Origin of the sequence: Blautia sp. HCP28S3_G10 (genome assembly GCF_052065235.1) — a bacterium.
Lineage (GTDB): Bacteria > Bacillota > Clostridia > Lachnospirales > Lachnospiraceae > Blautia_A.
The window spans coordinates 1-47,607 of sequence record NZ_JBQHUL010000030.1; the positions used below are offsets into that span (position 1 = coordinate 1).

At 39.9% G+C, this 47,607-nt stretch carries 41 protein-coding genes; 34 read left to right on the forward strand and 7 right to left on the reverse strand.

Annotation, left to right across the window (positions count from 1 at the left end):
* The first annotated feature begins 137 nt into the window (after positions 1-137).
* Positions 138-761, forward strand: a complete 624-nt coding sequence (locus ACTNB8_RS11975) for a leucine-rich repeat protein (RefSeq protein ID WP_441054970.1) — start codon at positions 138-140, stop codon at positions 759-761.
* A gap of 36 nt (positions 762-797) precedes the next feature.
* Here ACTNB8_RS11975 and ACTNB8_RS11980 read toward each other — a convergent pair whose 3' ends face one another.
* A complete protein-coding gene (locus ACTNB8_RS11980) occupies positions 798-1,640 on the reverse strand; it encodes a GHKL domain-containing protein (RefSeq protein WP_441054972.1) in 843 nt (280 codons plus the stop codon).
* Between the two features lie 12 nt (positions 1,641-1,652).
* Positions 1,653-2,498: a hypothetical protein gene (locus ACTNB8_RS11985; RefSeq protein WP_441054974.1), complete on the reverse strand. Its 846-nt coding sequence runs from the start codon at positions 2,496-2,498 to the stop codon at positions 1,653-1,655.
* Between the two features lie 311 nt (positions 2,499-2,809).
* Here ACTNB8_RS11985 and ACTNB8_RS11990 point away from each other — a divergent pair, with 311 nt between their 5' ends.
* The 21 genes from ACTNB8_RS11990 (at position 2,810) to ACTNB8_RS12090 (ending at position 26,190) form a co-directional block, all read left to right on the forward strand.
* Entirely contained in the window at positions 2,810-3,535 is a 726-nt protein-coding gene (locus tag ACTNB8_RS11990; RefSeq protein WP_441054976.1) for a FadR/GntR family transcriptional regulator, read from the forward strand.
* Positions 3,536-3,664: 129 nt separating this feature from the next.
* Positions 3,665-4,795 (forward strand): Ldh family oxidoreductase, encoded by a 1,131-nt coding sequence (locus ACTNB8_RS11995; RefSeq protein WP_441054978.1) that lies wholly within the window; start codon positions 3,665-3,667, stop codon positions 4,793-4,795.
* Positions 4,796-4,979: 184 nt separating this feature from the next.
* A complete protein-coding gene (locus tag ACTNB8_RS12000; RefSeq protein WP_441054980.1) occupies positions 4,980-6,155 on the forward strand; it encodes an NAD(P)-dependent malic enzyme in 1,176 nt (391 codons plus the stop codon).
* Positions 6,156-6,376: 221 nt separating this feature from the next.
* Positions 6,377-7,438 carry a histidinol-phosphate transaminase gene (gene hisC / locus ACTNB8_RS12005; protein WP_441054982.1) on the forward strand — a complete coding sequence of 354 codons (1,062 nt, stop codon included), beginning with the start codon at positions 6,377-6,379 and terminating at the stop codon, positions 7,436-7,438.
* 3 nt (positions 7,439-7,441) lie between these two features.
* Positions 7,442-7,942, forward strand: coding sequence for a COG2426 family protein (locus ACTNB8_RS12010; RefSeq protein WP_441054984.1), 501 nt, complete (start codon positions 7,442-7,444; stop codon positions 7,940-7,942).
* 203 nt (positions 7,943-8,145) lie between these two features.
* Positions 8,146-9,720: a transcription termination factor Rho gene (rho, locus tag ACTNB8_RS12015; protein WP_441054986.1), complete on the forward strand. Its 1,575-nt coding sequence runs from the start codon at positions 8,146-8,148 to the stop codon at positions 9,718-9,720.
* Between the two features lie 110 nt (positions 9,721-9,830).
* Positions 9,831-10,034: a 50S ribosomal protein L31 gene (rpmE, locus tag ACTNB8_RS12020; RefSeq protein ID WP_022215410.1), complete on the forward strand. Its 204-nt coding sequence runs from the start codon at positions 9,831-9,833 to the stop codon at positions 10,032-10,034.
* A gap of 76 nt (positions 10,035-10,110) precedes the next feature.
* On the forward strand, positions 10,111-11,118 hold the full coding sequence (locus tag ACTNB8_RS12025) for a DUF1385 domain-containing protein (protein WP_441054989.1): 1,008 nt from the start codon (positions 10,111-10,113) through the stop codon (positions 11,116-11,118).
* Positions 11,105-11,992, forward strand: a complete 888-nt coding sequence (gene prmC, locus ACTNB8_RS12030) for a peptide chain release factor N(5)-glutamine methyltransferase (protein ID WP_441054991.1) — start codon at positions 11,105-11,107, stop codon at positions 11,990-11,992. The genes ACTNB8_RS12025 and prmC overlap by 14 nt, the downstream gene beginning before the upstream one ends.
* Entirely contained in the window at positions 11,985-13,061 is a 1,077-nt protein-coding gene (gene prfA, locus ACTNB8_RS12035) for a peptide chain release factor 1 (protein ID WP_296156538.1), read from the forward strand. Before prmC ends, prfA begins: the two co-directional genes overlap by 8 nt.
* Positions 13,062-13,076: 15 nt before the next feature.
* A complete protein-coding gene (locus tag ACTNB8_RS12040; RefSeq protein ID WP_441054994.1) occupies positions 13,077-13,994 on the forward strand; it encodes a nucleotidyltransferase family protein in 918 nt (305 codons plus the stop codon).
* Positions 13,995-14,004: 10 nt separating this feature from the next.
* On the forward strand, positions 14,005-15,351 hold the full coding sequence (glmM, locus tag ACTNB8_RS12045) for a phosphoglucosamine mutase (protein ID WP_441054996.1): 1,347 nt from the start codon (positions 14,005-14,007) through the stop codon (positions 15,349-15,351).
* Positions 15,352-16,407, forward strand: coding sequence for a tetratricopeptide repeat protein (locus ACTNB8_RS12050; RefSeq protein WP_441054998.1), 1,056 nt, complete (start codon positions 15,352-15,354; stop codon positions 16,405-16,407). It begins immediately after the preceding gene.
* A gap of 8 nt (positions 16,408-16,415) precedes the next feature.
* On the forward strand, positions 16,416-17,663 hold the full coding sequence (gene hflX / locus ACTNB8_RS12055) for a GTPase HflX (protein WP_441055000.1): 1,248 nt from the start codon (positions 16,416-16,418) through the stop codon (positions 17,661-17,663).
* A gap of 203 nt (positions 17,664-17,866) precedes the next feature.
* Positions 17,867-20,239, forward strand: a complete 2,373-nt coding sequence (locus ACTNB8_RS12060) for a ribonucleoside triphosphate reductase (RefSeq protein WP_441055002.1) — start codon at positions 17,867-17,869, stop codon at positions 20,237-20,239.
* Between the two features lie 136 nt (positions 20,240-20,375).
* The gene (locus ACTNB8_RS12065) at positions 20,376-20,795 is read left to right on the forward strand and encodes an amino acid-binding protein (protein WP_441055004.1); all 420 of its coding nucleotides are present in this window, start codon (positions 20,376-20,378) and stop codon (positions 20,793-20,795) included.
* A 6-nt stretch (positions 20,796-20,801) separates the two neighbouring features.
* Positions 20,802-21,512 (forward strand): AzlC family ABC transporter permease, encoded by a 711-nt coding sequence (locus ACTNB8_RS12070; RefSeq protein ID WP_441055006.1) that lies wholly within the window; start codon positions 20,802-20,804, stop codon positions 21,510-21,512.
* The gene (locus ACTNB8_RS12075) at positions 21,509-21,829 is read left to right on the forward strand and encodes an AzlD domain-containing protein (RefSeq protein WP_296156526.1); all 321 of its coding nucleotides are present in this window, start codon (positions 21,509-21,511) and stop codon (positions 21,827-21,829) included. Before ACTNB8_RS12070 ends, ACTNB8_RS12075 begins: the two co-directional genes overlap by 4 nt.
* A gap of 380 nt (positions 21,830-22,209) precedes the next feature.
* The gene (locus ACTNB8_RS12080) at positions 22,210-22,908 is read left to right on the forward strand and encodes an ABC transporter ATP-binding protein (RefSeq protein ID WP_441055008.1); all 699 of its coding nucleotides are present in this window, start codon (positions 22,210-22,212) and stop codon (positions 22,906-22,908) included.
* Positions 22,909-22,919: 11 nt separating this feature from the next.
* Positions 22,920-25,235, forward strand: coding sequence for an ABC transporter permease (locus tag ACTNB8_RS12085; protein ID WP_441055010.1), 2,316 nt, complete (start codon positions 22,920-22,922; stop codon positions 25,233-25,235).
* A gap of 163 nt (positions 25,236-25,398) precedes the next feature.
* Positions 25,399-26,190, forward strand: a complete 792-nt coding sequence (locus ACTNB8_RS12090) for a shikimate kinase (protein WP_441055012.1) — start codon at positions 25,399-25,401, stop codon at positions 26,188-26,190.
* Positions 26,191-26,268: 78 nt separating this feature from the next.
* Here ACTNB8_RS12090 and ACTNB8_RS12095 read toward each other — a convergent pair whose 3' ends face one another.
* The 5 genes from ACTNB8_RS12095 to ACTNB8_RS12115 all read right to left on the reverse strand — a co-directional run bounded on the left by ACTNB8_RS12095 (position 26,269) and on the right by ACTNB8_RS12115 (position 31,308).
* Complete coding sequence (locus ACTNB8_RS12095; protein WP_441055014.1) at positions 26,269-27,273, reverse strand: TRAP transporter substrate-binding protein; 1,005 nt, start codon at positions 27,271-27,273, stop codon at positions 26,269-26,271.
* 10 nt (positions 27,274-27,283) lie between these two features.
* Positions 27,284-28,573 (reverse strand): TRAP transporter large permease, encoded by a 1,290-nt coding sequence (locus ACTNB8_RS12100; RefSeq protein WP_441055016.1) that lies wholly within the window; start codon positions 28,571-28,573, stop codon positions 27,284-27,286.
* Positions 28,573-29,133, reverse strand: a complete 561-nt coding sequence (locus ACTNB8_RS12105) for a TRAP transporter small permease (protein WP_441055018.1) — start codon at positions 29,131-29,133, stop codon at positions 28,573-28,575. The genes ACTNB8_RS12100 and ACTNB8_RS12105 overlap by 1 nt, the downstream gene beginning before the upstream one ends.
* A 155-nt stretch (positions 29,134-29,288) precedes the next feature.
* Complete coding sequence (aroD, locus tag ACTNB8_RS12110) at positions 29,289-30,050, reverse strand: type I 3-dehydroquinate dehydratase (RefSeq protein ID WP_441055020.1); 762 nt, start codon at positions 30,048-30,050, stop codon at positions 29,289-29,291.
* A gap of 49 nt (positions 30,051-30,099) precedes the next feature.
* Positions 30,100-31,308, reverse strand: a complete 1,209-nt coding sequence (locus ACTNB8_RS12115; RefSeq protein WP_441055022.1) for an MFS transporter — start codon at positions 31,306-31,308, stop codon at positions 30,100-30,102.
* Positions 31,309-31,777: 469 nt separating this feature from the next.
* Between ACTNB8_RS12115 and ACTNB8_RS12120 the strand changes: the two genes are divergently transcribed.
* From ACTNB8_RS12120 to ACTNB8_RS12175, 12 genes are all read left to right on the forward strand, one after another.
* The gene (locus ACTNB8_RS12120; RefSeq protein ID WP_441055024.1) at positions 31,778-32,713 is read left to right on the forward strand and encodes a LysR family transcriptional regulator; all 936 of its coding nucleotides are present in this window, start codon (positions 31,778-31,780) and stop codon (positions 32,711-32,713) included.
* A gap of 85 nt (positions 32,714-32,798) precedes the next feature.
* Positions 32,799-34,820 carry an oxidoreductase gene (locus ACTNB8_RS12125; RefSeq protein ID WP_441055026.1) on the forward strand — a complete coding sequence of 674 codons (2,022 nt, stop codon included), beginning with the start codon at positions 32,799-32,801 and terminating at the stop codon, positions 34,818-34,820.
* Between the two features lie 21 nt (positions 34,821-34,841).
* Complete coding sequence (locus ACTNB8_RS12130) at positions 34,842-35,729, forward strand: quinate/shikimate dehydrogenase (protein ID WP_441055028.1); 888 nt, start codon at positions 34,842-34,844, stop codon at positions 35,727-35,729.
* Positions 35,730-35,974: 245 nt separating this feature from the next.
* Positions 35,975-37,285: an ABC transporter substrate-binding protein gene (locus ACTNB8_RS12135; RefSeq protein ID WP_441055030.1), complete on the forward strand. Its 1,311-nt coding sequence runs from the start codon at positions 35,975-35,977 to the stop codon at positions 37,283-37,285.
* 17 nt (positions 37,286-37,302) lie between these two features.
* A complete protein-coding gene (locus ACTNB8_RS12140) occupies positions 37,303-38,205 on the forward strand; it encodes a carbohydrate ABC transporter permease (protein ID WP_441055032.1) in 903 nt (300 codons plus the stop codon).
* Between the two features lie 2 nt (positions 38,206-38,207).
* Complete coding sequence (locus ACTNB8_RS12145) at positions 38,208-39,038, forward strand: carbohydrate ABC transporter permease (protein ID WP_441055034.1); 831 nt, start codon at positions 38,208-38,210, stop codon at positions 39,036-39,038.
* A 22-nt stretch (positions 39,039-39,060) separates the two neighbouring features.
* Positions 39,061-40,818 (forward strand): sensor histidine kinase, encoded by a 1,758-nt coding sequence (locus tag ACTNB8_RS12150; RefSeq protein ID WP_441055036.1) that lies wholly within the window; start codon positions 39,061-39,063, stop codon positions 40,816-40,818.
* Positions 40,802-42,283: a response regulator transcription factor gene (locus ACTNB8_RS12155; protein WP_441055038.1), complete on the forward strand. Its 1,482-nt coding sequence runs from the start codon at positions 40,802-40,804 to the stop codon at positions 42,281-42,283. Before ACTNB8_RS12150 ends, ACTNB8_RS12155 begins: the two co-directional genes overlap by 17 nt.
* Positions 42,284-43,279, forward strand: coding sequence for an SIS domain-containing protein (locus ACTNB8_RS12160; protein WP_441055040.1), 996 nt, complete (start codon positions 42,284-42,286; stop codon positions 43,277-43,279).
* Positions 43,280-43,297: 18 nt separating this feature from the next.
* A complete protein-coding gene (locus ACTNB8_RS12165) occupies positions 43,298-45,841 on the forward strand; it encodes a family 78 glycoside hydrolase catalytic domain (RefSeq protein ID WP_441055042.1) in 2,544 nt (847 codons plus the stop codon).
* Between the two features lie 17 nt (positions 45,842-45,858).
* The gene (locus ACTNB8_RS12170; protein ID WP_441055044.1) at positions 45,859-46,731 is read left to right on the forward strand and encodes a YitT family protein; all 873 of its coding nucleotides are present in this window, start codon (positions 45,859-45,861) and stop codon (positions 46,729-46,731) included.
* Positions 46,724-47,512 carry an SIS domain-containing protein gene (locus tag ACTNB8_RS12175; protein WP_441055046.1) on the forward strand — a complete coding sequence of 263 codons (789 nt, stop codon included), beginning with the start codon at positions 46,724-46,726 and terminating at the stop codon, positions 47,510-47,512. Before ACTNB8_RS12170 ends, ACTNB8_RS12175 begins: the two co-directional genes overlap by 8 nt.
* Positions 47,513-47,607 lie beyond the last annotated feature (95 nt).

Below are 47,607 nucleotides of genomic sequence, written 5' to 3' on the forward strand. Positions count from 1 at the left end.
GGTGAATGTTGTTGTCTTGCCATAGTTGGACTCCTTTCGTTATAAAAATCATACGGGAAATCCAACTTAGAAACAATGATTTTTTTGTCTTAATTTATGGGTTCATTATAAAAATCAGAAAGTAAGGGTGACGTATTATGAGAAAATTGAAAAAATCAGGGCTGGCAGTTTTACTGCTGGCCGTCAGCCTTGGCGGATACAGTATTTGTATGGAAAATGTTCAGGCAGCAGATGAGGCTGTTGAGTTTACAGCAGAAGATTCAGAGGACGAAATGAATCTGACAGTGGAAGAACCAACAGATGAAAATGAATCGGAAGCAGAAATTGCTGATGAATCAGATGAAAATGAAATTGCTTTTGAAGAAGAGCAGGAAAATTCAGAATTCACAGATGATGTGAATGGCTCTTCTGCTCAGAGTACAGATAATGTTGATGATGTAAATAGTATTGAGAATGAAAAACAGGGATTTTGTGGTGCAGATGAAAGCGAAGTAACATGGAAATTAAATGAAGATGGTACGCTTTGCATCGAAGGAAAGGGAGATATGATTTCCTGGGAAAGTGAGACAGATGTACCGTGGGCAGAATACAAAAATGACATCACTAAAATTGAAATTAAAGAAGGTGTAACATCAGTTGGGGCGTACGCATTCAGTAATTGTACGAATGTAACAGAAACAGCGATTGCAGACAGCGTACAGGAGATAGGTTTATATGCATTCTTTAACTGTAATGGACTTTCAACAGTAACAATAGGTTAAAGTAAAAGAGGTAGGCGCAGGGTAAAGGCATAGCCTTCACCCCACCCCCACCATCACCACGGACTCAAACATCTCCCCATCATCAACCCACTGGCAGGTGCCGTCATATCTGTCAGCAATATCCTCAATGATCGCAAGACCGAATCCATGAGACCAGGAATCGGTCTTGTTTGTTTTATGGTTGAATTTCTGAGACGGATCTTTGCTGTTGACCATATGTATGGCAAGAAAGTTTGCACTCGGTTTTGCTGTGATCTGGATAAATGGTTTGTCAGCGCCGGATTTCAGGCAGGATTCAATACCATTATCCATCAGGTTAAAAAAGATGCTGCTTAAGTCACTGTTTTCGATGTTCATTTTCTCGGGAAGGAGTAGCTGGAAGCGGGTCCGGATACCATGTTGTTCTGCAATCTGGCGCTTGCTGTTCAGAATGGCATTGATCAGGTTATTATTGCAGACGGGGTGGAAGCGTTCCTGCTGGAAACTGTCTGTGAGTGCGTCCAGGCAGCTGGCTGCTTTTTCATATTCTTTATGCTCCATCAGTTCTTCATAAACATTAAGTTTCTGCTGCATATCCTGCTGCAAAGCGAGGGTCTGTCGGCGGCGTCCGGCGAGAGTCTCACTCTGTTCTTTTTGTAATTTTTCCTGCTGTTCCAGAGCCAGAAGTTCAGCTTCCTGGCGGGCATCTTTCATTGTATCCCTGGTAATAGCATAAAGCAAATAAAATGTGCCTGCGATTGCCAGGACAGATGTAGTCGAAGTGTATAAACTATAAATCGGCCTGATGTCACTGTACAGCGCACTGTGGTAAATTAAGCTTAGACACAATGTCAGGATAACGAAAATCAGGATATATTTTTGCGTGTGTTTCTTTTTCATAAATGTTCTCCTCTATCTGGAAATGTTGTGAAGATATTTATCAGCTTCTTCGTATCTGCCATTTTTCATCAGGTAGTTCATGGAGAGAAGATGATTTTCAATATCATGGTTCCATTTGCGCAGATTCTGATATTCAGTTTCCATATCGTTGAAAAATTCAAGCTGTTCTTTCAGAAGTTCGATCTGTTTTTCACGAAGAACACGGTTCTTTTCCTGGATTCGGATATTTCGCATTCCTCTGAGAAAAATCGGGATAACCGGAATGGACAGCGTCAGAAAGAGCACGGAATAAAAATTAAACTTCAGCTGATAGTTACATAACAGTGATAAAATGATACAGAACCAGTAAAAAGGAAAGAAAATCTGGGCAAGGGGTGCGATACTGTAATAACGGGAAAAAGTGCCGGTAAGGTCAGCAATCAATTTAAGCATAAAAGTACCGGCAGTAAGCATGACGGTGCACAGGATTACCATATCCACAGGTGAAGTTACAGAATTCATGCTGATGAGTCCTTTGGCAGAGTGGAAGAAAATCCTCTGCACACTGATATACAGGCACATTACAAGCATTTCCATCAGCATGACTGTGTTACTGTATAAAAAATAAGTAAGAATTTTCTTTTTTATAGAACCGTAATGGAAGGCTGCAATAGATATAATGTTAGAAAGATGAACGAGAATGATCGGTATACCATTCGGAAAGATCCTGCGTCCGCCTATTATGAGAACAACATGGGTGAGCAGGATCAACAGATAGGTTTTCTGCGGTGAAAATCTTTCTTCCAGGATTTGTCTGCTGAAATAAAATGCCCATACAGAATAAAGCAGGGCGCCGAAAATGATTTCGTATTCATACATAAGAAATATGGCCTCCTTCGTATTTGAGGGCTTTCACCCAAGTATCTTATTATAACATAATTGTATATATTAAGATACCTGACTTGTGGTCAAAATCCGAAGATGATATACTGAAAACTAAGAATTATTGTAACTATTCAGAAGGTAGTATCCCGCGAGGTGTTTTGGCATGTTTTTGCCAAAATCCCGAGACATACAAGGCAAAATGCTATCACCGAAGGTGATTTGGAATGCATTTTGGCTCGTAACTGTGAGGGTACTGAACAGTTACGAGTTATTATGATTAATCACATTGACGTGGAGGGAAATATATGTTTAAAAAAGTTGAAGATGGAGAGCGTGCATTTGATGCGATCCTGAAGCAGATCATAGCAAATATAGAAGCCGGTGACCTGAAGGCAGGAGCGGCACTTCCGGCAGAGAGAGCCATGGCAGAGGCCATGGGTGTGTCCAGACCGGCAGTAAGGGAAGTACTGCGGGCACTGGAGCTTCTGGGAATTGTGAAATCAGTTCCGGGAGGTGGAAATTATATTACAGAAAATCTTGATACATGGCTGATCGGACCACTGTCCATTCTGTTCAGACTTAATAATGGATATCTGAGACAGAATCAGCAGCTCCGTGCTGCGCTGGAAAGAGAATCAGCACTTCTTGCAGCAAGAAAATGCACCCCGTTGGATGCAGCAGAGCTTTGGATGATTCTTGCGAGACTGGATGCTGCAGAAGATGAAAAAGACCGTGGCAAACTGGACAAGGAACTTCATCAGAAGATTGCCCGCATTGCGGATAACCCGATGCTGTACTGCGTTCTGGCAGCGGCAGATCAGCTGACGGAGAGTATCATTGAGGGAACACGTGATTATATTATGAAGAAAAATCAGTCAGCCAGTGTGGTAGATGAACAGCACCATAAGCTGGTGGAAGCTATTATTAATGGTGATGCAGACCAGGCAGAACAGGCAATGTCCGAACATATGGAAACAATCGAACAGTATATGGAAGAAATGCAGCAGGAACAGCAGCGGGAGAGACGTTAATCCGTCTGAAAAAAACATAAAAAATACAAGAATCCCTATTGAGAATTGGTAATGCCAGTGATATAATTGGTATTACAAAATGGTAATGCCAAAAAACACAACTGGCATACCGGAAAGAGGGATTTTACGATGGGATACGTAACATGGTCATATGACACACTGAATCATTTTTGTAAAGATGTATTTAAAACATTTGGATTCAACGAAGAAGAAAGCAATGAAATTAAAGATGTACTTCTTACAGCTGACCTTTATGGTATAGAGAGTCATGGTATGCAGCGAATGGTGCGTTATCACAAAGGCATCGAAAAGGGTACGATCCACCCGGAAGCAAAACCGGAAGTAGTTTTTGAAACTCCGATTTCTGCTGTTGTTGACGGACACAACGGAATGGGACAGCTGATTGGCGTTTATGCAATGAAAAAGGCAATTGAGAAAGCCAAGAAAACAGGTGTAGGTATTGTTTCTGTCCGTAACTCCAATCATTTCGGTATTGCAGGTTATTATGCAAAGATGGCTAGTAATGAAGGATTGCTTGGAATGGCATGTACAAACTCAGAAGCAATCATGGTTCCTACTTTTGGAAGAAAAGCAATGCTTGGTTCAAACCCTATTGCAGTAGCAATGCCGGCAGATCCGTATCCGTTTTTCTTTGACTGTTCTACAACAGTAGTTACCAGAGGAAAACTGGAGATGTATAACAAAATGGATAAACCGCTTCCGGAAGGATGGGCACTGGATAAAGACGGACATGCAAGCACCAATGCACCGGATGTACTTGCAAATATCGTAGCCAAAAAAGGTGGCGGAATTGCTCCTCTTGGCGGAACTGAAGAAGTAACAGGCTCTCATAAAGGATATGGCTATGGTATGCTCTGTGAACTGTTCAGTTCTATTCTTTCCATGGGTGTAACTTCTGATAAATGCTGTACTTTCCCGGATAAGACAGGAATCTGCCATGGATTTATGGCAATTGATCCTGCAGCATTCGGCGACCCGGAAGCAATCAGGAAACATTTTTCCGAATATCTGGAAGCACTTCGTGAAAGCCCGAAAGCAGAGGGAAAAGACCGTATTTATACACACGGAGAGAAAGAAGTATTTGCAGAAAAAGAAAGAATGGAAAAAGGAATTCCGGTTAATGACAACACAATGGTTGAACTTGCAAATCTCTGTGGATATCTGAAACTTGACTTCCATAAGTATTTTGAAGGATACGAACTTCCGAAAGACAGTAAATTCTTTACCGGAAACTATTGAGTAACTGTGCACAGGTAATATCATGCGAGATGTTTTGCCATGAATTTGGCAAAATTCCGAGACATACGGGACATAATCCGGTAAAAAAGAATAGAAACTTACTCATACATATTTTATAATAGATGATAACATAACTCAAAAAAACATTACTTATAATAATCTACCCCAAGGAGGAGAAACAGAAATGGATTACGCAAAAGAATCATTAAGATTACATGGCGAATGGAAAGGCAAGATTGAAGTTGTAACAAGAGTTCCGGTAGAAAACAAAGATGATCTGTCTCTGGCTTATACACCTGGTGTTGCACAGCCATGCCTGGAAATCCAGAAAGATATCAACAAATCTTATGAACTGACAAGAAGATGGAACATGTGTCTGGTTGTTACAGATGGTTCAGCAGTTCTTGGCCTTGGTAACATCGGACCGGAAGCAGGTATGCCGGTTATGGAAGGTAAATGCGTTCTCTTTAAAGCTTTTGCTGATGTTGATGCTTTCCCGCTCTGCATTAAGAGTAATGATGTTGATGAAATCGTAAATACTATTTACCTGATTTCAGGATCCTTTGGCGGTGTAAACCTTGAAGATATTTCAGCACCGAGATGTTTCGAGATCGAAAAGAAACTGAAAGAAAAATGTGATATCCCGATTTTCCATGATGATCAGCATGGTACTGCAATCATTACACTTGCAGGTCTTACAAATGCACTGAAAGTTGTAGGAAAGAAAAAAGAAGATGTACGTATCGTCATGAACGGTGCCGGTGCAGCTGCTATTTCCATTGCACGTCTTCTTATCACTGCAGGATTTAAGAACATTACTCTCTGCGACAGAAAGGGCGCTATCTACGAAGGACGTCCGGAAGGAATGAATCCTGTCAAAGATGAAATGAGCAAGGTAACAAACCTTGACAAAAAGTCCGGCTCACTGGCTGACATGCTGGTTGGCGCTGATGTATTTATCGGTGTTTCCGCTCCAGGAGCAGTTACTACTGAGATGGTAAAAACCATGAATAAAGATGCTATTGTTTTCGCATGTGCAAACCCGACACCAGAAATCTTCCCTGATGATGCAAAAGCAGGCGGAGCAAAAGTTGTTTCCACAGGACGTAGTGACTTCCCGAACCAGATTAATAACGTTCTTGCATTCCCTGGAATCTTCCGTGGTGCTTTTGATGTAAGAGCCAAAGAGATCAATGATGAGATGAAACTTGCAGCAGCAGAAGCTCTGGCAAATCTGATTCCTGAAGATGAACTTTCTGAGGATTACATCATTCCTAAAGCTTTCGACAAGAGAGTAGGTCCTGCAGTTGCAAAGGCAGTTGCAGAAGCAGCAAGAAAGACCGGAGTAGCACGTATCTGATCGTGAGAGCATAAGATAAAAATAATTTATAAAGAAAAACAGCCGGATGAAAACACAGTTGAGTTTTTTACCGGCTGTTTTGATGTATATATGGATGTAATTAATCTTTGACAAACACAGTAATAGTGGGTAAAATGTTACTGTTTACAGGCAATACAGAAATAGCTGATATACATCGAATGACCTTTTATCAGCGGCAGTAACAGAAGGGAGCTGTTATTATGAAAAAATGGGAAGATAATATCCGCAAGGTTGTTCCATATACACCGGGGGAGCAGCCAAACCAGCCGGATATGATCAAGTTAAATACAAATGAAAATCCTTATCCACCGTCACCGGAAGTAACAAAAGCACTTCAGGCGATTGATACAGATGCACTGCGCCTCTATCCTGATCCGGCAGCAGAAGACCTGGTACAGGCTGTTGCTGATCATTATGGCCTTAATAAAGATCAGGTATTTGTAGGTGTTGGTTCTGATGATGTGCTTGCGATGAGCTTTCTTACTTTCTTTAATGGAAGTAAGCCGGTTCTGTTTCCTGACATCACGTATTCATTTTATGATGTGTGGGCAGATCTTTTTCGGATTCCTTATGAAAGACCGGCGCTGGATGAGAATTTTCACATCAGAAAAGAAGATTATTTCCGCGAAAACGGTGGAATTATTTTTCCAAATCCGAATGCGCCGACAGGGGTGGAACTTCCGCAACAGGATATAGAGGAAATCATCAGACGTAATCCTGATGTCATTGTGATCGTTGACGAGGCATATGTTGATTTTGGGGCAAAGTCAGCACTTCCTCTTATTGATAAATACGAGAACCTTCTGGTGGTTCAGACATTTTCCAAGTCACGCTCCATGGCAGGTATGCGTATTGGTTTTGCAATGGGTAACCCAGTACTCATCAAATACCTTAATGATGTAAAATATTCTTTTAATTCTTATACAATGGACCGTACAGCTCTGGCAACCGGTGTTGCAGCAGTGAAGGATAAAAAATATTTTTATGAAACATGTAAGAAGATCATTGATACAAGAGAATGGACAAAAGAGCAGTTAAAAGCACTGGGATTTTCTTTTGAAGATTCAATGACGAACTTTATTTTTGCAGAACATGAATCCTGCCAGGCAGAGGAACTTTTCCAGGCACTCAGAAACAATCATATTTATGTTCGTTATTTCCCGGGGGGAAGAACCGGAAATCACCTTCGTATTACAATAGGAACACAGAAAGAAATGGAAATATTTATAGATTTCCTGAAAAAATATCTTAAAAAGGAGTAATGTATGGAAGTTTTAGTACAGTGGTTTACAGATAATCTGTCTCAGCACATATCAAGAGAGATGATTATTTTTATTATTTCAATGATTCCGATTCTGGAACTGAGGGGAGGACTTCTTGCAGCATCTCTTCTGAAAGTATCAGCAGCAAAAGCAATCCCGATCTGTATTGTGGGAAATATTATACCTATTCCGTTCATACTTCTTTTTATCAAACAGATCTTTAAACTACTCAAAAAAACAAAGGTTTTTCATAATCTGATCGTGAAAATGGAAAACCGTGCAATGGGTAAGAGTGATCAGATCAAGAAATATGAATTCTGGGGGTTGGTTCTGTTTGTAGGAATTCCGCTTCCGGGTACAGGCGCATGGACTGGTTCTCTGATCGCTTCTCTGCTTGATGTCGATATTAAAAAATCTTCACTTGCCATTCTCTGTGGTATCATTATGGCGACAGTGATCATGTATGTTGTATCATATGGAGTGTTAGGTTCTTTTGTACACTGATTTTCTATGGACATATCCGAAATGATATGCTAAAATATTTATAATTATTACCAGTGGCTGGTTCCCAGTCCAGGAGAAAGATGGTTTCAACAACAGTCCCGCAGTGGGACTGTTGAAATTCTGATGTTCATGTCGTATCTGACAGAGTATCCCGTAGAGTGTATCACATTAATATTACATATAAATAAGACAGAGGGATTTTTATGAGAGAAAAATACGAGTCGTTGTCACTGGCAACATTAAAAGATCTGGCGAAGGCAAGAGGATTAAGAGGAATTTCTACTCTGAGAAAACCTGAACTTATAGAACGTATGCTTCAGGAAGATGAAAAAGAAAGCCAGACGAAACTAGAAGCAGCAGAAACTACAGCGGTTCATCAGCAGGAGACAGTTCATGAGCCGAAAAGACAGGAAAGAACTGTTGACAGACAGACGGAGAGAACCGTGGAGAGGACTTATCGTCCGGAAAACAGAACACAGAGAAATAATGAGCGTAATTCATATCAGAATTCATACCAGCAGAGAAATACAGAACGCAATATGAATCGAAATGCAGACAGAAATCCGGAACGCACTGTTGAAAGAATGGAGGACAGAGTTCAGGAGCACAATCAGGATGATTATGCGGCACCAGCAGAGACAGCACAGCTTGACAGTGGTGAAAAGGCAAATGGAATCCTTGAAGTTCTTCCGGACGGATATGGATTTATACGTTGTGCAAATTATCTTCCGGGCGAAAATGATATTTATGTTTCCCCGTCACAGATCCGCAGATTCAATCTGAAAACCGGAGATATTCTTCAGGGAAGTATCCGTATCAAGACACAGGGAGAGAAATTCAGTGCTCTTCTGTATGTAACATCTATTAACGGATTTCATCCGAGCGAAGGGCAGAGACGATATAATTTCGAAGATATGACGCCGGTTTTTCCAAATGAGAGACTCCGTATGGAGCGCCCTGGCGGAACGGTTGCCATGCGTATTGTGGATCTTATCAGTCCTATTGGCAAGGGTCAGCGAGGAATGATCGTATCTCCGCCAAAAGCAGGAAAGACAACTCTTCTTAAAGATGTTGCAAAATCTATCCTGAAAAACAGTCCAAACATGCATCTGATCATTCTTCTGATCGATGAACGGCCGGAAGAAGTTACCGATATTAAAGAAGAAATCCAGGGTTCAAATGTGGAAGTTATCTATTCTACATTTGATGAATTGCCGGAACATCACCGTCGTGTATCAGAGATGGTTGTGGAACGTGCACGCCGTCTTGTAGAGCACAAGCAGGACGTTACGATTCTTCTTGATTCTATTACAAGACTTGCCAGGGCATATAACCTCTGTGTGACTCCAAGCGGAAGAACATTGTCAGGTGGTCTTGATCCGGCAGCCCTCCACATGCCAAAAAGATTTTTCGGTGCAGCCCGTAACATGCGTGAAGGCGGAAGTCTTACAATACTTGCTACAGCTCTTGTGGATACAGGAAGCAAGATGGACGATGTTATTTACGAAGAATTCAAGGGAACCGGTAATATGGAACTAGTCCTTGACCGTAAACTACAGGAGAAGAGAGTCTTTCCGGCGATTGATATCCAGAAATCCGGCACAAGGCGTGAGGATCTTCTGCTGACAAAAGATGAACAGGAAACTGTTTATAATATGCGAAAAGCTCTTAACAGTCTTAAGGCGGAAGATGCAGTAGAGCAGATACTGAATATGTTTTCCAGGACAAAGACAAACGAAGAATTTATTCAGACAGCAAAAAAACAGAAATTTTTATAAATACCTTGCATTTATATTCCCAGTATGCTATAATCAGAAAGCTGCGAAATAATGAATTCGTCAAAATTAAAAACGAATAAAAATAGAAGAAATATAGAGAGGTGAAAATCATGCGCGAAGGAATCCATCCGAACTACTATCAGGCAACTGTAACCTGCAACTGTGGTAACACATTTGTAACAGGATCTACAAAAAAAGATATCCACGTAGAAATTTGCTCTAAATGCCATCCATTCTACACAGGACAGCAGAAAGCAGCTCAGGCTCGTGGACGTATTGATAAGTTCAACAGAAAATACGGCTTAAACAAATAATAAGACAGAATATTGAAACGTGAGAACAGGTTGAGGTTGGGAAATCTCAACCTTTCTTTGCATAATGGAGAGATGTATGAAACCATCAAATATAGGTGGTCAGGCAGTCATGGAAGGCATCATGATGCGTCACAAAGACAAATATTCGATTGCAGTCCGCAGACCTGACGGTGAAATAGAACTGAAGCTTGAAGATTATAAATGCACTTTTGGTAATGCAAAATTCCTGAAGAAACCGATTATCCGTGGTGTGGTCAGTTTTGTGGACAGTCTGGTAGTCGGAACAAAATGTCTGATGTATTCTGCAGAAATAGCAGGAGATGAAGAAGATGAAGAAGAGGCTGTCCAAAATGCAAAACTGACAGAAGAAGAATTATCCGCAAAAAAAGAAAAAGAAGCAAAGCAGTTTCAGTGGCTTCTTTACATAACAGTGGCAGTTTCAATGATAGTGTCTGTGCTGGCATTTATGTTCCTTCCATATACACTGGCAAGTCTTCTGCGTAAGGTGGGAGCATCTGAGTTTTTGGTAACAGTAGCAGAAGCTTTTGTAAAAATGGCGCTGTTTATGGGATATATGCTTCTGATTTCCCGAATGAAAGATATCCAGAGAACATTTATGTACCACGGAGCAGAACACAAATGCATCAACTGCGTGGAACATGGTCTTCCTCTGACTGTTGAAAATGTAATGAAGAGTTCCAGACAGCATAAACGCTGTGGAACAAGCTTCCTTTTCCTTGTAATGATCGTAAGCATCTGCCTGCATTTTATTTTTGTACTTGTACCGTTTTACTGGGTACGCCTTTTCGGCCGGCTTCTGATGGTACCTGTTGTTGCCGGAGTATCATTTGAGATTATTCAGTGGGCAGGAAGAACTGACACGAAATTTGCTGATATAATGAGTAAGCCGGGACTTGCCATGCAGAAACTTACAACAAAAGAGCCTACAGAAGACATGGCAGAGGTTGCCATCAGGGCTGTTGAAGCTGTATTTGACTGGAGAGCATATCTGAATGAAGAATTTGACTGGAAAGATCCGGAAGAAAACAGTGACAATAAAGAGGAAACTCATGGAGACATATAAAGAACTTTTGGATCAGGGAATCAAACTTCTCAGTGGTGCAGAAATCGAAGAAGCCAGGTTGGATGCCTGGCTCCTTCTGGAATATGCTACAGGAATTGAGCGAGCGTGGTATTATGCACATATGGAAGAATGTCCTGAGAAGGTAGCTGCCCTGAAATACAGAGAACTATGCAGAAAAAGAGCTGAGCATATCCCGCTTCAGCATCTGACAGGGCGGGCATGGTTTATGGGATATGAATTTATGGTAGATGACCGTGTACTTGTTCCGAGACAGGATACTGAGATTCTCGCTGAGGAAGCACTTCGTATTCTGAATGCAAAAAAATTACCGGAGATCCTGGACATGTGTACAGGTTCCGGATGTCTGCTTCTGAGTATTCTGATGGAAAGACCGGATGCCAGAGGAACAGGTGTGGATATTTCAGAAGATGCTCTTATGGTAGCAGAAACTAACCGAAAAAATCTGAATCTGGAAGATAGAGCAGTTTTGGTACAAAGTGATACATTTTCAGGAGAATATTTTCAGGAAAACAGTGGAAAACCACTGCCTGAATATGATATGCTTATTTCAAATCCGCCTTATATCCCGACAGCGGAAATTGAAGAGCTGATGGATGAAGTGCGTCTGCATGATCCGGTTCTTGCACTGGACGGAAAAGAGGACGGACTGTATTTTTACCGTAGGATCACAGAAGACGCGGGAAAATATCTGAAAGCAGGAGGCTGGATTCTCTATGAAATCGGCTGTGAACAGGGAGAAGATGTTTCCAGGATACTGAAAAACAACAATTTTCTGAATATAGAGGTAAAGAAAGACCTGGCAGGCCTTGACAGGGTTGTGCTTGGACAAAAACAGGAGGAACAGGATGTTTGATAAATTAGAAGATCTGCTTGTGCGGTTTGAGGAAGTCCTCAATGAGCTTGGCGAGCCGGGAGTTACGGATAACCAGGAACGGTTCCAGAAGCTTATGAAAGAACAGAGTGAACTTCAGCCCATCGTGGACACTTATAAAGAATACAAGAAAAATAAAGAGACAATTCAGGACAGTCTTTCTCTTCTTGAGGAAGAAAAAGATGAAGAAATGCGTGAGATGCTGAAGGAAGAACTTTCTGAAGCAAAGAAAAATGTGGAAGAACTTGAAAAAGAACTGAAGATTCTTCTTCTTCCGAAAGACCCGAATGACAGCAAAAACGTTATTGTTGAGATCCGTGCAGGTGCAGGTGGTGATGAGGCTGCACTTTTTGCTGCTGAAATTTACCGTATGTATGTGAAATATGCAGAGACACACCACTGGAAAACAGAGATGATGAGTCTTAATGAAAACGGAATCGGCGGATTTAAGGAAGTAACTTTTATGATCCAGGGAAACGGAGCGTATTCACGCCTGAAATATGAGAGTGGCGTACACAGAGTACAGCGTGTTCCGGAAACAGAGTCCGGTGGACGTATCCACACTTCTACATGTACGGTTGCAATTATGCCGGAAGCAGAGGAAATTGATTTCCATCTTGATATGAATGACTGTAAATTTGATGTGTTCCGTGCTTCAGGAAACGGTGGACAGTGTGTCAATACTACAGACTCTGCTGTACGACTGACGCATATTCCTACAGGAATCGTTATTTCCTGTCAGGATGAAAAATCACAGCTGAAAAATAAAGATAAAGCACTGAAGGTATTACGTTCACGTCTTTATGAAATGGAACTTGCCAAACAGCATGATGCTGAGGCCGAAGCCAGAAGAAGCCAGATCGGAACAGGAGACCGTTCTGAGAAGATACGTACTTACAATTTCCCGCAGGGAAGAGTAACGGACCACAGAATCAAACTGACACTTCATCGCCTGGATAGCATCCTGAGCGGAGATCTGGAAGAAATCATTGACAGTCTTATTGCAGCAGATCAGGCTGCAAAATTAAGTTCACTGAACGAAGAAGAATAAATGGGAGGAATACAAATGAAAAAGACAGCACTTGTGATCATGGCAGCCGGAATCGGCAGCCGCTTTGGAAAAGGTATCAAACAGCTTGCACCCGTAGGACCAAATGGTGAGATTATTATGGACTATTCTATCCATGATGCACTGGAAGCCGGTTTTAACAAAGTTGTATTTATTATCCGTAAGGATCTTGAAGAAGAATTTCGTGAAGTAATCGGCAATCGTATCGAAAAGATCACAGAAGTTAAATATGCATTCCAGGCGTTGGAAGATCTCCCGGAAGGATTTGAAAAACCTGCAGACCGTACGAAACCGTGGGGAACAGGTCAGGCAGTTCTTGCAGCGAAGAATGTTCTTTCTGAGCCATTCATGGTAATCAATGCAGATGACTACTATGGTAAGGAAGCTTACGTTAAAGTTCATGATTATCTGATCCAGGAGCAGCCACAGGATGGCATTCTTCATATCTGCATGGCAGGGTTCCGTCTTGGAAATACGCTGAGTGATAACGGAAGTGTCACAAGAGGTATCTGTCATATTGAGAATGGTGCGCTTACAGGAGTAACAGAAACACATGATATCTTTAAAACAGCTGACGGTGCAGAGACAAGATCAGAAGGTAGAGAGCCTGTTAAATTAAATGTAAAAGATTTGGTTTCCATGAATATGTGGGGACTGACTCCTGCATTTATGGATACACTTGAAAAAGGTTTTGTGGATTTCCTGAGTGAGATCAAAGAAGGCGATATCAAGAAAGAGTATCTTCTTCCGGAAATGATCGATAAGCTGATCAAAGCAGGAAAAGCAAAAGTAGATGTCCTTGAGACAAAAGATACCTGGTTTGGTGTTACTTATCAGGAAGACAAGGCAGCAGTAACAGAAGCTTTTGCAAAATTAGTAAAAGAGGGAGTTTATCCGGCAGAGCTTTATAAATAAGGAGGATATAATGGGTAAATATTTCGGAACAGATGGTTTCAGGGGAGAAGCCAATGTACAGTTAACAGTAAATCATGCTTTTCAGGTGGGAAGATATCTCGGATGGTATTATGGTCGTGACCATAAGGCCAAGATCGTGATCGGAAAGGATACAAGACGAAGCAGTTATATGTTTGAATATGCGCTGGTTGCAGGACTTACAGCTTCAGGAGCAGATGCATATCTTCTTCATGTGACTACAACACCTAGTGTTTCTTATGTTGTACGTACAGAAGATTTTGACTGTGGTATTATGATCTCCGCAAGCCACAATCCGTTCTATGATAACGGGATCAAGATCCTTAACGGAAACGGTCAGAAAATTGAAGCCGAGATTGAAGCGCGTATAGAGGCATATCTGGATGGAAGACTTGAAGAACTTCCACTTGCAACAGGTGCTGACATCGGACGCACTGTTGACTTTGCATCAGGACGTAATCGTTATATTGGCTATCTGATCTCAATTCCGAGCCGCGATTTCAAAAATATCAAAGTCGGACTGGACTGTTCTAATGGAAGCTCTTCAGCTATTGCAAAGAGTGTTTTTGATGCACTTCGTGCAAAAACTTATGTGATCAATAATGAGCCGGACGGAACCAATATCAACAAAAACTGTGGTTCCACACATATTGAGGTCCTTCAGAAATATGTGGTAGATAACGGGCTGGATGTCGGATTTGCCTATGACGGAGATGCTGACAGATGTATTGCAGTAGACCACAGAGGAAATATTATTGACGGTGACAAAATCATGTATGTCTGCGGTAAATTCCTTAAGGAACAGGGTAAACTGAAAGGAAATACAGTCGTTACAACGATCATGTCCAATATGGGACTTTATAAAGCACTGGAACGTGAAGGCATCAGCTATGAGCAGACAGCAGTAGGTGATAAATATGTTGCCGAAAATATGATGGAAAATGGCTACAGCATTGGAGGAGAACAGTCCGGTCATATTATTTTCAGCCGTTATGCAGCTACAGGAGACGGAATTCTTACATCTCTTATGATCATGGAAGCATGCGTTGAAAAGAAGGCAACTCTCTGTGATCTTGCAAAAGAAATGCAGGTATATCCGCAGATTCTGAGAAATGTGCGTGTCGCAGATAAGAAGACAGCACGGGAGAACCCGAAGGTTGTAGAGGCTGTGGAAGCAGCTGCAAGAGCTCTTGGCACAGAGGGAAGAATCCTTGTGAGAGAGAGTGGTACAGAACCGCTTATCCGTGTAATGGTTGAAGCCGGAACTGAGGATATTTGTGCGGAACATGTGGATAATGTAATCCGTGTAATGGAATCAGAAGGACTGATTGTGGAATAAATGAAAAAAAACAGAATCATATTTGTTATCACAGCCTGCATGGCGGTTACTGCTTTTGCAGGCTGTGGCAGTGAAAATAAAAAAAATTATGACCAGGCAGTGCAGGATCTCAGTCAGGGAAATTATGATTATGCGCTGAAAGAGTTTACAACGGCTGTTTCAGCTGGTTATAAGCTGGCTGAATCATATCGTGGAGCAGGTATCGCACAGTTCCGACTGGGTAATTATCAGGAGGCCATTGAAAGTCTTAATAATGCTTTTGACAGCGATAAAGCAGGGAAAGCACTCAAAAAAGATATTCTGTCTTATCGTGCAACAGCAGAATTCCAGGCAGGGCTTTATGATGCAGCCATGGCTGACTGTCAGACAATTGCAGAAGACTATTCAATGGATTCAAATACCTGGTATCTTACAGGCTGTGTAGCTCTTGCAATGGATTCCTATGAGGAAGCTTCCAACGATTTTACACAGGCATATTCAGAGGAAGCAAGCTATGAAATGGCAATTCAGATCTACGAGGCATATCTGGAACATGATATGGAGGCCGATGGAACAAGATATCTGGAGGCCGCACTTAAGACAGAACCGAAAACAGCAGAAGATTACTGCGACAGAGGTCAGGTATATTATTACATGGATGACTATGACAATGCAGTAAAAGAACTGACTGAGGCTGTAAGTAAGGACAGCACAGAAGGTATGCTGCTCCTCGGCAGGGTTTATCTGGCTCAGGGCGATACTTCCAATGCAAGAACAATGTATCAGCAGTATACAACTGCTGAGAACAGTGATCCGGCAGAAGGGTATAATGGACTGGCACTCTGCGACATAGCAGATGGTTCTTATGACAGTGCACTTGAAAACATTGCAAGTGGACTCGCAGCGGACACGACATCAGATGAGATGCAGGATCTCTTATTCAATGAGATCGTTGCCTATGAGAAAAAACTGGATTTTGCAACAGCACTTTCAAAAGCCCAGGAATATGTCAATGCGTTTCCGGATGATAAGGCCGCTGCAAAAGAAATGACATTTTTACAGTCACGAACCAGTTAGGAGTATTTATGCAGTTTTATGATTTTAAAGAAGTTGAAGAGCGTGTAATCCTTGTGGGAGTGCAGACAGCTGCAGATGAAGATGTGGAAGCATCTCTTGATGAACTGGAAGAACTGGCGAGGACTGCAGGCGCCGTAACGGTTGGAAAGGTCATTCAGAACAGAGAGGCTGTCCATCCGGGAACTTATATCGGAAAAGGCAAGATTGAAGAAGTTGCCGCACTTATGCATGCAGCAGATGCCAATGGAGTTATCTGCGACGATGAACTTTCACCTGCGCAGCTGAATAATCTGGAGAGGGAGCTGGACTGTAAGGTGATGGACAGAACACTACTCATCCTTGATATTTTTGCAGCGAGGGCAGTCTCAAGCGAAGGTAAGATCCAGGTAGAGCTTGCTCAGCTCAGATATCGTGCCGCAAGACTTGTAGGCCTTAGAGAATCACTGTCCAGACTGGGTGGCGGAATCGGAACAAGAGGACCTGGAGAGAAAAAACTGGAAACAGACAGACGACTGATCCGTACACGTATTTCGGCACTGAAGGCAGAACTTGTGCAGGTGGAAAAACACAGAAACCTGATCAGAAGCAAGCGTGCCAGAGGAAGCCTGAAGACTGCAGCAATCGTAGGCTATACCAATGCTGGCAAATCGACTCTTCTGAACAAGCTTACAGGTGCGGGAATTCTGGCTGAGGATAAGCTGTTTGCAACTCTGGATCCGACAACACGAATGCTGGAACTGAAGGATGGACAGCAGATTCTTCTTACAGATACTGTTGGTTTTATACGCAAACTGCCGCACCATCTGGTTGAGGCATTCAAAAGTACTCTGGAAGAGGCAAAATATGCTGATTATATCATTCATGTGGTAGATACATCTAACCTGCAGGCAGAAATTCAGATGCATACCGTTTATGAAACCCTGAGAGAACTTGGAGCTACAGGAAAAAAAATCATCACACTCCTGAACAAACAGGATAAAGTACCTGAGCTTAAGATTCGTGATCTCAGAGCCGATTATACAGTGAAATGTTCTGCACGTACAGGAGAAGGACTGGAAGAGCTGAAAGATATTCTGGCGAAGCTTCTGGCAGAGGGACAGATTTATCTGGAAGAGCTTTTTGCATATAAAGAAGCCGGCAAAATCCAGCTTATAAGAGAATTTGGAAGTCTTCTTTCTGAAGAATACAGAGAAGACGGAATCTTTGTCAGGGCAAGAGTTCCTGTGGAAATTTTTGCTTCAGTTATGCCTGAATGAGTGCGAAAATGCCGGAAATACGGGAAAAATAAATATATTCAGAGAAACACCATATAGTGCGAGAAGAACATAATGGCACAATATATGGTGTTTTTTGATGTTGACGCACAGGACAGAGTCTGCTACAATAGACCTACAGCGTCTGAACGAAGAATGCAGAGGCATTCTTGAATTGAAAAGCAGACAAGGGAGGAATGAGCACAATGTTTCAGGTTGTAAAACGAGACGGTGAGGTTGCAGACTTTCAGATGTCAAAGATCACAGCCGCTATTGATAAGGCTTTTGACGCAAAAGAAAAAATATACAGCAGGGATATGGTAGACCTTCTTGGACTGCGGGTCACAGCAGATTTTCAGTCTAAGATCCATGACAACAAAGTAACTGTAGAAGATATCCAGGACAGTGTGGAGAATGTTCTGATCCAGGCAGGTTACAGTGATGTTGCAAAAGCATATATTCTCTATCGTAAACAGAGAGAAAAAATCCGTAACATGAAATCTACGATTCTCGACTATAAAGAAATCGTGGACAGTTATGTAAAGGTGGAGGACTGGCGTGTAAAAGAAAACTCAACCGTTACATATTCTGTAGGTGGGCTGATCTTAAGCAATTCCGGTGCTGTAACAGCCAATTACTGGCTGTCTGAGATTTATGACAATGAGATTGCAGATGCGCACAGAAACGCAGATATCCATATTCATGATCTTTCCATGCTGACAGGTTACTGTGCAGGCTGGTCACTGAAACAGCTGATTCAGGAGGGACTTGGCGGAATTGAAGGAAAGATTACTTCAGCACCCGCAAAACATTTAAGTGTTCTCTGCAATCAGATGGTAAATTTCCTGGGTATCATGCAGAATGAATGGGCAGGTGCACAGGCATTTTCTTCTTTTGACACTTATCTCGCACCTTTTGTTAAGGTAGATAACTTAAGCTACAGAGATGTTAAGAAATGTATTGAATCTTTCATCTATGGTGTGAATACACCGAGCCGCTGGGGTACCCAGGCACCATTTTCCAATATTACTCTGGACTGGACAGTCCCGGATGATCTTGCAGAACTTCCGGCTATTGTAGGCGGTAAGGAAATGGATTTCAAGTACAAAGACTGCAAGAAAGAAATGGATATGGTCAACAAGGCATTTATCGAGACCATGATCGAGGGAGATGCCAACGGACGTGGATTTCAGTATCCAATTCCGACTTATTCCATCACAAAGGAATTTGACTGGTCAGATACAGAAAACAATCGTCTTCTTTTTGAAATGACAGCAAAATATGGAACTCCGTATTTCTCAAATTATATCAACAGTGATATGAAACCGAGTGATATCCGAAGCATGTGCTGCCGTCTTCGCCTGGATCTCCGTGAACTCCGCAAAAAGAGCGGTGGATTCTTTGGTTCTGGTGAAAGTACAGGATCTGTTGGTGTTGTTACGATCAATATGCCAAGAATTGCATATCTGTCCAAAACTCCGGAGGAGTTTTACAGAAGACTGGATCGCCTTATGGATATTTCAGCAAGATCTCTTCACATCAAACGTGAAGTTATCACCAAACTTCTGAATGAAGGACTCTATCCATATACGAAGAGATATCTTGGAAGTTTTGATAACCATTTCTCCACGATTGGTTTGGTAGGAATGAACGAAGCTGGTCTTAATGCATGCTGGCTTGGCTGCGATATGAGTGATGAGCGTACCCAGAAATTCACAAAAGAAGTTCTGAAACATATGCGTAACCGTCTTTCTGATTATCAGGAACAGTATCCGGGTGAACTCTTCAACCTTGAAGCAACACCTGCTGAATCCACAGCGTACCGTCTGGCAAAACATGACCGTAAGCGCTGGCCGGATATCCGTACTGCAGGAAGCAAGGGAGACACACCTTACTATACAAACAGCTCTCATCTGCCTGTTGAATTCAGTTCAGATATTTTTGATGCACTCGATATTCAGGATGAACTGCAGACACTGTATACATCAGGAACTGTATTCCATGCATTCCTTGGGGAGAAACTTCCGGACTGGAAAGCAGCGGCCTCACTGGTACGTAAGATTGCAGAGAATTACCGACTTCCTTACTATACAATTTCTCCGACGTATTCAGTCTGCAGGGAGCATGGTTATATAAGCGGAGAGCACTTCACCTGTCCGAAATGTGGAAAGAAAGCTGAAGTCTACAGCCGTATTACCGGATATTACCGTCCTGTACAGAACTGGAATGATGGTAAGACCCAGGAATACAAGAACCGTACACTGTACGACATTACACATTCCACACTTAAAAAAGTTCACACAAGCATGGTTACCATGACTGAGGATGACGTGAAGGTAGAGCCTGTGGAGACGCATAAATACCTCTTTACAACAAGCACCTGCCCGAATTGCCGTATGGCCAAAAAGATGCTTGAGGGAGAGAATCTGGAGGTCATAGATGCAGAGAAAAACCCTGACATGGCTCGTCAGTTCGGAATCATGCAGGCCCCGACACTTGTCATTACAGATGGTGAACATCTGAAAAAATATGTAAATGCATCCAATATCCAGAAATATGTAGATGAAGAGTTGGATTAATAATCACAAAGTAAGACCGTTTGTCCGGAAAACATGGACAGACGGTTTACTTTTTGTATAAACGTGAGTATAATAAAGAAAGTTATGTTACTGTAATGTGATAAACAGTAAATGCAGAGGATGAGGAGAGAAAATCATGATCAAACAGAATATAATCTTTGTAGAAAACAGAGCAGGAAGCCTTCAGAAGGTTACTGGCCTTCTGGCCGAAAAAGGAATCGATATTTATGGATTTGCATGTTTTGATGCACCGGAATTTGCTTTATTCCGCATGGTGACTGATCAGGCAGATGAAGCAGAAAAAATTCTCAGCGAGAACGGATATATGAACCGTACTACAGAAGTTATTGCTGTAGATCTCAAAGATCAGGTCGGAGGTCTTAATGAAGTTCTTAAGGTACTTGGCGAGTGCAACGTAAACCTGGATTATATTTATACATCTTACCACAGAGGTAACAGTCTTCCTATCATGATCCTTCAGGCAGAAGATGTTTTTATGACAGAAAATGTTCTGAAAAATAACGGATTCCGTGTACTGAGCAGTCTGGAGGACTAAAAAATCATGAATAAAGCTGGTTTTCGGAAAGGAATACAGGATGGTATTCCTATTGGGGCCGGATATTTTGCGGTCTCATTTACGTTCGGCATGATGGCTGTATCCGGTGGCCTGACACCCTGGCAGGCTGTTCTGATCTCACTGACAAATCTCACATCAGCAGGACAGTTTGCAGGCCTTGGTATTATTGTTGCCTGTGGATCGATGTGGGAAATGGTACTGACACAGCTGGTTATTAACCTGAGATATTGTCTGATGTCATTCTCTCTATCGCAGAAACTGGAGAAAAATGTTTCTACAGGACACCGTCTTGCTGTGGCTTTTGGAGTGACGGATGAGATTTTTGGTGTCAGTGCAAGTCAGGAAGGACGTATAAGTCCATGGTATAATTATGGCGTAATGAGTATGGCCATTCCAGGCTGGACTTTAGGAACGCTTGTCGGAGCTGTACTTGGAAATGTACTTCCGGGCTTCCTGGTAAGTGCTCTTAACGTTGCGATTTATGGAATGTTTCTTGCCGTTATCATTCCTCCAGCAAAGAAAAACAGAGCCGTATTTGGCGTAGTAATAGGGGCTATGGCACTGAGCACTGTTTTTGCAGAAGTTCCTGTTCTGAACAAAGTATCTTCCGGTTTTGTGATCATTATCACAACAGTTGTAGTAGCAGGACTGGCAGCACATTTCTGCCCGATATCTGAAGAAGGGGAGGGTGCATGATGGCAAATGTATATGTTTATATTTTTGTGATGGCAGGCGTCACTTATCTGATCCGTATGCTTCCGCTGGTACTTTTTAAGAAAGAAATCACAAGTCCTTTTGTGAAATCTTTCCTATATTATGTACCATATGCATGTCTTGCGGCAATGACATTTCCGGCAATTCTTACTGCAACATCGGCAGGTATTGTTTCGGGAATTGCGGCGCTGATTGTTGCACTTATTGCGGCATACAGAGAAAAAAGTCTTCTTACAGTTGCAGTATGTGCCTGTGCTGCTGTATTTATAGTAGAACGTGTGATGGAATTGGTAATGTGAGATAACAAAATCTGCAGTGATTTATCGAAAGATGAGTTGCTGCTTTTTTTTGCATTCTGTTACCTGGCACTGTAATAATATCCAAAGATATGTTGCTGTTCACTCCGTTCACAGCCCTTGGTCAAAATCCATTCCAAATCACCTTCGGTGATGGGATTTTGCCCTGTATGTCTCGGGATTTTGCCATATTCATGGCAAAACACCTCGCGGGATATTACCAGTGAACAGTTACAAAGAAATTTCGAAAATTCACGAAAACGATTGCATCTATTGACAAGAGAGATAGTTTAAACTAACATAGTAATAGCTATAACTAACCAAAGATAGATATCACTATTTACAGATGGTTATATCAATCTTCGATGAAAAGGAGAAATGTTATGTTTTTGGAAATTAGGGGGATAAAGAAATCTTTTGGTGTGGGTGACAGCAGGGTAGATGTACTGAAGGGACTTGATCTTGATATTGAAAAAGGAGAATTCTGTGTACTTCTGGGGCCATCCGGTTCTGGAAAATCCACGCTTCTGAATATTATCGGAGGAATTGACAGCGCTGATGAAGGGAGTATTTCCATAGAAGGAGAGCGGCTGGCAGATATGACAGAAAAAAAACTGTCAAAATACAGAAGAAATCATCTGGGATATATTTTTCAGATGTATAATCTGATACCAAATCTTACAGTACGTGAAAATATCGAGGTCGGTGCATACTTAAGTAATCGTGCACTGGATGTAGATGAACTCCTTCATACACTTGGCATATATGAACATCAGAGGAAACTGCCGAACCAGCTTTCGGGCGGACAGCAGCAGCGTACAGCTATAGGCCGAGCCATTATAAAGAACCCTGATATTCTTCTGTGTGATGAGCCGACGGGAGCCCTTGATTACAATACATCAAAAGAAATCCTGAAGCTGATAGAGACGGTTAATCAGAAATATGGAAATACCATAGTTATGGTTACACATAATGATGCAATTAAAGATATGGCTGACCGTGTTGTAAAACTTCGTGATGGGATGATACGTAAGAATTATGTAAATGAACATAAGATTCCGGCAACGGATCTTGACTGGTAAGGAGGCACTTCATGAAAAATCCTTTACGAAAACGCCTTCCGAGAGAACTGAAAAGCGAACTGGGAAAATATTTGGTGGTTTTTTTTCTGATGATCTCAACAATTGGATTTGTTTCGGGCTTTCTTGTTGCTGATGGAAGCATGCTTATTGCATATAATGAGAGTTTCAGCAAGTACAATATAGAAGATGGTAATTTCAGTATCGGAGAAAAAATTTACAGAGGCCAGAAAGAAGCCATTGAAGAGCTTGGCGTGAAAGTATATGAGAATTATTATATAGAAGATACTCTTACAAATGGCAGTACCATGAGATTTTTTAAAAACCGTACAGATGTAGACAAAGTTTGCCTTATGGACGGTGAGATGCCGGAGAAAACAGGTGAAATTGCAGTTGACCGTATGTATGCGGACAATAATAATCTGAAAGTCGGTGATACCTTAAGTGATGGCAAAAAAGAATGGAAGATCACCGGTCTCGTGGCGCTGTCCGATTACAGTGCATTGTTTCAGAGTAATAATGATACAATGTTTGATTCTGTAAAATTCGGCGTCTGCATTGTGACAGATGGAGAATTTGCATCTCTTGACCAGGATAAGATACAGTATAATTATTCCTGGATTTATGATAAATCTCCAAAAACAGAAAAAGAGGAAAAAGATATTTCAGAAGATCTTATGAAAGACATCGGAAAAGTTGTCACACTGGAAAGCTTTATCCCACGTTATCAGAACCAGGCAATCAGATTTACCGGAGATGATATGGGAAGCGATAAGGCCATGATGGTTGTGCTGCTTTATATAGTTATTGTGATCATGGCTTTTGTGTTTGGTCTTACAACCAGCAATACCATAACAAAAGAGGCAGCAGTGATCGGAACACTGAGGGCTTCAGGTTATACGAAAGGGGAACTGATACGACATTATATGGCTCTTCCGATTGTAGTGACACTGGTCGGGGCAATAGTGGGAAATATACTTGGATACACTGTTTTCAAAGATATATGTGCAGGTATGTATTATGGAAGTTACAGCCTTCCCACGTATGAGACTGTATGGAATGCAGAGGCATTCCTGCTGACGACAGTAGTGCCTGTTGCAATCATGCTGGTGGTAAATTTTGGAATCCTTCATCACAAATTACGACTTTCTCCACTGAAATTCCTGAGAAGAGATCTTTCGGGCAGAAAAAGAAGAAAAGCAGTATATTTAAGTCCGAAGTTAAAAATTTTTACAAGGTTCCGCCTTCGCGTTATTTTTCAGAATTTCAGTAATTATATTGTCCTGTTTATAGGAGTGGTATTTGCAAATCTGCTGTTGTTTTTCGGGCTGCTTCTGCCTTCAGTACTGAATCATTATCAGCTGGAAATTCAGGACAATATGCTTGCAAAATATCAGTATATGCTTTCCATGCCGGTAAGTGTCATGGGTGGTGGTAACAAGCTGGACAGTTTTGTGGCTATGCTGCTTTTTTCAAATAACACAGAGACAGACAATGAAGATGCAGAAGAGTTCAGTGCATACTCGCTGAATACGATTCCCGGCAAAGTAAAGAGCGAGGAAATCCTTCTTTATGGAATCGAAGATGACAGTAAGTACGTAGATATAAATCTGGGAGATGGTATTTATATTTCTTCAGCATATGCGGATAAATATGGTATTAAAGCCGGTGATACGATCACTCTGAAAGAAAAATATGAAGATGATGAGTATTCTTTTTATATAGACGGAATCTACGATTATACGGGCGGCTTATGTGTATTTATGAAAAAAGCAGATCTGAATGACACTTTTAATCTGGGAGAAGATTATTTCAGTGGATATTTCAGTGATACGGAGATTACGGATATTGATAACAACTATATTGGATCAGTTATCAATCTGGATGCACTGACAAAAGTATCCCGGCAGCTTGATGTATCCATGGGAAGTATGATGGGAATGGTAAATGGCTTTGCAGTTGTAATTTTTATGATACTTATTTACCTGCTCTCGAAGATCATCATAGAAAAAAATGCACAGTCTATATCCATGACGAAGATACTCGGTTATACAAATGGTGAGATCAGCAGGCTATACATTATGTCTACATCACTGATGGTAGTAATCTGCCTTCTGGTAAGTCTGCCCCTGGAAACTGTGATCATGAAAGTGCTTTACAGAGAAATGATGCTTCAGAGCCTTTCGGGCTGGATAACGCTGTGGATCGATCCACTGATATATGTGCAGATGTTCGTGATCGGAATTATAACATATGCGGTAATTGCAGTTCTGGAATACAGAAAAATACGTAAAGTTCCTATGGGAGAAGCGTTGAAAAACGTTGAGTGATCATTCTGAGTAAAATTTTTTGTTAAAAAATAGATTTTAAAAATTATCTGCTTTATATTGTTAAAGCGTTAAATAACTGCTATAATGAGGACACTTGACGGAAGCAGATAACAGATACTGTATTTCGGAAAATGTACGAAGTGGATAAAGGGGAACAAAAATTATGAATCAGTTGGAAGTACTCAGAGAAAGCCTTGGACAGTGTGACGAGATCATTCTTGATGCACTGCTCATGAGAAATAGAATAGTAGAAGACATTATGGCTTATAAGGAAGCTAATGATCTTCCTATCCTTCAGCCGGAACAGGAAGCAAAACAGAGAGAATGGCTTGCAAAGAGGATGGAAGGCCGCAGACATACAAATGAAGTGTCGGCAGTTTTTGACGAGATTACACGTAACAGTAAGAGAATCCAGGCACGTAAGCTTTTTGATTACAATATCGTGCTGATCGGCTTTATGGGAGCCGGCAAGTCAACCATTTCTGATTTCCTTAAGACTGTTTTCGCAATGGATATCGTGGAGATGGATCAGATCATTGTCGAAAGAGAAGGCATGAGTATTTCTGATATTTTTGAAACATATGGAGAGGAATACTTCCGTGATCTGGAAACAAAACTTCTTATTGAGATGCAGTCCAGAACAAACGTAGTCATTTCCTGTGGTGGTGGTGTCCCGATGAGAGAACGCAATGTAGTGGAAATGAAGAAAAACGGTCGTGTTGTTCTTCTTACAGCAAAGCCGGAGACAATCCTGGAGCGTGTAAAGGATAATCATGACAGACCGCTTCTGGAGGGAAACAAGACAGTTCCTTATATTGCTGAACTTATGGAAAAACGTCGTGAGAAATACGAGGCAGCAGCAGATATCGTGATCGAAACAGACGGAAAGAGTGAACTGGTGATTTGTGAGGAACTGGTACAGAGTCTTCGTGCACTGGATGCAGAAGAAAAATAATAAAAAATGCTGTGGGGAATACAGTTAATATGTATTTTCCACAGCATTTTTTATGGATATACCAGAGTTGTTGTTCTGTTATTTACCACTTATATAGGAATTGTAAATGGCAGGACTGATGGAATCCTCAATCGTTTTGTAAACACTTTCTGATGCCTTACGGATTTCTTTTCTTGTTTCAGCAGAAAGAGTGATGATCTCAGTACCACTTTCTTCAATCGTTGCGACTCTGTCTGCGATTCTCGCATCAGACTGTTCACGCGCGTATTCTGTGGCCAGTTTTGCTGCTTTTGTCATGATAACCTGTTCATCTTTCGGCAGATCTTTAAAGAAATCATCGTTAACGATCAGTGAGATCAGATGTGGCAAATGGTTCGTTTCAACTACATAATCCTGCTGTTCATAGAGCCTGTTGGAAACGATAACCTCGTAGGGATTTTCCTGTGCATCGATCGTATGCTGCTGAAGTCCGATATAAACCTCATTGAAAGTCATTGGCGTCGGGTTTGCACCGAGGGCTTTCCAGAAAGCAATGTGATAGCTGTTTTCCATGGTACGGATCTTCTGACCCTTGAAGTCACTGAGATTTTCAACTTTTTTGTTTGTACTCATGATACGGAATCCCTGGTCAGCCATACCGAGAAGATGATAGCCGCCATCCGTATAGACATCACTGATCAGGCTGTAAAATTCGGGGTTATCAATTTTGGCCCTGCATTCGTCGAGTGTATCAAAAACACATGGCAGGTCGAAAACTGCCAGATCGTTCATAAAGGAAACCTGAGGAGCTGTATTCTGTACAACAAAAGGAATATCACCGTCTGCGCAGGTTTCCAGAAGGTCTCTGTCACCACCAAGTGTGGAGTTTGCGTAGACCTGGATCTTCATTTTTCCATTACTTAAATCTGCAACTTCAGCGGCAAACTTTTCCGCAAAGATCTGTGTAACGGTATCCTCAGGACTTGCGGTGGCAAGCGGCCAGGAATAGCGCTGCACTTCATCATCAGAAGAATTACAGCCTGTCATGGTGAAGGCAAGAATACCGGCCGCAGCCAGAAGGGGAATACATATATATTTTTTCATGTTGTGCCTCCTATAAAATTCCAATTGAGATTGCAGGAATGAAGGTGATCAGAAGCAGTGCCACAAGGAAAAAGCAAATCATGGGCATAGCTTTTCTGGCTATGTTCATAACAGGCACATTTGTGAGAGAACCTGCCACAAAAAGGTTGACACCGATCGGAGGTGTAACAAATCCGATGGCAAGATTTACAACCATGATAACACCAAACTGAACAGAATTCATGCCGATTGCCGTTACGATAGGAAGGAGGATCGGTGTAAGGATCAGGATAGCAGGTGTCGTGTCCATAACCATTCCCACGATCAGAAGGAAAAGGTTGATGATCAGAAGAATAGATACGGGACTGTGAAAATTATTCAGTATAAACTCGCTCACTGTCTGCGGAACCTGCATAAGCGTCAGAACTCTGGAAAAGGCAGTAGAGGCAGCAAGGATAAAGAGAATCGGTGTAAAGGTTCTGATAGCTTCTACAAGGATAGCCCAGATATCTTTCAGTTTAATACTTTTATAAACAAGAAGACTGATGATCAGAGCATAAAATACCGAGATTACAGCAACTTCTGTAGGTGAGGCAATGCCGCTGTAAATACAGCCGAGGATAATGACAGGACTTAAAAGAGCAAAAAAACTTTCTTTCAGAACTTTCAGAAGTCCTTTATCGTGAAGAATTTTTACTTCTGCATGTATTTTTTCCCTGTCTTCACCGTAGCGTTTGCAGTAATAAAAAGCATAGAACATCAGAAGTCCGCCGATCATAAGACCAGGAATGACGCCTGCCAGGAAAAGGTCGCTGACAGAAGCACCGGAAGCCATACCGTACATGATAAATGGTATACTTGGTGGAATAATAACACCAAGTCCGCCGGCAACAGCAACAATGGCAGTAGAAAAGGTAATGTCATAGCCGAGTGCAGTAAGAACTGGTATAGTCATACTTCCGACAGCTGCTACAGTTGCAGGTGCAGATCCGGAGATAGCTCCGTAAAACAGGCAGGTGACGATAACTGCACAGGGCATTCCTGCTGTGAATCTGCCAAGAAAATAAGCAAATACGTCAAAAAGTTTCTTTGAAATTCCACCCTTGGCCATGATGATACCGGAAAGTACAAACATTGGTACTGCAAGAAGGGGAAAGGAATCCAGACCGCCAAACATGGCGCGGATCAGATATTTGGCACCTACAGTAAAGGAAGGATCGAATACAGAGGGGAGAACAGAAGTGATTCCCAGTGTGATCGATACAGGAACTGCGATGACCAGAAGCAAAACAAAAATAATAAATAAAACAACGACCGGCATTAGTGTTCCTCCTCATTTGAATTTGCCTGAATAAATGATTCAGGAATATTTCGCTCCGGATGAGCAGGGTCAAAAACATTTTCTCCACGGGCTACACGGAATTCGATGATCCAGCGCTGCAGAACACGGAAGGCAACCAGAATAAAGGCAACCAGAGGAGCTGCCTGTACATAGTACATGGGAATGCCGCAGGCCGGTGAAAGCTGCCCGCTGTGAACAGAAGACATCATATAGGACCAGGCAAACGGAATCATGTAAACAAAAAACACCAGTTCAAATGTATGATTTATAACTTTAAAAATGGCTTTCCCTCTTCGTGGAAAAATTGCAACAAACTGTTCTATTTTAATAGAAAGACATTTTTTGGTGCAGTAGCTGACGCTCAAAAATCCACTCCAGATAAAAAGATATCTGGTAAGTTCCTCGGACCAGGACAGAGACATGCCCAGAACATATCTGCAAAGAACCTGTATTCCCATGATCAGCGTCATGGCGATCAGAAAAATAACAAGAATGAATTCTTCCAGGTTCGCATCCAGCCAGTGAAGTATTTTTTTCATGGAAGACCTCCCTTTTTTATATTTAAAACATCTGCGAATTGCATTGTTATAAATAACTTTCGCAATTCTGTACCCTGGTGTTACATAGAGAAACACCGGTATTCCTATTTTAAATAAAAATACCGGTGAGTTCAAGAAGCAATTATGGGGTAATATCACATTGCATTATGAAGAAGTCCAAGAATGGTATTCAGATCATTGACACCCATCTGACCAGGTGCGGAGGCTTTCTTTGCAGCACCAAAAGTCATGGAAGATCCGAATACTTCGCCGCAGAGACGGCTGATAACACCGGTTCCGGCCATAGACATAGTAATAATCGGACGGTCAGCATAACTGGTTGCCATTTCTTCTGTTGCAGACAGAAGCGTCAGGACATCTTTTTTATTCTGAGGCATAACTGCAATTTTTGGAATATCAGCACCCATATCCTGCATTTTGCGGAGACGGTAAATGATATCTGCTTTTGCAGGAGTTTTGAAGAAATCATGATTAGAAGCGATAACTTTTACACCGGCTGCGTGAGCACCGTCAATAATTTTTCTTACAATCTCATCTCCTGTAAAAATTTCAACATCAATAAGATCAACATACCCTGTAGCAGCAGCTTTCAGGTTAAGTTCTGCATATGCTTCCGGTTCGATAGCTTTTTCACCGCCTTCTCTGGAAGTACGGAAAGTCATAAGAAGGGGGATGTTTCCGAGTACTTCATGAAGATCTTTCAGCGTGTCTTCAACCTGCGCAAAATCGAATACACCTTCAAACCAGTCAACACGCCATTCTACAACATCAACAGGAATGGAGTCAAAGGTTTTAGCTTCTTCTATGATATCTTTTTTTGTAACGCCTACGATAGGAACAATGATTTTTGGTGCACCTGCACCGATTTCAATATCTCTGATTTTGATTGTGTTCATGACGTTTCCTTTCTTTTTCTGGTTTAGCATACTGTCTTCTGAATAGTTACTAAGCATCAATAAATTCTGTCATTTTTTTGTAACGAATATTTACAAAGAGGCCAAGTACAACACCAACAGCAGTAAGCACGATGTTCATGATCATGACCTGAGACGGCTGCATTTTGGAAGCTGCTGTAAGGATTGTGTAGTTACATAAGGAGGAGGCGATCATAACCAGTGCAGTAACAGTACCTTTGATTTTCGGGAAAAGCATATTGCACACGGAAGTTGCAATCTGAAGAAGTCCGCCGGCTCCGGCCCACCCGATAATAAAAGCACCTGCGATCATCATTGTCTGATTCTGTCCCATAAGAACTGCAATCAGAGTTACGAGGCAGATGACCGGATAGGTCACAATGAAGCGTACATCTTTGATCTTTTTTGTAAGAAGAGCAGTTACAACAAGTGCGATCAGTGTTCCGGCAGAATAATAAGTCTGCATAATAGATGGATCAGCCCATCCGGCATTTTCTTTTGCAAAGTTCTGCGCACAGTTCAGCCACAGCTGGAAAGTACCTGTGCAGGTGAATCCGATCAGGATCATTGCGATGGATTCAAAAGAAAAATGAGTATGCTTCAGGCTGGCAATAAGGCCTTCTTTTTTTCCTTCGGCTTTCTGATCGGAGTCAGGAAGCGGGAACAGGAATACCAGTACAAAAAGTACAATATAGATTATACCACATGCGAAGAATAATGGGTTATAAGATGTAAGTCCGGAAGCAGTTGTTGTCACGGCAACACCAAGTACAAACGGAAGAAGCATCTGTGCAATGGCGATAAAAAATTTGATTCCCATTGTAGCAACGCCGGGTGCTTTGTAAATGATCTCCGTGACAGCAGGATAGATACCTGTGTCAAGGAATGAGTTTGCAATACCTCCGAGAACAGCACATACATATGCGATCATGTAGCCGCCGTTTGCTCCGATGTTAAAAGCAAGTGCAAGACCAATGAGATAAACAGCGTAGGAAGCACTTCCGATGGCAGTGGAAATACGACGGCCGAGTTTGTCAGAAAGTGGTCCGGCAAAAGGCAGGGCAATCAGTCGTCCGAGGCCGAGAGCTGCGGAGATTGCTGTAATGGACATGGCTTCAACACCCCAGGAAGCAGCGAGCGCTTCTTTGATGACAGCCTGTCCGAGGATAGAACATCCTACTCCGTGGATAAAATAGTTCAAGTACAGGATCAGTGCACTTGGAAGGTACTTTTTGTTCATGATATTCTCCTTTTCTGAAACGTTTTAAGACATTATTTGTGATATGTAATATCAGATGTGAGATGACTCCCACCTCTGTAGGTGGCGAGCAACAAATCAGTATCAGTGGTGGGAGTCAATCCCCCATCTGATATAGCCTCCGGCAGGATTGCAGAGATGCGCAGAAGAAGTATGTCATGCATTGCATGACGCGCATCTCGCAGCAAGAATGCAGAGGCATTCTTGAACTGTGGCGTGTGCAGTTCTGTCACAAACAGCAGAAAGGCCGGTTTCAGTTTCTGTTAAAAAAATAACATTTGTTAGTATTGTAACAGTGGAAACAGATAGCGTCTAATGCTTTTAAAGTAAAAAAACAATGCATTGAATGTATTGGTATGGTACAATATATGATATTAGAAGGCAGGATTGTGAGAGTGCGGCACACGATACAATCCACAGGTATCATAGTTGGAGAAAAGGGGTTTTTACTATGACATTGAATCAGATTCTGTATTTTCAGAAGGTGGCAAGACTGGAAAATTACCACCAGGCAGCAGAAGAGTTATATATTTCACAACCATCCTTAAGCAGATCTATGGCTTCGCTGGAGGATGAGTTGGGCGTCACGCTTTTTGAAAAAAAGGGCAGAGGAGTGGAACTTACAAAAGCCGGGAAGCTTTTTCTGGAGCATGCAGACAAAATAGTCGCAGACTGCAGCATTGCAGTGGATAAAATGCAGGAACTTTCTTCTGCTGGTGGAAAAATCGACATCGGTTATATTTTTCCACTTGCAGGACATTATATTCCTCATAAGGTGCGAAATTTTCTGAACCGTGACGAGAATAGAAATGTAGTTTTTAATTTCTGGCAGAATCATACCCCTGCAATAGAAAAGAAAGTAAGATCCGGTGAGCTTGATGTGGGATTTGGAGGATTTCTTCAGAAAGATGACATGGAGTTTTTTCCATTAATAAATCAGGAACTGGTGATCATCACACCGGAAGGACATCCTCTGGGTAAAGATAAGATCGTGTCGATTACCGAAATGGGAAATTATCCGGTAATCGGTTATGACCGTGAGTCCTGGATGGGAACTTATGCAAAACATTTATATAAGAAATATCAGGTAGAGCCGAATACGATCGTAGAATGTCCTGATGAATATTCTATTGTTGCACTTGTAAGAGAAAATTTTGGGATTGCGCTTATGCCCAGGACAGATATACTTGCCAGAGCAGAGGGGATTAATATTCACAAACTGGAAAATCTGCAGGTTTACAGACAGATTTTTATGTTCTGGATGAAAGACAGATACCGCCTTCCTGCTGTGGAAAGATTTATTCAATATATGAAGGAACAGGCAGAGCCTGAAAATGATACCGAAAATGCATTAAAACTTTACCTGAAAGATATTGTTAATTTTTGATACAAAGGGTTATGATAAAAAAGTCACAAACAGAGAAATGCCTCTCAAGTAATTATGAGTAACAGATTACGTAAGGAGAATTTTCATGAAGAGTCAATACCCTAAAATTTTTGAACCAATTACGATTAAAAGAACTACGATCAAAAACCGTATCGCCATGACTCCGATGGGAACGAACTATGGAGAAACAAGCGGTGAGATGAGTAACCGACATATGAATTACTATTCACTTCGTGCAAAAGGCGGTACAGGTCTTATTATTCTGGAAAATGCCAACATTGAATATCCGGCAGGATCTAATGGAACAAGTCAGATCCGTATTGATCATGACAGCTTTATGCCACGTTACTATCAGCTGGTGGAAAATCTCCACAAGAACGGAGCAACAGTTGCAATTCAGGTAAACCATGCAGGTGCCTCAGCTTCCTCTGCAAGAACAGGAATGGAAACTGTTTCTTCTTCCAATATTCCAACCAAGGCAGGGGGAGAAATTCCGCGTCCGATGACAAAAGAAGAAATTCTCACCACAGTTAAGAAATATGGCGAGGCTGCAAAACGTGTACAGACTATCGGATTTGATGCCATTGAGATCCACTGCGGACATTCTTATCTTATGAGTCAGTTTATCTCACCTTATTATAATAAAAGAACAGATGAATTCGGAGGTTCCGTGGAAAATCGTCTTCGATTCCCTCGTATGGTACTGGAAGAAGTACGTAAAAATGTAGGACCGTGGTTTCCGATCATTGTGCGTATTTCCGCAGAAGAAAGAGTGCCAGGAGGAAATACGCTGGAGGATACACTGGAATATCTGGGATATCTTGATGAATTTGTAGATATGTACGATGTTTCCTGTGGATTGAATCCGTCTCTTCAGTATCAGATCGACTCCAATTTCCTGCCTGACGGATGGCGTTCCTATATGGCAAGGGCCGTAAAAGAAAAATTCGGCAAACCTGTCATTAATGCAGGCAATTATCGTGATCCTGAAGTTGTTGAAAAAGTTCTCGAAAGCGGAGATGTGGATATTGTTGGAATGGGACGTGGACTGATCGCTGAGCCTGACTGGGTCAAAAAAGTTCAGAACGGCGAAGAAGATTATCTGCGCAAATGTATCTCCTGTAATGTGGGCTGTGCAGGAAACCGTATCGGCGTAAACCGTCCGATCCGCTGTACAGTAAATCCTGCTGTTCCGGAAGGAGATATTTACAAAAAACTTAAAACTAATAAAAACTGCAATGTTGTAGTAGTGGGTGGCGGTACAGCCGGACTGGAAGCAGCCTGTACGGCAGCAGAAGTTGGCTGTAATGTTTTTGTTCTTGAAAAGAATGCTCATCTTGGCGGTCTTTCCACATTTATTTCAGATCTTCCGAGCAAGACACGTATGAAAGATTTCCCCAAATATCTGGAAGCACGTGCTGCAAGACTGAATAATCTGTATATCTTCCTGAATACAGAAGCTACTGTAGATACGATCAAACAGTTCAAGCCGGATATAGTTGTAAATGCAACAGGATCCGTTCCGCTGGTGCCTCCGATCAAAGGTCTGAAAGAAAATATCGAAGCGGGAAATGTTGCCACAATCTTTGGAATGATCAACAATCTGAATGCAGGAAAATATCCGGATGAAGCATGTCAGGGCAAAAAGGTCGTAGTGGTAGGCGGCGGTTCTGTAGGCCTTGATGTGGTCGAATATTTTGCACCAAGAGGAGCACAGTGTACAATCGTAGATATGCTTCCGCAAATCGGTATGCTAGCAGACCCGATCACGAAATGCTCCATGCGTGAAACCCACGATAAATATGGAGTGAAAGAATACGTGAACACTGCACTTCAGGAAGTAAAGGAAAATGCTTTTACAGTGAAGCTTCCAGATGGAAAAATCACAGATCTTGAATTTGATCTTGGATTTAACTGCCTGGGAATGCGTGCAAATAATCCAGTTCTTGCACAGCTTGAAGAAGCTTTTGGAGATACAGACACGTATGTATACAACATTGGAGATTCTGTCCGTGCCCGCCGTATCATGGAAGGAACCATGGAAGGACGTGCAATACTGAATGTACTGGAATCTCAGGGATACCTGACATTAGAACCATTAGAGTGATGATACCAAGGAGGAAAAAACATGCCAAATATTACAGGACATACAGAATTAGTAGGATTAATGGCTTATCCGATTCGCCACACACAGTCACCGACAACGCATAACCTTGCATACGACAAAAACGGGGATGATGTTATCCAGCTTGCTTTTGAAGTAGATAATGATTCGCTGAAAGATGCAGTACAGAGTATTCGTGCACTTAAAATGCTGGGATCCAACATTTCCATGCCAAACAAAACTGTTGTTCACCAGTATCTTGATGAAGTTGACGAAGCTGCAAGATTATGTGGTGCCATCAACACTGTTGTAAATATGCGTGATGAAAACGGCCAGGTTACCGGTAAGCTGAAAGGTTACAACACAGACGGAATGGGATACTGGCAGGGACTTACCGAAGAAGGAATCGACTTCAAAGGAATGAAGATGGTCCTTATCGGTACAGGCGGAGCTGCTACAGCAATTGCAGTACGTGGAGCGCTTGACGGAATCGCAGAACTTGAAATCTTTAATATCAAAGATAAATTCTACAGCCGTGGAGAGGAAATTGCAGACCTTATCAACAAGAATACAAATTGCAAAGCTACTATGAATGACCTTGGAGATCTGGATCTTCTGAAAGAAAAAATGCATGCTGCAGATCTTTTCTGCGATGCGACAGGTGTGGGAATGCATCCTCTGGAAGATCTTTCCAACATTCCGGATCCTTCTTATTTCAAAAAAGATCTTATTGTAACAGATACTGTATATGCACCTCGTGAAACGGTTATGATGAAACAGGCAAAAGATGCCGGATGTGAAAAAATATATAATGGTATGAGTATGATGCTCTTCCAGGCGCTGATCGCGATTAAGCTTTATACAGGAAAAGATACACCGGTGGATTATATGAAAGAAAAACTGGGGATTTAAAATTATAAAGAAATCCCGGGTGGTTGGGAGAAGATGAAAGAAAACCATTATGAATGAATGTCTACCCTCAGAGCGGCAACTCTGGGGGCTTTCTTTTGTGCTTTTATGGTACACTAATTATCAGTTTTGATAATAATGCTTATTGGGAAATAATGTAATTTTCTATATAAAATCATCGAATAATCCATGTAAAAATTAATGTTATATTTATATAATCTGTATATCAAGAGAAGGAGGTCTTACATATGAAGAATAAGACAAAAAAGATTGGGGTGACCTTATTAACGGCTGCTTTGATGACAACTTTAGCAGCAACATCTGTAAATGCAGATAATAAGGATAGCAAGGAGTGGGAATATAAAGAAGCGGAATTATCTTTACTTACATTTCCTGATATTAATTCAGATGGGTTAAATGCAGTATGTGAACTGGCCGAAGAAAAACTTGGAATAAAAGTTGATATAGAGGTCGTAACAGCAGGAGAAGATATTGTGTCAACAAGAGAAGCATCTGGAGATTTAAATGATCTGGTAATTGCAAACTCAGGTGCGACTCTGGGAACTCAGTTACATCCGGAAGATAATTTTATTCCGTTAAGCGATAACGAATATATTATGAGCCGTCTGGATGATACGTTTGCAAGTGCGGTTACTAATAATGACATAGTATATGGAATTCCGCAGAGTACTGCAATGGCAGGATGTATTTTATATAATAAACAGGTTTTTAAAGATGCGGGAGCAGAAGTTCCAGATACCTGGGAGGATTTCCTGGAGGTGTGCCAGAAGATAAAAGAAAATGGAAAAACACCTTTAATTGGTACATTTGGAGATACATGGACAAGTCAGGTATTGTTCTTAGGAGATTATTATAATCTCAGAGCAGAAGAGCCAGATTTTGCATCAAAATTTGAAGCAGGAGAAGAAAAATATGCAACATCAACAGCTGCATTAAAGAGTTTTTCAAAATATGCAGATGTAAAAGATTTTTATAATGAAGATTGTTTTGCTGCAACATTTAGTGATGGTGTAGATTATCTTGCAGAAGGTGATGGAGCTATGTGGCCGATTTTAACAGAGGCACTTCCTGAATTAGCTTCTTTGTATGGTGAAGATTATGCCAATAATATTGGTGCATTTGGAATTCCGGGAGATGATGCAGAAAATCATGGCCTTACAGTATGGGAACCTAATGCAATATATGGAAACAAAAATTCTGATAAAGTAGATGATATTACCAGATTTATGGAGTTCTATGTTTCTGATGAAGCTCTGGATGCGTTTAACAGTGCACAGACTCCGCAAGGACCTGTTTGTATCAAAGGATATGAGCCATCAGTAGAGGTATTTCCGGCAGTAGAAGATATGCAGGCTTATATTGACGCAGGAAAAACAAGTGTAGCTCTTGAATTTGAATGTAGTGTAATAGGTGCAAATTGTGATGCAATCTGTAGTGAATGTGCATCAGGTCAGACAACAGCAGAGGAAGCTGCTAAGAAATTAGATGAAGACTGCTATAAAGCAGCAGTACAGCTGGGGCTTGACTGGAAAAAATAAAAATGATGATCGACTGCTTGGAGAGAAAATCTTTCCAAGCAGTAATTCTTATGAGGTTGATTATGAATAAAAGAAAAACGTATCCACTTTATTTTGCGGCACCGGCATTTATTATTTTTATAATATTGTTTTTGTTTCCTAATCTTATCTCTTTTTATTACAGTTTTACGATTTGGGATTTAAAAAATGCAGTATGGTGTGGATTAGATAATTACAAAATGTTTCTTACTGATCCAGGACTTATGTTAAGTATAAAAAACACATTGATTTATGCAGTAACAACTTGTGGACTAAAAGTTATAGTAGGTTTTATCATAGCCGTTTTTCTGACAAGTGGATTACGTACAAAAAATCTCCTGAGATCTATTGTTTTTTTTGCGACACTTATAAGTTCTGTAGCAGTGGGAATTATGTTTAAAGCTATGCTTCATCCAACGAAAGGTATAGTAAATACATTTTTGCAATTATTTTCTATACAGGGGACAGACTGGCTGGGAAATACAGGAACGGCATTAGGTTCTGTTATTTTCGCAGATGTATGGAAGGGGCTGGGAATTGCAGTTGTAATATTTATTGCAGGAATTCAGTCTATTGATCGTACTTACTATGAAAGTGCTTCTCTGGATGGAGCCTCAAAAATTCAAATTGTAAAAGATATAATGATACCATTGTCAAAATCGGCCAGAAATTCTGTGATCATTTTATCTTTTATATCCGGAATCCGTTCATTTGAATTAATATGGAGTATGACAAAAGGTGGTCCAGGATTTGCGACAGATGTATTAGGATCTGTTGTTTATAAGGAATATTCCAGTGGTTATTACGGATTGTCTACAACCGGAAATGTAATTATGCTGATTTTTGTTATGTGCCTTGCATTTCCATTACAGAAATTTCTGAACAAAAACGAGGAAGTGTAAATATGAAAAAAAATAAAATAAAACTGCTGTTGGGAGACTGTATTGGGCTTATACTTGCATTTGTTTTTTTTATTGTACCGTTCTTATTTGTTGTAGTAACAGCTTTAAAAGACAGACGAGAGGCGAATAAATTACAAATGACATTGCCTTCGACTTTCCATTTTGAGAATTTTGTAACAGTACTTACAGAAAATCATTATCAATTGCTTACAGCTTTTAAAAATAGTATCATAATTACAATAGGAACAGTAATTATGCTGATCATATTTGGATCAATGGCCGGTTATGTATTGCAAAGAAGGAAAGATTATCGCTCGAAAATATTAAATAAAATAATTATGTTGGGTTTAATGGTTCCTACAGCTATTATCCCGACAATATGGGTATTAAAAGGATTACATATCTATAAATCCCTGCCTTCGATCATTCTTTTAGAGGTGGCATTAAATATTTCATTTACTGTTATTTTATATCAGGGATTTATGGATACGATTCCAGTAGAATTGGAAGAAGCAGCATTTATGGATGGAGCTACTTCAATAAAAATATACAGTCGTATTATTTTTCCATTGCTGAAGCCTGTAACAGCAACCGTAATCATTATAAATGCTATTTCAATATTCAATGATTTTACAACGCCATTATATTTTTTTCCAGGTTCAGAAAATGTTACAGTACAATTGACCTTGTATAATTACATTGGAAAATTCTCAAACTCATATAATCTGTTATTTGCTGATGTATTGATTATTATCGTTCCTATGCTGATTCTCTTTTTGATTTTTAATAACAGAATTGTAGAAGGTATGACTGCAGGTTCAGTAAAAGGATAAAACAAAACTAGGAGGGCTGTATATGAAATTCAGAACGAAAATGGTAAGTATATTTACAATATTTGTTGTGATAATTGCAGCCGCTTCTAGTTTTTTTATGCATTATTTTCTTTCAAAACAATATTATGAAGAACAGTACCATACTATAAATATGAGTGTAATGGATATGGCGCATAACTTTGAAATGAAATTAAACAGTATGAATTCAGTTATGAGATATGTACTGTCTAATGGGAACATTCTTAATGATCTGTCAATTATAAGTGCAAGTCATAAAAATACTCAGCTTTTGTCAGAAAGAAATAATGCGTTGGATGAAATAAGAGAGTATATAAATAATGATTATATATATAAAACTTCATACAGAACGATTGTGTTCAATAATGAAGGTGAGGCTGTTTCATCAAAGAATTTTGGTAATACAGAAATTAAAGAACACTGGCAGTTGAAAGACATACAGGGAATTGAAACGGCTCAAAAAACTCCTGGAAAAACTTATTTGACAGGAACATCAAAAGACCAATGGGGAAATAAAAGTAATCCTGAAGTTTTTTCTTTGTTAAAATGTCTCAATGGTTCGCAATATGGATATATTGAAATTCAGTGTCTGGCTGAAGATATAATGGCATTGGATAAAGAAAAAGATGTGAAATTTATAATCTATGATGATTCACATAATTTAATATATGCATCTGACAAGATAAGGGAGCCCCAGAAATATGTTTCATATTTAAAAAAAATGAATACCATACAGAATGTAAATGGGGAAATTATTTATGCCATGGAAAATGAAACTTATGGATATTCATTGGTAGGTGTATATACAGGTGAAGAAATTGCATCGAAATCGACATATATTGTGGCATACACAGGAGTGATAGAATTAATTTTTATATTATTGGCCATTGGGTTTGTGGTTATATCAGCCAGATATCTGACGAAACCAATTGAAGATTTAAAAGCTGTTATAGATAGAACAGAGATGGAAGATCTGGATGCAGAAAGAATTATCGCAGTACCAAAAAATGAAATAGAAGCGGTAAATGTTTCATATCAAAAACTTCTGGAGAGACTGCATAAGTCTATTGTAAAAGAAGAAAAAATGGCTAATCTAAGTTTGAAAAGTCAGCTGGACATGTTACAGGCACAGATTAATCCACATTTTATTTATAATGTTTTGAATGTTCTTTCTAACAGAGGCATCCTGGCACAGGATGAAGAAATTTGTAATATCTGTGGAAATCTTGCTGCCATGTTACGTTATTCTACTGATACAAGAGAATATTCAATATGTATCAGAGATGAACTGGATTATCTTCATAGGTATATTTCATTAATCAAAGCAAGATTTGAACATCGTATAGAATACAGTGAAGAAATTGAACATTCTCTTATGGATCAGAAAATTCCTAAAGCTGTAATACAACAACTTGTGGAGAACAGTGTAGAACACGGATTCGGAAAAGCGCAGGACGTACTTCTGATTAAGATATATTTAGAAAGTACGGAAACAGGCTGGAGTCTTATGGTTCAGGACAATGGTGTGGGTTTTTCAGAAGAGAAAAAACAGGAACTGTATGTATTGTTTGAGGAAATCAAAACGTGGGCAAGAGATGAAAAACAGATTTATGGAAAACAGTTAGGGGGAATGGGACTTGCAAGTGTATATGCGCGAATGTATTTCATGTTTGGAGAACAGTTCCATATAGAATTAAGCAACAGAGATGGAGCACAGATTATGATAACAGTAGAGAAGAGTACAGATGAATACAAAATATAAATACAAGGTTTTTATCGTAGACGATGAACCGATTTCCATACAGCTAATTTCAAATATCATAAAAATGTACTGTCCTGAGATTGAAATCGTTGGATCGGCAGATAATGTGTTGAAATGTCTGGAAAAATTAAAAACATGTGAAGCAGATATTCTGATCAGTGATATACGAATGCCAGGCTTAAGCGGAATAGATCTGATCTCAAAAGTAAAACAACTATATCCGGATATTTTAAATATTTTTGTAAGTGGATATCGGGAATTTGAATATGCAAAAGCAGCTATGAAACTGGATGTTGAAGATTATCTTTTGAAGCCGATTGTTCCTTCAGAATTAAAAAAAACAATTCATAAAGTTGAAGAAAAACTGGATATATTGTTTCAGAAAAAAAGAACTGCGATTTTGTATGAAAGAGAGCAATTGGAAAACGATAATCTGGAAAAGTATTTTCCACATGAGAAATATTATGTAGCTATTATTCGAAAAAATGGTTTGCCTAAGCGTTTTATAGGAAAAATACAGGATTCTATTTTTAAAAATAAATATAATATGGTCATGAACGGACGTGATGTGATGGAGTCATTTTATCTAGTTCCGGAGGAGGTGGTCAGTAACGGTAATATCAGACAAATAATGAAAAATACCTACATTAGAGAATCGCAAAATGCCGGTTATACGACGATGATTCTTTCAAAAAATCCGTATTATGCGAGAGAACTTGGAAATATATATAGAACGTTGTGTAAAATGTTGGATTTTTATCTTGTTATTGGAAAGAGCCAGATTTTGTATCTCGAAGATTGTGAAGACAGTGTGCAAAATACATTAAGTATTCGAGGGGAAGTATCGAAACTGGAATGGCTTCTTGAAAATAAAAAGATTGAACAGGCGAAAGCAGAAATCATATGTTTGGGTAATAAGTTCAGAAATGCTGATGTTACACAGAGAGAGACAGAAAAAGCCATAAATCTTATACTTGTTTTGATGAATCAGCATGTGGATGAATTTTCCTGGAATATTCAAAATGAAGTAGCGATGGATGAAATTTTGTGTGGTGCTACTAATATTAATGATATTTTTATGGAACTTTCTAATCTACTGAACCATGCAGAATTGAAAAACAAGGAGGAAAAACTGGATTCTTCGGAATTTATCCAAAAGGTAAAGGAATATATTGTAAACCATCTCTCAGAAGATCTTTCTCTAAAGAACACAAGCAAAAAATTTGGAATATCTCAGACATATCTGGGACAGTTGTTTAACAAATATCAAAAAGTATCTTTTAGTAATTACGTAATTGAAATGAGAATACAGCGTGCAAAAGAATTATTAGATAATGACAAAGAAATATTAATAAAGGATGTAGCGAAATCTGTAGGATATCAGGATCAGTTTTATTTCAGTCGGGTGTTCAGAAGTATGACCGGGATAACACCTACAGATTATATAAACAAGGGGGAAAACTAAATGTATAAATTTAATGAAAAGGAAAAAAGAGACAATGTAAACGGTGCATTAGCTTTACGTTCACAGATTAATAGAATTGTAGATTCTCTGTGGAAAAAAGAGATAAAAAACATCTGCTGGCTTGGAATAGGTGGTACTTATGCATCCGCACTTCAGGTTGTGGTACACATGAAAGAAATGTCAGAACTCAATTGTTTTGCAGAAAATGCGGCAGAATTTAATGTAACCGGTAATAAACAAATTGGAAAGGGAACTGTTGTTATTATTTCTTCTGTGACAGGAACAACACAGGAAATAGTGGAAGCTGTAAATAATATGCATAAAGCGGGAGCCGAAGTAATTGGATTTATAGATGAAAAAAACTCTGTTCTGGCAGAAAATGTGGATTATCTGATTTGTTATAAGGGGCAGGAGCAGCTAAAATTCTATATGGTTGCAGACAGATTTATGTATAACAATAAAGAATTTGATTTATATGATCAATTTTATAAACAACTGGAAGAACATCTGGCTGAAGGACTTATAAATGTAGAAAAACAGGCAGATAAATTCGCACTGGAATTTGCTGAAAAACATCATGATGATCCAATTCACTATTATGTAGGAAGTGGAAATCAATGGGGAGAGGTATATTCTTATGGAATGTGTTATATGGAAGAAATGCATTGGTTACGAACCAAAACTATAACCAGTGCAGACTTTTTTCATGGAACATTAGAAATTATTGAAAGAGATACACCTGTTACGGTTTTCATTGGCGAAGACAGCCAGAGAGCATTAAGTGAGCGTGTAAAAAACTTTTTACCCAGAATATGTGCAAATTATTCAGTGATCGATTCAAAAGATTATGCAATGGAAGGAATCGACAGTAAATTCAGAGGAATGATTTCCTTTATGATCACACATGCTGTTACAAATCGCATAGATGCACATATGGAAAAAATCAACTGTCATCCAATGGAGATAAGGCGTTATTACAGATGTCTTGATTATTAATCTGAACGAGGAAAACATATGTTTGAAATTTATGATTTTAGTATAAATTACAGAGAAAATCCAACAGGAATTGATGGAGCACCCGTCTTTAGATGGAAGCTTAAGTCAGACAGACAGGAAAACTGTCAGAAGTCTGTAATCCTGGAAGTATACGATAGTATTGAAAAAAGATTCATATGGAAATATGAGTATGAAGGCAGGAATATGGAAATTCAATATGACGGAGTACCTTTCAGTGATCTGCGAAGATATCAGGTGCAGCTTCGGGTATATAGTACTGGTGGAGATTGCGCTAAATTAAATCAAGCAGCAGAATTTACTACAGGATATGCAGCTGAAGAAGCATGGAAAGCGAAATGGATAGTAAGCGGGCATAAAAGTGAAGCATGCCCTATGTTTCAGAAACAGTTCAGAATTAATAAAAAGATCAAAACTGCGTATGCCTGTGTAAGTGCAATGGGCATATATGAGTTGTATGTTGATGGAAAAAAGATGGGAAACACGGTTTTTTCTCCCGGTTGGAGTTCTTATAAAAAAGAAATCAATTATCAGATATATGATTTCAAGGAATATTTAAAAACAGGGGAACATTTTATAAGCATACTGGTAGGAAAAGGCTGGTATAGTGGTAATCTCACATGGAATCAAACTGCGAATTTATATGGTGACGATGTAGGCTGCATTGTACAGATAGAAATTAACTATGAGGATGGCACCACAGAATATATTTTATCAGATGAAACATGGAAATGGTGTGATAGTTATATTACATATGCTCAAATTTATAATGGCGAATATCAGGATTTAACGAAGGCAGAAACACCAGAAACATTTATAGCCAATAATGCGGTAAAAATATCGGAAGGTTCAGGAGGAAGACTAAGAGTATCTCTTGACGATGGCATACAGGAGATGGAAAAAAGAAAGCCATGTAATATTTTCAGAAGCCCTGCAGGAAATTATGTCGTGGACATGGGACAAAATATGACCGGCTGGTTACAGATAAAGCTTCAGGGAAAAAATGGTGACAGAATAAGACTTCGATTTGGAGAGATTCTGGATCAGGAAGGAAATGTTTATTATGATAATTTACGTTCTGCAAAACAGGAAGCGGTATATCTTCTGAAGAATGGAACAAATGAATTATGTGAGCATTTCACATATCATGGTTTTCGATATGTAGAAGTTATAGAGTATCCTGCAGAACCTTCTATTCAGGATTTTGAAGGAATTGTTTTATACACAAATATGAAAGAAACCCTGAAATTCGAATGTGACAATAAATTGGTAAATCAGTTCATAAATAATGTTAAATGGAGCCAGAAAGATAATTTTACAGGTGTTCCGACAGACTGTCCACAAAGAGATGAAAGGCTTGGATGGACGGGAGATGCTCAGATTTTTATTCCAACATCATGTTATAATTTTCAATGCGATGCTTTTTGGGAGGAATGGCTGAATACTTTAAGAAATGATCAGTATGAGAGTGGTTCTGTTCCATTTATAGTGCCAGATGTTCTTCCACATAACTGGGATTGCCTGGGAGCTTGGGATTACAAGCATACTTCAGCCGCATGGGGAGATGCCGCAGTCATTTGTCCATGGATATTATATAAGTTTTATGGAAACAAAAGGGTTCTGGAAAAAAGCTACGAAAGCATGAAAGCTTTTGTAGAGTATGTCAGACGCGGAGGAAAAGAGGAACTCGTTTGGGACTGGGGTCCACAGTTGGGAGACTGGCTGGCTTTGGACAGCAAAGAGGATAGTTATTACGGAGCAACAAGTACGACATATACAGCGACAGTATATTATGCGCGTTCCGTAAAAATTCTGGGTGAAGCAGCTGTTGTTTTGAAGAAAACTGATGATGCAGAAGAATATAGAGAGTTATATGAAAGAATATATGACAGGTTTCAGACAGACTGGATCAGGGATAATAAGATTATAGAAGAGACACAGACAGCACAGGCATTAGCGATAACATTTGGACTGTTGGCAGAAGAACAGGAAAAAGAGGCTTCTCAAAAACTGTCTGATCTGCTGAAAAAAAATAAAGGATTATTAAATACAGGATTTGTAGGAACTCCAGAATTATGCAAAGCATTGTCTATGACCGGAAGAACAAAAGAAGCAGAAGAATTATTCCTGAAAACAGAATATCCATCATGGTTGTATCAGGTAAAAAAGGGAGCAACATCTGTGTGGGAACATTGGGACGGAATAAAGGAGAACGGGGATTTCTGGAGTTCAGATATGAATTCTTTTAATCATTATTCATATGGTTCAGTGGAAGAATGGCTTGTATCCTGGATTGCAGGGATTACTCAGGAAAAAGATTCCAGTGGATTCTCTAAGATACTTTTGCGTCCATTTTTGGAAAGCAGCATAAAAAAAATGTACTGTTCCTATGAAAGTATAAAAGGAACTATAGTATGTGCATGGGAGAAAAAAGATAGAATTACAGATCTTTATCTGGAAGTTCCATGTAACACAGAGGCAATATTGGAAATTCAGGGATCGAGAAAAAAGTTATTACCCGGAAAATATCAATTTTATATATAAAAAACAAGAAGGAAAAAATGTGTGAGAGAAAAGCATTTATTAAAGAAATAGTATTTGATTTTGCAGGAGCTTTCTTTTTTGGAATAGGTATATATAATTTTGCAGGGAATTCAGAATTTGTTACGGGCGGCATAAGTGGGATAAGTTTGATTGTTTATCACGTAACCAGAGCCCCGATTGGTGTGGTAAGTCTGCTGTTGCAGATTCCTCTGATTTGTCTTTGCTTATGGATATTTGGAAAGAGATATTTATTTTCATCATTAAAAACCGCAGTAATTTTTTCACTGGTATTAGATCATATAGTTATAAAACTTCCAGTATATCAGGGAAATCCTATATTGGCCGCAGTATGTGCAGGTGTTTTTTCCGGAGTTGGACTGGCTCTGGTATATGGATATGGAGGTTGTACAGGCGGAACAGATTACTTGCTTATGGCATTAAAATACAAATATCCGCATTTGACCCTGGGGCAGATTTCCATAGTAATGGATGGCATTATTATAGGTGTAGGAGCACTGATTTTTCAGAAGATGGATGCAGCTATTCTGGGAGTAATATGTGTTTATGTATCTGCAGCTGTGATAGATAGAATAGCATATCGTATGGGAGCCGGAAAACTTGTATTAGCAATATCAAAAGAGAAAAATCGTATTGCGGAAATGATCAATGAAGAAACATCAAGAGGCTGTACATTTGTGAAAGCATATGGTGGATATAAAAATACTTATCGCGATTTAATTTTATGTGCTTGCAGTAATAATCAGTCGGTTATTATTAAAAATCTTATTTCAAAAGTAGATGAGAAGGCATTTGTTATTATTTTAAATTCCAGTGAGGTATTTGGAGAAGGATTTAAGAAAATTATTGAAAGAGAGAGCAATTATGTTTAACGCAAAAGTTATAGTAAAAGATATTCTGAAAGGTAGAAAAGAAGTAAAAGATATTTTTTTTGTAGCATGTGGGGGATCTCTGGTGGATTTATATAATGGATATTTTTTTGTTACAAGAGAATCAAAAGCGAAGCACGCAATGTGGATAAATGCCGGTGAATTTGTGACTATCCCACCCGCATCATTGGACGAAAACAGTGTTGTAATTTTGTGTTCTCATAGTGGAAATACAAAAGAAACTGTTAAAGCAGCAGAGCTGGCAGTAGAAAGAGGTGCTTACCCTATTGTTTTTACAAATGTAAAAGAAAGTAAATGTGACAGAGAAGATTTTCATACTGTCATATATGAATGGAAGAATGAAACAAATGCAAGAGAAAAACCTGTTTGTATGACTATTGATATTTTAAATGAATTGTTGCATGAGACAGAAAAAGAATATACCATGTATCAGGAAATGGAAGACGGATTAAAGAAAATAGATGGGATCATAAGACAGGCATTAAAAGATGGACAAAACAGTGCGTGGTTGTTTGCCGATAAATACGGAACCCATGAGTTTCCATATATTATGTCTTCAGGAGCATCATATGCGCAGGCATATGGTTTTGCAATCTGTTCTTTGCAGGAAATGCAATGGATGAATTGCTGTTATTTAAATTCAACAGAGTATTTTCATGGGCCTTTTGAACTAACAGGAGACAAAAGTCTGTTTATTATACTCTTAGGTGCCGGAAAGCAACGAAAACTGGATTTAAGAGCACTTAATATAATGAACCCATAAATTAAGACAAAAAAATCATTGTTTCTAAGTTGGATTTCCCGTATGATTTTTATAACGAAAGGAGTCCAACTATGGCAAGACAACAACATTCACCA

Coding starts and splice junctions, on each gene's coding strand:
- ACTNB8_RS11975 (WP_441054970.1), top strand. CDS start 138: ATGAGAAAATTGAAAAAATCAGGGCTGGCAGTTTTACTGCTGGCCGTC.
- ACTNB8_RS11980 (WP_441054972.1), bottom strand. CDS start 1,640: ATGAAAAAGAAACACACGCAAAAATATATCCTGATTTTCGTTATCCTG.
- ACTNB8_RS11985 (WP_441054974.1), bottom strand. CDS start 2,498: ATGTATGAATACGAAATCATTTTCGGCGCCCTGCTTTATTCTGTATGG.
- ACTNB8_RS11990 (WP_441054976.1), top strand. CDS start 2,810: ATGTTTAAAAAAGTTGAAGATGGAGAGCGTGCATTTGATGCGATCCTG.
- ACTNB8_RS11995 (WP_441054978.1), top strand. CDS start 3,665: ATGGGATACGTAACATGGTCATATGACACACTGAATCATTTTTGTAAA.
- ACTNB8_RS12000 (WP_441054980.1), top strand. CDS start 4,980: ATGGATTACGCAAAAGAATCATTAAGATTACATGGCGAATGGAAAGGC.
- hisC (WP_441054982.1), top strand. CDS start 6,377: ATGAAAAAATGGGAAGATAATATCCGCAAGGTTGTTCCATATACACCG.
- ACTNB8_RS12010 (WP_441054984.1), top strand. CDS start 7,442: ATGGAAGTTTTAGTACAGTGGTTTACAGATAATCTGTCTCAGCACATA.
- rho (WP_441054986.1), top strand. CDS start 8,146: ATGAGAGAAAAATACGAGTCGTTGTCACTGGCAACATTAAAAGATCTG.
- rpmE (WP_022215410.1), top strand. CDS start 9,831: ATGCGCGAAGGAATCCATCCGAACTACTATCAGGCAACTGTAACCTGC.
- ACTNB8_RS12025 (WP_441054989.1), top strand. CDS start 10,111: ATGAAACCATCAAATATAGGTGGTCAGGCAGTCATGGAAGGCATCATG.
- prmC (WP_441054991.1), top strand. CDS start 11,105: ATGGAGACATATAAAGAACTTTTGGATCAGGGAATCAAACTTCTCAGT.
- prfA (WP_296156538.1), top strand. CDS start 11,985: ATGTTTGATAAATTAGAAGATCTGCTTGTGCGGTTTGAGGAAGTCCTC.
- ACTNB8_RS12040 (WP_441054994.1), top strand. CDS start 13,077: ATGAAAAAGACAGCACTTGTGATCATGGCAGCCGGAATCGGCAGCCGC.
- glmM (WP_441054996.1), top strand. CDS start 14,005: ATGGGTAAATATTTCGGAACAGATGGTTTCAGGGGAGAAGCCAATGTA.
- ACTNB8_RS12050 (WP_441054998.1), top strand. CDS start 15,352: ATGAAAAAAAACAGAATCATATTTGTTATCACAGCCTGCATGGCGGTT.
- hflX (WP_441055000.1), top strand. CDS start 16,416: ATGCAGTTTTATGATTTTAAAGAAGTTGAAGAGCGTGTAATCCTTGTG.
- ACTNB8_RS12060 (WP_441055002.1), top strand. CDS start 17,867: ATGTTTCAGGTTGTAAAACGAGACGGTGAGGTTGCAGACTTTCAGATG.
- ACTNB8_RS12065 (WP_441055004.1), top strand. CDS start 20,376: ATGATCAAACAGAATATAATCTTTGTAGAAAACAGAGCAGGAAGCCTT.
- ACTNB8_RS12070 (WP_441055006.1), top strand. CDS start 20,802: ATGAATAAAGCTGGTTTTCGGAAAGGAATACAGGATGGTATTCCTATT.
- ACTNB8_RS12075 (WP_296156526.1), top strand. CDS start 21,509: ATGATGGCAAATGTATATGTTTATATTTTTGTGATGGCAGGCGTCACT.
- ACTNB8_RS12080 (WP_441055008.1), top strand. CDS start 22,210: ATGTTTTTGGAAATTAGGGGGATAAAGAAATCTTTTGGTGTGGGTGAC.
- ACTNB8_RS12085 (WP_441055010.1), top strand. CDS start 22,920: ATGAAAAATCCTTTACGAAAACGCCTTCCGAGAGAACTGAAAAGCGAA.
- ACTNB8_RS12090 (WP_441055012.1), top strand. CDS start 25,399: ATGAATCAGTTGGAAGTACTCAGAGAAAGCCTTGGACAGTGTGACGAG.
- ACTNB8_RS12095 (WP_441055014.1), bottom strand. CDS start 27,273: ATGAAAAAATATATATGTATTCCCCTTCTGGCTGCGGCCGGTATTCTT.
- ACTNB8_RS12100 (WP_441055016.1), bottom strand. CDS start 28,573: ATGCCGGTCGTTGTTTTATTTATTATTTTTGTTTTGCTTCTGGTCATC.
- ACTNB8_RS12105 (WP_441055018.1), bottom strand. CDS start 29,133: ATGAAAAAAATACTTCACTGGCTGGATGCGAACCTGGAAGAATTCATT.
- aroD (WP_441055020.1), bottom strand. CDS start 30,050: ATGAACACAATCAAAATCAGAGATATTGAAATCGGTGCAGGTGCACCA.
- ACTNB8_RS12115 (WP_441055022.1), bottom strand. CDS start 31,308: ATGAACAAAAAGTACCTTCCAAGTGCACTGATCCTGTACTTGAACTAT.
- ACTNB8_RS12120 (WP_441055024.1), top strand. CDS start 31,778: ATGACATTGAATCAGATTCTGTATTTTCAGAAGGTGGCAAGACTGGAA.
- ACTNB8_RS12125 (WP_441055026.1), top strand. CDS start 32,799: ATGAAGAGTCAATACCCTAAAATTTTTGAACCAATTACGATTAAAAGA.
- ACTNB8_RS12130 (WP_441055028.1), top strand. CDS start 34,842: ATGCCAAATATTACAGGACATACAGAATTAGTAGGATTAATGGCTTAT.
- ACTNB8_RS12135 (WP_441055030.1), top strand. CDS start 35,975: ATGAAGAATAAGACAAAAAAGATTGGGGTGACCTTATTAACGGCTGCT.
- ACTNB8_RS12145 (WP_441055034.1), top strand. CDS start 38,208: ATGAAAAAAAATAAAATAAAACTGCTGTTGGGAGACTGTATTGGGCTT.
- ACTNB8_RS12150 (WP_441055036.1), top strand. CDS start 39,061: ATGAAATTCAGAACGAAAATGGTAAGTATATTTACAATATTTGTTGTG.
- ACTNB8_RS12155 (WP_441055038.1), top strand. CDS start 40,802: ATGAATACAAAATATAAATACAAGGTTTTTATCGTAGACGATGAACCG.
- ACTNB8_RS12160 (WP_441055040.1), top strand. CDS start 42,284: ATGTATAAATTTAATGAAAAGGAAAAAAGAGACAATGTAAACGGTGCA.
- ACTNB8_RS12165 (WP_441055042.1), top strand. CDS start 43,298: ATGTTTGAAATTTATGATTTTAGTATAAATTACAGAGAAAATCCAACA.
- ACTNB8_RS12170 (WP_441055044.1), top strand. CDS start 45,859: ATGTGTGAGAGAAAAGCATTTATTAAAGAAATAGTATTTGATTTTGCA.
- ACTNB8_RS12175 (WP_441055046.1), top strand. CDS start 46,724: ATGTTTAACGCAAAAGTTATAGTAAAAGATATTCTGAAAGGTAGAAAA.